Annotated in this window: 51 protein-coding genes and 1 pseudogene (2 of these 52 running past the window's edge); 26 read left to right on the top strand and 26 right to left on the bottom strand. The window is 43.3% G+C overall.

Features of this window, described 5'->3' with window-relative positions:
* Positions 1–226, top strand: partial view of a tetratricopeptide repeat protein gene (locus tag ACT8YW_RS01360; protein WP_444103732.1) — the 3' portion only. 1,982 nt of this gene lie to the left of the window's left edge; the window shows 226 of its 2,208 coding nt (coding positions 1,983–2,208); its start codon lies beyond the left edge, outside the window; its stop codon occupies positions 224–226.
* Between the two features lie 189 nt (positions 227–415).
* Here the strand turns inward: ACT8YW_RS01360 and ACT8YW_RS01355 are convergent, their stop codons facing one another.
* Genes ACT8YW_RS01355 through ACT8YW_RS01335 form a run of 5 tightly spaced genes read right to left on the bottom strand, consistent with a single transcriptional unit; the run spans position 416 to position 3,216 of the window.
* Positions 416–997 (bottom strand): Maf-like protein, encoded by a 582-nt coding sequence (locus ACT8YW_RS01355; protein WP_444103731.1) that lies wholly within the window; start codon positions 995–997, stop codon positions 416–418.
* A gap of 40 nt (positions 998–1,037) precedes the next feature.
* Positions 1,038–1,559: a KdsC family phosphatase gene (locus tag ACT8YW_RS01350; RefSeq protein WP_004304399.1), complete on the bottom strand. Its 522-nt coding sequence runs from the start codon at positions 1,557–1,559 to the stop codon at positions 1,038–1,040.
* The gene (locus ACT8YW_RS01345; RefSeq protein WP_008999814.1) at positions 1,540–2,334 is read right to left on the bottom strand and encodes a Rossmann-like and DUF2520 domain-containing protein; all 795 of its coding nucleotides are present in this window, start codon (positions 2,332–2,334) and stop codon (positions 1,540–1,542) included. Before ACT8YW_RS01345 ends, ACT8YW_RS01350 begins: the two co-directional genes overlap by 20 nt.
* A gap of 7 nt (positions 2,335–2,341) precedes the next feature.
* Complete coding sequence (locus tag ACT8YW_RS01340) at positions 2,342–2,677, bottom strand: hypothetical protein (RefSeq protein ID WP_004311402.1); 336 nt, start codon at positions 2,675–2,677, stop codon at positions 2,342–2,344.
* A gap of 2 nt (positions 2,678–2,679) precedes the next feature.
* On the bottom strand, positions 2,680–3,216 hold the full coding sequence (locus tag ACT8YW_RS01335; RefSeq protein ID WP_444103730.1) for a nitroreductase family protein: 537 nt from the start codon (positions 3,214–3,216) through the stop codon (positions 2,680–2,682).
* A gap of 122 nt (positions 3,217–3,338) precedes the next feature.
* On the opposite strand from ACT8YW_RS01335, the gene ACT8YW_RS01330 reads away from it, so the two are divergent.
* A complete protein-coding gene (locus tag ACT8YW_RS01330) occupies positions 3,339–3,563 on the top strand; it encodes a hypothetical protein (protein ID WP_004300876.1) in 225 nt (74 codons plus the stop codon).
* A gap of 88 nt (positions 3,564–3,651) precedes the next feature.
* On the opposite strand, the gene ACT8YW_RS01325 is transcribed toward ACT8YW_RS01330, so the two are convergent.
* From ACT8YW_RS01325 to ACT8YW_RS01315, 3 genes are all read right to left on the bottom strand, one after another.
* The gene (locus ACT8YW_RS01325) at positions 3,652–4,194 is read right to left on the bottom strand and encodes a beta-class carbonic anhydrase (protein ID WP_004321516.1); all 543 of its coding nucleotides are present in this window, start codon (positions 4,192–4,194) and stop codon (positions 3,652–3,654) included.
* A gap of 103 nt (positions 4,195–4,297) precedes the next feature.
* Entirely contained in the window at positions 4,298–6,328 is a 2,031-nt protein-coding gene (locus ACT8YW_RS01320) for a RagB/SusD family nutrient uptake outer membrane protein (RefSeq protein WP_444103729.1), read from the bottom strand.
* Between the two features lie 19 nt (positions 6,329–6,347).
* Complete coding sequence (locus ACT8YW_RS01315) at positions 6,348–9,527, bottom strand: SusC/RagA family TonB-linked outer membrane protein (RefSeq protein WP_444103728.1); 3,180 nt, start codon at positions 9,525–9,527, stop codon at positions 6,348–6,350.
* A 239-nt stretch (positions 9,528–9,766) separates the two neighbouring features.
* Between ACT8YW_RS01315 and ACT8YW_RS01310 the strand changes: the two genes are divergently transcribed.
* The 6 genes from ACT8YW_RS01310 to ACT8YW_RS01285 all read left to right on the top strand — a co-directional run bounded on the left by ACT8YW_RS01310 (position 9,767) and on the right by ACT8YW_RS01285 (position 15,497).
* Complete coding sequence (locus ACT8YW_RS01310; RefSeq protein WP_444103727.1) at positions 9,767–10,765, top strand: GNAT family N-acetyltransferase; 999 nt, start codon at positions 9,767–9,769, stop codon at positions 10,763–10,765.
* A gap of 175 nt (positions 10,766–10,940) precedes the next feature.
* The gene (gene mce / locus ACT8YW_RS01305; protein WP_004311398.1) at positions 10,941–11,345 is read left to right on the top strand and encodes a methylmalonyl-CoA epimerase; all 405 of its coding nucleotides are present in this window, start codon (positions 10,941–10,943) and stop codon (positions 11,343–11,345) included.
* 28 nt (positions 11,346–11,373) lie between these two features.
* Entirely contained in the window at positions 11,374–12,927 is a 1,554-nt protein-coding gene (locus ACT8YW_RS01300) for an acyl-CoA carboxylase subunit beta (protein ID WP_004327014.1), read from the top strand.
* A gap of 31 nt (positions 12,928–12,958) precedes the next feature.
* The gene (locus tag ACT8YW_RS01295; protein WP_444103726.1) at positions 12,959–13,879 is read left to right on the top strand and encodes an OadG family transporter subunit; all 921 of its coding nucleotides are present in this window, start codon (positions 12,959–12,961) and stop codon (positions 13,877–13,879) included.
* A 24-nt stretch (positions 13,880–13,903) separates the two neighbouring features.
* Complete coding sequence (locus tag ACT8YW_RS01290; RefSeq protein ID WP_004300895.1) at positions 13,904–14,335, top strand: acetyl-CoA carboxylase biotin carboxyl carrier protein; 432 nt, start codon at positions 13,904–13,906, stop codon at positions 14,333–14,335.
* A 1-nt stretch (position 14,336) separates the two neighbouring features.
* Positions 14,337–15,497 (top strand): sodium ion-translocating decarboxylase subunit beta, encoded by a 1,161-nt coding sequence (locus ACT8YW_RS01285; RefSeq protein ID WP_444103725.1) that lies wholly within the window; start codon positions 14,337–14,339, stop codon positions 15,495–15,497.
* Positions 15,498–15,681: 184 nt separating this feature from the next.
* Here ACT8YW_RS01285 and ACT8YW_RS01280 read toward each other — a convergent pair whose 3' ends face one another.
* Positions 15,682–16,686, bottom strand: a complete 1,005-nt coding sequence (locus tag ACT8YW_RS01280) for a class II fructose-bisphosphate aldolase (RefSeq protein WP_008648889.1) — start codon at positions 16,684–16,686, stop codon at positions 15,682–15,684.
* A gap of 433 nt (positions 16,687–17,119) precedes the next feature.
* Here ACT8YW_RS01280 and ACT8YW_RS01275 point away from each other — a divergent pair, with 433 nt between their 5' ends.
* A complete protein-coding gene (locus ACT8YW_RS01275; RefSeq protein WP_004300906.1) occupies positions 17,120–17,374 on the top strand; it encodes a type B 50S ribosomal protein L31 in 255 nt (84 codons plus the stop codon).
* 152 nt (positions 17,375–17,526) lie between these two features.
* Here the strand turns inward: ACT8YW_RS01275 and ACT8YW_RS01270 are convergent, their stop codons facing one another.
* On the bottom strand, positions 17,527–18,741 hold the full coding sequence (locus ACT8YW_RS01270; RefSeq protein WP_270766685.1) for an ATP-binding protein: 1,215 nt from the start codon (positions 18,739–18,741) through the stop codon (positions 17,527–17,529).
* Between the two features lie 193 nt (positions 18,742–18,934).
* Between ACT8YW_RS01270 and ACT8YW_RS01265 the strand changes: the two genes are divergently transcribed.
* From ACT8YW_RS01265 to ACT8YW_RS01240, 6 genes and pseudogenes are all read left to right on the top strand, one after another.
* Entirely contained in the window at positions 18,935–19,342 is a 408-nt protein-coding gene (locus tag ACT8YW_RS01265; RefSeq protein WP_004321524.1) for a hypothetical protein, read from the top strand.
* Positions 19,343–20,329: 987 nt separating this feature from the next.
* On the top strand, positions 20,330–20,761 hold the full coding sequence (locus ACT8YW_RS01260; protein ID WP_049703492.1) for a hypothetical protein: 432 nt from the start codon (positions 20,330–20,332) through the stop codon (positions 20,759–20,761).
* Between the two features lie 307 nt (positions 20,762–21,068).
* Complete coding sequence (locus ACT8YW_RS01255) at positions 21,069–21,434, top strand: SH3 beta-barrel fold-containing protein (protein WP_444103724.1); 366 nt, start codon at positions 21,069–21,071, stop codon at positions 21,432–21,434.
* 338 nt (positions 21,435–21,772) lie between these two features.
* The gene (locus tag ACT8YW_RS01250) at positions 21,773–23,077 is read left to right on the top strand and encodes a Lin1244/Lin1753 domain-containing protein (protein ID WP_120067331.1); all 1,305 of its coding nucleotides are present in this window, start codon (positions 21,773–21,775) and stop codon (positions 23,075–23,077) included.
* A 28-nt stretch (positions 23,078–23,105) separates the two neighbouring features.
* Positions 23,106–24,905 carry a toprim domain-containing protein gene (locus ACT8YW_RS01245; RefSeq protein WP_117683582.1) on the top strand — a complete coding sequence of 600 codons (1,800 nt, stop codon included), beginning with the start codon at positions 23,106–23,108 and terminating at the stop codon, positions 24,903–24,905.
* A gap of 30 nt (positions 24,906–24,935) precedes the next feature.
* Positions 24,936–25,199: pseudogene (locus tag ACT8YW_RS01240) on the top strand (winged helix-turn-helix transcriptional regulator); the annotation flags it as partial.
* Here ACT8YW_RS01240 and ACT8YW_RS01235 read toward each other — a convergent pair.
* On the bottom strand, positions 25,196–25,390 hold the full coding sequence (locus ACT8YW_RS01235; protein WP_004304415.1) for a DUF4248 domain-containing protein: 195 nt from the start codon (positions 25,388–25,390) through the stop codon (positions 25,196–25,198). The pseudogene ACT8YW_RS01240 and the gene ACT8YW_RS01235 overlap by 4 nt on opposite strands.
* Positions 25,391–25,440: 50 nt before the next feature.
* Between ACT8YW_RS01235 and ACT8YW_RS01230 the strand changes: the two genes are divergently transcribed.
* The 6 genes from ACT8YW_RS01230 to ACT8YW_RS01205 all read left to right on the top strand — a co-directional run bounded on the left by ACT8YW_RS01230 (position 25,441) and on the right by ACT8YW_RS01205 (position 31,934).
* Positions 25,441–25,587 (top strand): hypothetical protein, encoded by a 147-nt coding sequence (locus tag ACT8YW_RS01230; protein WP_008771318.1) that lies wholly within the window; start codon positions 25,441–25,443, stop codon positions 25,585–25,587.
* Between the two features lie 36 nt (positions 25,588–25,623).
* Positions 25,624–26,133 (top strand): HU family DNA-binding protein, encoded by a 510-nt coding sequence (locus tag ACT8YW_RS01225; protein ID WP_004327018.1) that lies wholly within the window; start codon positions 25,624–25,626, stop codon positions 26,131–26,133.
* Between the two features lie 42 nt (positions 26,134–26,175).
* Positions 26,176–26,271 (top strand): smalltalk protein, encoded by a 96-nt coding sequence (locus ACT8YW_RS01220; protein ID WP_444103723.1) that lies wholly within the window; start codon positions 26,176–26,178, stop codon positions 26,269–26,271.
* 189 nt (positions 26,272–26,460) lie between these two features.
* On the top strand, positions 26,461–27,516 hold the full coding sequence (locus tag ACT8YW_RS01215; RefSeq protein WP_004304417.1) for an efflux RND transporter periplasmic adaptor subunit: 1,056 nt from the start codon (positions 26,461–26,463) through the stop codon (positions 27,514–27,516).
* A gap of 65 nt (positions 27,517–27,581) precedes the next feature.
* A complete protein-coding gene (locus ACT8YW_RS01210) occupies positions 27,582–30,614 on the top strand; it encodes an efflux RND transporter permease subunit (protein WP_444103722.1) in 3,033 nt (1,010 codons plus the stop codon).
* A gap of 48 nt (positions 30,615–30,662) precedes the next feature.
* On the top strand, positions 30,663–31,934 hold the full coding sequence (locus ACT8YW_RS01205) for a TolC family protein (protein WP_444103721.1): 1,272 nt from the start codon (positions 30,663–30,665) through the stop codon (positions 31,932–31,934).
* 104 nt (positions 31,935–32,038) lie between these two features.
* On the opposite strand, the gene ACT8YW_RS01200 is transcribed toward ACT8YW_RS01205, so the two are convergent.
* The 11 genes from ACT8YW_RS01200 to ACT8YW_RS01150 form a co-directional block, all read right to left on the bottom strand.
* Positions 32,039–32,380: an addiction module toxin RelE gene (locus tag ACT8YW_RS01200; protein ID WP_444103720.1), complete on the bottom strand. Its 342-nt coding sequence runs from the start codon at positions 32,378–32,380 to the stop codon at positions 32,039–32,041.
* The gene (locus ACT8YW_RS01195) at positions 32,370–32,633 is read right to left on the bottom strand and encodes a hypothetical protein (RefSeq protein WP_008025993.1); all 264 of its coding nucleotides are present in this window, start codon (positions 32,631–32,633) and stop codon (positions 32,370–32,372) included. The genes ACT8YW_RS01200 and ACT8YW_RS01195 overlap by 11 nt, the downstream gene beginning before the upstream one ends.
* A gap of 131 nt (positions 32,634–32,764) precedes the next feature.
* A complete protein-coding gene (locus ACT8YW_RS01190; protein ID WP_444103719.1) occupies positions 32,765–34,000 on the bottom strand; it encodes a sodium ion-translocating decarboxylase subunit beta in 1,236 nt (411 codons plus the stop codon).
* Entirely contained in the window at positions 34,000–35,835 is a 1,836-nt protein-coding gene (locus ACT8YW_RS01185) for a biotin/lipoyl-containing protein (RefSeq protein WP_004314195.1), read from the bottom strand. Before ACT8YW_RS01185 ends, ACT8YW_RS01190 begins: the two co-directional genes overlap by 1 nt.
* 26 nt (positions 35,836–35,861) lie before the next feature.
* Positions 35,862–36,122 (bottom strand): OadG family protein, encoded by a 261-nt coding sequence (locus tag ACT8YW_RS01180; protein WP_004300941.1) that lies wholly within the window; start codon positions 36,120–36,122, stop codon positions 35,862–35,864.
* 971 nt (positions 36,123–37,093) lie between these two features.
* Positions 37,094–37,933: a FecR family protein gene (locus ACT8YW_RS01175; RefSeq protein ID WP_049703490.1), complete on the bottom strand. Its 840-nt coding sequence runs from the start codon at positions 37,931–37,933 to the stop codon at positions 37,094–37,096.
* 8 nt (positions 37,934–37,941) lie between these two features.
* Positions 37,942–38,532: an RNA polymerase sigma factor gene (locus ACT8YW_RS01170; protein ID WP_004300948.1), complete on the bottom strand. Its 591-nt coding sequence runs from the start codon at positions 38,530–38,532 to the stop codon at positions 37,942–37,944.
* Positions 38,533–38,609: 77 nt separating this feature from the next.
* Positions 38,610–40,184, bottom strand: coding sequence for a peptide chain release factor 3 (locus ACT8YW_RS01165; protein ID WP_444103718.1), 1,575 nt, complete (start codon positions 40,182–40,184; stop codon positions 38,610–38,612).
* 70 nt (positions 40,185–40,254) lie between these two features.
* Positions 40,255–41,115: a dTDP-4-dehydrorhamnose reductase gene (gene rfbD, locus ACT8YW_RS01160; protein ID WP_394902605.1), complete on the bottom strand. Its 861-nt coding sequence runs from the start codon at positions 41,113–41,115 to the stop codon at positions 40,255–40,257.
* Positions 41,116–41,661: a DUF4924 family protein gene (locus tag ACT8YW_RS01155; protein WP_004304427.1), complete on the bottom strand. Its 546-nt coding sequence runs from the start codon at positions 41,659–41,661 to the stop codon at positions 41,116–41,118.
* A gap of 11 nt (positions 41,662–41,672) precedes the next feature.
* Positions 41,673–42,326 (bottom strand): LysE family translocator, encoded by a 654-nt coding sequence (locus tag ACT8YW_RS01150; RefSeq protein WP_444103717.1) that lies wholly within the window; start codon positions 42,324–42,326, stop codon positions 41,673–41,675.
* A gap of 258 nt (positions 42,327–42,584) precedes the next feature.
* Here ACT8YW_RS01150 and purL point away from each other — a divergent pair, with 258 nt between their 5' ends.
* From purL to ACT8YW_RS01130, 4 genes are all read left to right on the top strand, one after another.
* On the top strand, positions 42,585–46,289 hold the full coding sequence (gene purL / locus ACT8YW_RS01145; RefSeq protein ID WP_444103716.1) for a phosphoribosylformylglycinamidine synthase: 3,705 nt from the start codon (positions 42,585–42,587) through the stop codon (positions 46,287–46,289).
* Between the two features lie 268 nt (positions 46,290–46,557).
* On the top strand, positions 46,558–50,571 hold the full coding sequence (locus tag ACT8YW_RS01140) for a hybrid sensor histidine kinase/response regulator transcription factor (protein ID WP_444103715.1): 4,014 nt from the start codon (positions 46,558–46,560) through the stop codon (positions 50,569–50,571).
* A complete protein-coding gene (locus ACT8YW_RS01135) occupies positions 50,568–51,110 on the top strand; it encodes a chromate transporter (RefSeq protein ID WP_444103714.1) in 543 nt (180 codons plus the stop codon). Before ACT8YW_RS01140 ends, ACT8YW_RS01135 begins: the two co-directional genes overlap by 4 nt.
* Positions 51,111–51,194: 84 nt before the next feature.
* A complete protein-coding gene (locus ACT8YW_RS01130; protein ID WP_074556857.1) occupies positions 51,195–51,743 on the top strand; it encodes a chromate transporter in 549 nt (182 codons plus the stop codon).
* Positions 51,744–51,850: 107 nt separating this feature from the next.
* Here ACT8YW_RS01130 and ACT8YW_RS01125 read toward each other — a convergent pair whose 3' ends face one another.
* Complete coding sequence (locus tag ACT8YW_RS01125) at positions 51,851–53,437, bottom strand: glycoside hydrolase family 10 protein (RefSeq protein WP_444103713.1); 1,587 nt, start codon at positions 53,435–53,437, stop codon at positions 51,851–51,853.
* Between the two features lie 16 nt (positions 53,438–53,453).
* Here ACT8YW_RS01125 and uvrA point away from each other — a divergent pair, with 16 nt between their 5' ends.
* On the top strand, positions 53,454–56,225 hold the full coding sequence (gene uvrA, locus ACT8YW_RS01120) for an excinuclease ABC subunit UvrA (protein WP_444103712.1): 2,772 nt from the start codon (positions 53,454–53,456) through the stop codon (positions 56,223–56,225).
* A 209-nt stretch (positions 56,226–56,434) separates the two neighbouring features.
* Here the strand turns inward: uvrA and ACT8YW_RS01115 are convergent, their stop codons facing one another.
* The 3 genes in view from ACT8YW_RS01115 to ACT8YW_RS01105 are tightly spaced (at most 4 nt apart) and all read right to left on the bottom strand, a layout consistent with a single transcriptional unit that may run on beyond the window.
* Positions 56,435–56,920: an outer membrane beta-barrel protein gene (locus tag ACT8YW_RS01115; RefSeq protein ID WP_004327036.1), complete on the bottom strand. Its 486-nt coding sequence runs from the start codon at positions 56,918–56,920 to the stop codon at positions 56,435–56,437.
* 4 nt (positions 56,921–56,924) lie between these two features.
* Positions 56,925–57,155, bottom strand: a complete 231-nt coding sequence (locus ACT8YW_RS01110) for a hypothetical protein (protein ID WP_004327038.1) — start codon at positions 57,153–57,155, stop codon at positions 56,925–56,927.
* On the bottom strand, positions 57,152–57,671 hold the final stretch of the coding sequence (locus ACT8YW_RS01105; protein WP_004327039.1) for a carbon starvation CstA family protein. 911 nt of this gene lie beyond the right edge of the window; the window shows 520 of its 1,431 coding nt (coding positions 912–1,431); its start codon lies off the right edge, out of view — the gene reads right to left on this strand; it ends in the stop codon at positions 57,152–57,154. Before ACT8YW_RS01105 ends, ACT8YW_RS01110 begins: the two co-directional genes overlap by 4 nt.

Genomic DNA, 57,671 nt, shown 5'->3' with positions numbered 1-57,671 from the left:
TGAAAAAATAATAGAACAGAAGCCTCTGGCTATTGACTATATGAATGCAGGACATGTCGCCTGGGTGATGGGAGATATTCAGAAAGCTTCCGTTTTCTATGGAAAAGCCATTACGGCTAGTGGAAACCGGGAACGATTCCTGGAAATGTTCCATAAAGATGAAGAAGCTCTTCTCACACAAGGAATTCGGGAAGAAGATATTCCTCTGATGTTGGATTTATTATAGTCTTCCACATCTTTCAGTTTGGGATATTCAATAAATGTTCCTGCTTAAAAATACAGAAAAAGGCTGCCTCAAAATCGAAAATGAGGCAGCCTTTTTGTATTATTGGACTAAGTATATCTTGTGTATTTCATATAATCAATAAGTTAATTACACTGATACTGATATATTCAGATATATTCAAGATACTTACTACAGCTTTTTCAACTCTCCGTACAGTTTCTGTATGGGAAGTCCTATAATATTATAAAAGCTACCGGAAATTGATTTAACCCCGATATACCCGATCCATTCCTGGACGCCATAAGCTCCTGCCTTATCCATTGGCTGATAACGATCTACGTAATACAGGATTTCATCTTCCGACAAGACATCAAACAGCACTTCGGAGGAAGCGGTAAAGCTTTTTTGCCACTCAGTAGTAGTCAGGCAAACCCCTGTGAAAACCTGATGAGATTTTCCCGAGAGAGCGCGAAGCATTTCAATGGCTCCTTCCCTACCCTCCGGTTTCCCAAGTACTTTCCCATCTAACCAGACTATGGTATCTGCCGTAATCAATAATTCTCCCGGCTTCATCATGGTACGGTAGGCATCCGCCTTTTCACGGGCAATATATTCAGGTATTTCAGCACCTACCAATGTATCCGGGTATGACTCGTCTACATCCGGCAATGTTCTGACTACATAGTCTACTCCTAGTCCCGACATCAGTTCTTTCCGACGGGGAGAATTGGAAGCTAATATAATCTGATATTTCTTTAAGTTATCAAGCATGGTTTTATTCGTTATTAAACAACGATTATTTATGATTAAGTTACCAACCGAAGGCATCTTCCGCCATCCATAGACCGTGAGCTTTCAGCACCTGCTCCACCACATCACGCCCGCATCCACGACCACCGTCTGCATAAGAAATATACTTTGCAACGGATTTCACTTCCGGCACGGCATCTTTCGGGCAGCATGGCAGTCCGCACTCACACATCACTTCAATATCCGGCACGTCATCACCCATATATAGAATTTCATCATCGGTCAATCCGTACTTATCACGAAAAGCACGATAATCGTGTATCTTCACAGCAGAACCCATGTATAAATCCTTCACTCCCAGTCCCTCAAAACGGATACGTACCGCTTCTGTCCGGCCACCGGTAATGATAGCTATGTGAAGTCCTTTTTTCACAGCCAGCTGGATGGCATATCCATCTTTGATATTCACGGTACGCATCGGCTCCCCGGAAGGATGCAAAGGTACAGTAGTCGAACTCAACACTCCGTCCACATCAAAAGCTAAAGCTTTGATACGGGATAAATCATAATTGATGGTGCTCATGGATACTTTTGCTCATTAGTTTATATATTTCCTGCAATGCTGGAGAATCTACCAACATGGCAAGATGATTACTCATCACATTCTCATCGTAACGAACAGCGGGTCCGGTCTGTGCGTCACGTGGCGCCAACTCGTGGACTTTACGTGCTGTTTCATCTATCAGCGGAAGCATGACATCGAAAGGCAAGTTGTATTTTTCAAGCAAATCAGCTGCTAATGCATACATGTGGTTTGTGAAGTTACAGATAAAAACAGCAGCCAAATGCAGGCTTTTACGTTGCTCGGAAGAAGCCTCGTAGACCTTTTCCGAAAGTGTGGCAGCAACAGCCTTCAACAATTCCACGTCTTCCGGCCTTTTCGCTTCAACAAAGAAAGGCACTTCCTGAAATTTAACTTCACGTTGTTTGCTGAATGTCTGCATCGGATAAAATACTCCGTAACGTTCTGCATGCCCTTCCCAAACGCTCATCGGAATGCTTCCTGCCGTATGCACCAACAAAGACGCTTGCTTTCCTTCTGTTATCTGCGGTAACAAATCTACTAAAGCATCATCTTTCACTGATACGATATACAATTTTGCATCTTTGGAGACTGCCTGTAAATCTGTTGTATATTCAGCTTCTACTTTCTCGGCTAAGGTACGGGCAGATTCCATAGTCCGGCTATATACCTGTACAATGCGGAAACCTTTACGATAAAGAGCTTTCGCCAGATTAGTAGCCAAGTTACCTGCACCGATAAACACGATCGGTGTATCTTCTATACTTCTTTTCATTATTCTCTTATCGTTTTGCAAACCAAAATAAAACGATTCCGATGATGAGCAGTGTCAATGGCAACAGATATCCGGATAACGAACCCAATAAGGACATGACCAAACCGATATTCATCACTAGCCAAAGCCCAAGCAACACAAAACCAATTGATTTATCGCGTTTGAAAATAAGGAAACAGATCGAGGCGTACAATAGCATATTGTCCTTATTCATCACCCAAGGCAGTCCAATGGAAGAGAAATGAATCAGTTTATCAATCAGATAAAGTGCTCCGATAACGATAAAGGTAACAGCAGTAGCCAGATAGGTATCTTTACTATTATTCGCTTTAGCAGCTCCCATACTTATTTTCCTCCGAACTTGTTAATATGAATTTTCTCCCATTGAAGATGTTCTTCATTGAAAGGTTTACGTTCCATCCCTTTATGTCCGATAGCAATGACAGAAAGAATCTGAAGTTGCAAGGGAATATCCAAAATTCCATGGACAAATTCATCGGAAGGCATTCCGGTGGCAGTAAAGCGTTCGCGAACCTGCACCCAGCAACTTCCCAAGCCAAGATCTTCAGCCTGCAACTGTATCATGATGGAAGCAATGGAAGCGTCTTCAATCCAAACATCGCTGGCCAACGGATCGGCCATTACAACAATCGCCAAAGCCGCGTCGGCAATGAACGCAGAAGCCTGTTCTTTGCAATGAGACAATTCTTTCAATACCTCTTTATCATCAACCACTACAAACTGCCAACTATTACTACGTTTGGAAGAGGGAGACATCAAGGCTGCTTTCATCAATGCAACTACCTGATCTTGTGTCAATTCTTCATCGGTGAACTTCCGCATACTACGACGGTTCTTTATCAATTCACTGAAATTTTCCATATTATTTCCGGTTTCATTTGATTAATGTATGCAAAGATAATGCAAACCGGGCGTAATAGGAAATAAAAGTTTATACTAAATGAAGAATATATTGTATCTTTGCACAGAGAAATAATTTCATTATGAAAAAGCGAATTACACAGGACGATTACGTTAAAGCGAATCGTAAAGCTAGCCGTGAGGCAGAAATTGAGATGTACGGACACCCTATTTGTCACAAACGAGTGCACCAGTCAAAGAAAGTATATAACCGCAGAAAGATAAAGGCAGCCGACAAAAAGCTGCCTTATTTTTTTGTCTTCAAAATAGCGTCACTATCCTCCAGACATAGCGACACTATACAATAAGAATGGCGTCACTATCATGATAGGATAGCGTCACTATATTTAGGGGATTAAAAAAGCAGTTTATCTATTTACCTATCTATCTAATTATCTATACAATCCGCGTTAATTCCCCGGTCGTAGAATCAATAATAAATCCGTAGACTGTCACATCTGAAGGGATCAAAGGATGGCGTACAATAAAATCGACTGTTCCTCTCACCGACTTTTCCGTATCTTCGAAACCATCCAGCCACGAATGAAAGTCAACTCCGCAGAAACGCATCATGTCAATATAATCCGGATTGATTCCGCGTGCTTTCATTTTTTCGAGCATTTCTTCACTATGCATATGGCAAGCTCCACAATCAGAATGAGCAATCACCATTATTTCCTCTACCCCCAACTCAAAAATAGCAACAAGCAAACTACGTATCACGCTACCGAAAGGATGGGAAATAACGCCACCTGCATTTTTTATCATTTTCACATCGCCATTCTTAATTCCTAATGCTGCTGGCAGCAAAGCAGTCAGTCGGGTATCCATACAGGAAAGAATAGCTATTTTCTTATCGGGATATTTATTGGTAATATACGATTCGTATCCCTTGTTCTCAACAAATTGCTTGTTGTAAGCTAAAATTTCTTCTAACATAGTTCCGCTTTTTAAAAGTTCTGTTCGATTACACAAAGATATAGAAAAAAGGGACATATCATCACGACATATCCCCTCTTAATTTAAAATTTAATCTATATTGTTATTGTAAAAATCCGTCCAGACCAGACTTAGCTGTTGTACCATATCCATTGTCTCCATATTCTTCAGCATTATCAATCTGTTGAAGGAATGTTTGTGATATAGGACGCCATATATTATAAGATTTAAAACTGGAAGCAGCACGTTTGTTATATTTCGCCAAACGAGTTGAGAATGCTTGATGACGCTGCAACAATGCCCAACGTGAATGTTCTCCACAAAGTTCACGTGCATATTCATCGTAGATATCTTCTTCGGTGACAGTAGTCAGCTTATAAGACGACTCCAAAACTCCGGAACGAGCCGCACGGGCACGAAGCGTGTTCAAATATCCTGCAGCTTTTGTTCCATTACCCAAATGTTGTTCAGCCTCGGCAGCAATCAAATAAACTTCTGCCATACGCATCACAAAAATATCACCATTACGGATTTGCAAGTTACTTCCATAATATACTCCTTCATAACTCCAGATAAACTTATTCAAACATGGGTATGTTGCATATACTTTTGAAGTACGATCATAACTGCCAGGCATATCATTCTGTGTTTTCACGTAATTGCCATTTGCATCAAACAAATCATCTATATTCACACATGCATAAACACGGTCTTTCTTGTCTTCCGCCGACAAAGGTTCTTTGGACAAATAAAGGAAGAAACGATTATCATCCGCAGGCAATGGATAATCTATTACATATACTTTTTTAGGAGTCGTCAATGTTGATATATCTCCAGTAGTTACCCCTTTGGGCCACACAGACGCTGTATACTGATTTCCTCCATGAGACATCGTTTTGCCATCACAATCAACATACGGATAAATTTTTTCACCTACATGAGAAGCATCAATACCATACTTCTGACATAAATCGCTAGTCAAAGTCACTATATTCTTAGTATACGGAATCCATGCCACTTTTTCCATAGAAAATGCCCCGAAAGCAGTCTGGAATGAATTCTCCCAACGTTTATCCCAAGTTGGTTCAAAGCAGTCCAGCAAATATTTAGATGGTGCGCAGTTGCCATTGTTGGTACGTCCATAAAAATAGTTCTGTTTGTCAGATGTAATCTTACTAATATCCGACAGGTTCGTCTGATTCCAGTAAGTATACGTAAACAATTTATTATATCCCGCATTCGAATAATCCCATACGTCATCATCACCGGCATCACAACCTGCTGCAACAAAAAGCGCTTCTTTATTAGTACGGTTATTGCCATCAGCCCACATATCCGATATATCTTTATAAAGATAACCTCCATAAGTACCTCCGCCAGCTTCTGTATCCGCAATAAAGCTTTCTGCAACATCTGCCGCTCTTTGCCAGTAAGAAACACCATTCTCACTCAACCCCTGGCCGGCTCCTTGTATGTAGGCACGAGCCAAAAGTCCCATAGCCGATTTTTTTGAAACACGGGCACGATTATTACCGTAAGGAGTTGTATTCAGATTATCCGCAGCATATTTCAAATCATCAATGATGTATGAATAAATTTCAGATAACGTATTACGTTTAGGTTCCAACACAATATTATTTCCCGCTTCATTCATACAAAGAGTGATCGGACCAAAATATGTAGTCAATATCAAATGATAAAAACCACGCAAACAACGTGCTTCGGCTGTTAACACACGAATATCATCCGCATTTCCTTCTACACTTTCCGCACGGTTTATAACGGTATTACATATCCCCAAAGCAGTATACGCCTGCATAAATAATTTATCCCATGCCTTATCTTTACTCGGCGTCAGAGATTCATAATAAAAGAGTTCTTTCGAGTTATCATTATTATTTGCCGTCAACCACGTATCCGTACCAACCTCTGCAACAGATAAAAAGTCTGTCACAGTATACAGTTGACTATAAATAGGGTTATAACACTGGGTTTGCATTCCGTACCACCCGTCAAACGTAGCCAACGTTTCTTCACCGGTAACTTCCATTGGATTATATTCATCCAATGAACATGAATTGATAGTAACCATCGCACACAATGCTAAGGCCACATTATATACTAATTTCTTCATTATTTATCAGTTTAGAGAATTAAAATGAAAGATTAAGACCAAAGACTAACTGTTTTGTCAATGGATAGTTCAAACCACCATTCATTTCCGGATCATAATCCTTCAACAAATGACTTTTTGCAATAACGAATGGATTAGTAATCGTTCCATACACACGGAGCTTGCCCAATCCCAATTTTTTAGCCAATTTATCAGGCATAGTATATCCCAACGTTATATTCTTTATTTTAAAGAATGATCCATCTACATACGACAACGCTGCAAAGCCCGGATAATAGCTCAACTTATCCTTGATAGAAGCATCCATGGCTGGAAAATCGTTCGAAGGATTTGTTTCAGACCATACATTGAAATAAGTAGGATAGTTGTTCAACCCTGTCGGGTCATAATCCGTCAATACAGAATATTTAATCATCTGTCCCCAACGCATATACATATAAATACTTAAATCAAAATCTTTATATGTCAAAGTATTCTGGAAACCCATTGTCCAATCCGGAGAGTTATGTCCCAATACTTGATAATCATCAGCAGACACAGAATATGTATTAGAAGCATCATAACGGATTTCCTGTCCGTCAGCATTCACCTTCGTATAGTAGACACTACCGTCCGTATCCGTATGCCGCACCATATCAGGCACATTAATCTTTATAGATCCCGGCTTCAATCCAAACACAGCAGCATCAGCTTCTTCACCTTTCTGCCAGATACCATCCAATTTGTAGTGATAAAAAGAGTTGATTGCACTACCTACCGCATACGTATAATCGCCATTGATTACTTTATCATTAGCAGTTCCGGTCAGTTTCGTAATCTCTTCCTTATTATATGCAAAAGTCAGAGCCGATGTCCATTGAAAATTTTTAGTTTCAATGTTGCGGGTATTCAAAGCAAGCTCAAGACCTTTATTTTTAGTTTCACACAAGTTTATATTGGTCAGATATTGCTCTTTAGAACTATAGGAACCGTTCACTACAGGTAATGATTTTTTCCATATCACTCCTTCCGTTTTAGTCTTATACATATCCAATGTCACATTGATACGATTATTCAGGAAAGAAGCATCAATACCGATATTGGTGTTCTTTGAACGTTCCCATGTCAGTTCCGGATTAGCTATTATTTTAGTGAGATTATAAATCTGCGTTTTTTCACCACCTAACGTCAACCATCCGGACTCCAGAGAAGAAGAGGAAGAATAAGGATCAATACTGGCCGTACCAGAAATACCGTAACCCACACGAATTTTTAAATTATCCAACCAGTTTCTTGTACTTTCCATAAACTTCTCGTCAGAAATACGCCATCCCAATGAAACAGCCGGGAAATTAGACCATTTATGATCTTTAGCCAAACGTGAAGAACCATCCCGACGAATAGAAGCAGAAAGCAAATACCTACCCAATAGAGAGTAGTTGATACGTCCTACTAATCCGACTCCTTTAGACATGGTATAACTGGATGAATTCTTCTGAACGGCAGCTTTTTCCAATCCTTCCCACAAATATTTATTGTTAGCAATACCTGTTCCTGTCATTTCCGTGTTATCCGTCTGGTTATGATTCCAGGTAGACACACCAGTAAGCGTAAATTCATGTATCTTAGCAATATTAAAGTTGTAAGTTACGATATTTTCCCACTTATAATTATATGATCTGTTTTGAGTAATCTTGGCATTCGTATCTGTCTCTACATTTCCTCCCGCTTTATAAAAGTTGTACGAGCCATCTCCCTGGAAACTATTCGAACGGGAATAAGTCAACGTTCCATTCACGCGTGACTCCCATGTCAATCCTTTAATCGGAGTTATTTTAATATAAGGATTTACATACAGTTTTGTATTCTGGGATTGATTTCTCCAATTACTTTTATTATTCATCAAAAGATTCAAATAGCCGGCATCCCCTTCAATCGGATAAGGATTAACATTGCCATTCTCGTCATAGATTTCACCGTAAGGAATAGCCGTCATACCATCTTGAATCTTTGCAAAAGGCTTATTCTGATGCACATAAGATGCCTGGATACTAATTCCTGTAGTAAACCATTTATTGATTGTGTGATCGATGCGAATATTTGTTGAATACAATTTATAATTATCATCGTTGTATTGTCCGTTTTCATCCGAAAAATTCATAGACATATAAGCCTTTGTATTTTTTGTACCTCCTGAAACCGACAAACTATAATTCTGAACAGTCCCCGTATGCAACAATTCATCTACCCAGTCAATGTATTTCCCGTTTTGATAAGCTTCATAATAAGCAGGGTTAGTAAACATATTGGCATCATCCACATTAGTACCCGCATTTTTATGGGCTGTACGCAAGCCCTCCATGTAGGTTTCTCCTTGGCGGACTTCCGGCATTGTAGACCAGCTGTTTATACCAAAAAAGGCATTAAAATTGGCAGTCAATTTTCCTTCTTTTCCACCTTTGGTAGTAATGATTACAACACCATTGGCACCGGAAGAACCATAGACAGCCGTAGAAGAAGCATCTTTCAACACTTCAATAGATTCAATATCATTCGGATTCAGTGTCGCATAGTCACCCGGCATCCCGTCAATAATAAACATAGGATTACCACTTGCCGTCAATGAACGGTTACCGCGCAATTGCATTTTCACTCCTGAACCCGCTTGGCCCGATTCTCTCGTAATATCCAATCCCGCTACTTTGCCCTGCAATGCTTCCATCGGGTTTGTGCCCGGATTCATCGTAATATCTTCCGATTTCACAGAAGCAACCGCTCCTGTTAAATCACGTTTCTTCACTGCACCGTAGCCAATAACAACCACTTCATCCAATGCCTGTGTGTCCGAAACCATTTTCACATTGACCGGTCCGTTGCCCGTCACAGTCACCGTTTGTTCTTTGTAACCGATATAAGAAATGACCAGTTCTTTTCTTCCCGCCGGAAGATCGATAGAGAAGTTACCGTTAAAATCGGTAATCGTACCTGTACTTGTTCCTTTCACAACGATAGAAACTCCAATCAGCGGCTCCCCGCTTTCATCAATGATAGTTCCTTTCACAGTTTTCGTTTGTGTGACAACTTGCACCATAGTATTAGAAACTCCATCTTCTGCATAAACAGCGTATGACAGAGGGGCAGCCAATAAAGACAACCCTAAAATCATGGAAGCGCGTCTATGATGATTCTTCCATGCTTCAACAAATGCATTACATCTCATTCGTTCTAATTTAAAGTTAATATTAATTCTCGTTGTTTTGCAAAAACTATTCGATTATAATCTTAATTTAAGACGAAACTAATTTTAATACGTACTCACTTTTCATACCATATTTCTCCTATAAAATACATTTTTTCCATTAAATATGCAAAGATATATTGTACTTTACTTCAGGCAGTTCCAACAAAATCTTTGTTTTGTTGTTGAATAAAGAATAAAAAGTGTAAATTTGTACCTAGATGCCACTTAAACTAACAACATATTATCATGGGAAGGACATTCCTGAATTGCCCGGAAAAAACGCCTTCCATTCCAAAGAGTTATTTCAGATTTATGAAGCGACTCCGGGGTATACTCCTTTATTAATAGTGGCAACAGAAGACGGCAGACCTGTGGCACGCCTGCTTGCCGCCATCCGCAAAGCGAAAAAGTGGCTTCCCTCCTTTTTAGTGAAACATTGCGTAGTATATAGCGAAGGTGAATTTCTGGATGAGTCGCTTTCGACCAACAAAGAAAAGGCAGAAGAAATCTTTGGCGATATGCTCGAACATCTCACACAAGAAGCATCGCGCAGCTGTGTCCTGATCGAATTCCGGAACCTCAATAATTCGATGTTCGGTTACCGGGTTTTCCGTGCCAATGATTATTTCCCTGTCAACTGGTTGCGGGTACGCAATTCGCTGCACAGTATGAAAAAGACGGAAGACCGGTTCAGCCCGTCACGCATCCGTCAGATAAAAAAAGGACTCAAGAATGGAGCCAAAGTAGAGGAAGCACATACCGTGGAAGAGATACACGATTTCTCACGGATGCTGCACAAGGTTTATTCCTCCCGCATACGCAGATATTTCCCAGCCAATGACTTTTTCCGTCACATGAACGATATGCTAATCAAAGGACAACAGGCAAAAATATTCGTAGTAAAATACAAAGAGAAAATCATTGGCGGTTCCGTCTGTATCTACTCGGGAGATGACGCCTACCTTTGGTTTTCCGGAGGAATGAGAAAGACATACGCACTTCAGTATCCGGGAGTACTGGCCGTTTGGAAGGCATTGGAAGACGCCCGCCAACGGGGATTCCGTCACATGGAATTTATGGATGTAGGACTTCCGTTCCGCAAACACGGTTATCGTGATTTCGTTCTCCGATTCGGAGGAAAGCAAAGCAGTACCCGCCGCTGGTTCCGTGTCAATTGGAATTGGCTGAACAAACTCCTAGTCAAATTTTATGTCTAAATGTAATCTCAAGATTGCAAAACGACTCTTCATGCTCCTTTCCTACCATTTTTTCTGTTTAATAATCCAATAATTAAATGCAGAAATATTTCTTTATTAGGTAAGAATTGTCTTTCTTTGTGCTGTTTTATGCCTTATAAGCACAGATTTAAAACCAAATAAAAAAAGTATAGTTATGAAGATTTCACACATTGAACATCTGGGCATTGCTGTAAAAAGCATCGAAGAAGCCCTTCCTTACTACGAAAATGTATTAGGTCTGAAGTGTTACAACATTGAAACAGTGGAAGATCAGAAAGTAAGAACTGCTTTTTTAAAAGTAGGCGAAACCAAAATTGAACTGTTGGAGCCGACTTGCCCGGAGAGTACTATTGCCAAATTCATTGAAAACAAAGGTGCAGGCGTTCACCATGTAGCCTTTGCTGTAGAAGATGGCGTAGCCAATGCTTTGGCAGAAGCAGAAGGCAAAGAAATCCGCCTTATCGACAAAGCTCCCCGCAAGGGTGCCGAAGGTTTGAATATCGCTTTCCTTCACCCGAAATCAACTTTGGGCGTGTTGACAGAACTCTGCGAACATTAATCATAAACTCTAAAACCAACAAGAACTCATGAGTAATCAACTTGAAAAAATTAAAGAGCTTATTGAACGCCGTGCCGTAGCACGTATCGGAGGCGGTGAAAAAGCAATTGCGAAGCAACATGAAAAAGGGAAATACACAGCACGCGAGCGTCTGGCTATGCTGCTTGACGAGGGTAGCTTCGAAGAAATGGACATGTTCGTTGAGCACAGATGCACGAACTTCGGTATGGAGAAAAAACATTATCCGGGAGACGGTGTAGTAACCGGCTGCGGTACAATCGAAGGACGTCTGGTATATGTGTTCGCACAGGACTTCACAGTTTCTGCTGGTTCACTGTCAGAAACAATGTCATTGAAAATTTGTAAAATTATGGATCAGGCCATGAAGATGGGTGCTCCTTGTATCGGTATCAACGACTCGGGTGGTGCACGTATCCAGGAAGGTATCAACGCTTTGGCAGGTTATGCAGAAATCTTCCAACGCAATATCCTTGCTTCGGGTGTTATTCCGCAGATTTCCGGTATCTTCGGTCCTTGTGCCGGTGGTGCTGTTTATTCTCCGGCTCTGACCGACTTCACGCTGATGATGGAAGGCACTTCTTATATGTTCCTCACCGGACCGAAAGTGGTGAAGACCGTTACAGGTGAAGACGTTAGCCAGGAAAACCTTGGTGGCGCAAGTGTTCACTCCACCAAATCGGGTGTAACTCATTTCACTGCCAAAACAGAAGAAGAAGGTTTCGAACTGATTCGCAAACTGTTGAGCTATATCCCTCAAAACAACCTTGAAGAAGCTCCTTATGTAGATTGCACAGACCCAATCGACCGTCTGGAAGACTCTTTGAACGATATTATCCCCGACAGCCCTACTAAACCGTATGATATGTACGAAGTCATCGGTGCTATTGTGGACAACGGTGAATTCCTTGAAATCCAGAAAGATTATGCAAAGAATATCATCATCGGTTTCGCCCGCTTCAACGGACAATCGGTAGGTATCGTTGCTAATCAGCCTAAGTATCTGGCAGGTGTGCTTGACAGCAACGCCTCTCGCAAGGGTGCACGTTTCGTTCGTTTCTGCGATGCTTTCAACATTCCTATCGTGTCGTTGGTAGACGTACCGGGATTCCTTCCGGGAACAGGTCAGGAATACAATGGCGTTATCCTTCATGGTGCTAAACTGTTGTATGCTTACGGTGAAGCTACTGTACCTAAGGTTACTATCACATTGCGTAAATCTTACGGTGGTTCTCACATCGTAATGAGCTGTAAGCAACTTCGCGGTGACATGAACTACGCATGGCCTACTGCCGAAATCGCAGTAATGGGTGGTGCAGGAGCAGTAGAAGTATTGTACGCACGCGAAGCCAAAGATCAGGAAAACCCTGCTCAATTCCTTGCAGAGAAAGAAGCAGAATACACGAAACTGTTCGCCAATCCTTACAATGCAGCTAAATATGGCTACATCGACGATGTGATTGAACCGCGCAACACACGTTTCCGTGTGATCCGTGCTTTGCAGCAGTTGCAGACTAAGAAATTGAGTAATCCGGCTAAGAAGCATGGTAATATTCCGTTGTAATCCTACTTTTCACATTAAAACAAGAACGATTATGAACAAAACCAAAATCGGAATATTCCTTTCTTTGCTGTTGCTGATTGGTCTGACTTCTTGTGGAGAGCAAAAGTCGAACAATAAGCTGGTGCTAAACGAAATCCTGATAGACAATCAGAGTAATTTTCAGGACGATTACGGATTGCACAGCGCATGGATTGAAATATTCAATAAATCATTCGGTAGCGCCGACCTGGCAGCTTGCTTGCTGAAAGTAAGCAGCCAACCGGGCGATACAGTTACTTATTTTATCCCGAAAGGTGATATACTTACCTTAGTGAAACCACGCCAACATGCACTATTCTGGGCAGATGGCGAACCTAACCGTGGTACTTTCCATACCAGCTTCAAGCTGAATCCGGAAACAGCTAATTGGGTTGGTCTGTTCGACTCCGGCAAGAAGTTGCTCGACCAGATTGTAGTGCCTGCAGGCGCTCTCGGTCCCAATCAATCATACGCTCGTGTAAGCGACGGGGCAGCTGAATGGGAAGTAAAAAGTGGAAGTGGTGACAAATACGTGACTCCGAGCACCAACAACAAGACTCTTGACAGCAATTCCAAGATGGAAAAGTTTGAAGAACACGATGCTAATGGCGTTGGAATGTCCATTTCTGCCATGAGCGTAGTATTCTGCGGATTGATTCTTCTCTTTATTGCTTTTAAGATTGTAGGAAAAGTAGCCGTTAATTTGAGCAAGCGCAACGCTATGAAATCTAAAGGCATTGACAAGCATGAAGCTAAGGAACTGTCACAGGCTCCGGGCGAAGTATACGCTGCTATTTCTATGGCATTACACGAAATGCAGGATGAGGTGCACGACGTAGAAGAAACGGTGCTGACCATCACCCGCGTAAAACGCAGCTACTCACCATGGAGTTCGAAGATTTACACTTTGCGTGAAACTCCTCCCAGAAAGTAAGTCACCTTTTAAAAAGTAAAAACGATGAAAGAATATAAATATAAAATCAACGGTAACTCATATAAAGTAACCATCGGAGATATTGAAGACAACATCGCTCATGTAGAAGTGAACGGTACACACTATAAAGTAGAAATGGAGAAACAGCCGAAGCCTGTTGCGAAACCCGTGACAGTACGTCCGATGCCTAATGCTCCTGCTGCTCCTACTCAAGTAGTGAAACCGACCGCCCCATCTACCGGAAAATCAGGAGTAAAATCTCCGCTGCCGGGTGTGATCCTCGACATCAAAGTGAATGTAGGCGATACTGTAAAGAAAGGACAGACCATTATCATATTGGAAGCCATGAAGATGGAAAACAATATCAATGCGGATAAGGACGGTAAGATTACTGCCATCAACGTCAACAAGGGAGACTCTGTTCTTGAAGGTAATGACCTCGTAATTATTGAATAATATGGGAGACTTTATAAACTTTTTAGGAAATAACCTAGCCGACTTCTGGACATACACAGGCTTTGCTAACGCAACTGTAGGGCACGTAGTAATGATTCTAGTGGGCTTGGGGTTCATCTATTTGGCGGTAGCCAAAGAGTTCGAACCGATGCTGCTGATTCCTATCGGTTTCGGTATATTGATCGGTAATATACCTTTTAATATGGACGCCGGATTGAAAGTCGGTATCTATGAAGAAGGTTCTGTATTGAATATATTGTATCAGGGAGTGACCTCCGGCTGGTATCCGCCGCTCATCTTTTTGGGCATCGGCGCCATGACGGACTTCTCGGCACTTATCTCTAATCCAAAATTGATGCTGATCGGTGCAGCTGCACAATTCGGTATCTTCGGTGCTTATATGATCGCGTTGGAAATGGGCTTCGACCCGATGCAAGCCGGTGCTATCGGTATCATTGGTGGAGCAGACGGCCCGACGGCCATCTTCCTTTCTTCCAAGCTAGCACCTAACCTGATGGGAGCCATTGCGGTGTCCGCCTACTCCTATATGGCGTTGGTTCCGGTGATACAGCCGCCTATCATGCGTCTGCTCACCACCAAGAACGAACGTGTCATCCGCATGAAACCGCCGCGTGCCGTTTCTCACACGGAGAAGGTGATTTTCCCGATCATCGGTTTGTTGCTGACTTGTTTCCTGGTTCCTTCCGGTCTGCCTTTGTTGGGTATGCTGTTCTTCGGTAACCTGTTGAAAGAAAGTGGTGTAACCCGCCGTTTGGCTAATACTGCCAGTGGTCCGTTGATTGATACAATCACTATCCTGTTGGGTCTGACAGTAGGTGCTTCTACGCAAGCATCCGAATTCCTGACGCTTGACTCTATCAAGATTTTTGCCCTCGGTGCATTGTCGTTCATCATTGCAACGGCATCCGGCGTCATCTTCGTTAAGATCTTCAATATCTTCCTGAAGAAGGGTAATAAGATCAATCCGTTGATCGGTAATGCAGGTGTTTCTGCTGTTCCCGACTCTGCACGTATCTCGCAAGTGATTGGTTTGGAATATGATTCGACCAACTATTTGCTGATGCACGCTATGGGTCCGAACGTTGCCGGAGTGATCGGTTCAGCTGTTGCTGCCGGTATCCTGCTTGGATTCTTGATGTAAGAAACATTATATAATAGATAAGAACACCCGTGTTACATTCAGTTGTGACACGGGTGTTCTTTATTACAGCCATAGTGTTATCTTCCCTCCGTTCTGAAACGATTAAACGTCATAAAAAAGGCTGCTACCGGTGTTCAAACCGGAGCAGCCTCTTTCTTTTATTTATGGAATAATCCGGAGATTATTACTGTGCCAACTTATTGTCAGAACCGAGCACGTTGATGATTTTGTGCTTGTACAGTTTTTCCATGTTGTCACGAGCCGGGCCAAGATACTTACGTGGGTCGAATTCAGCTGGTTTTTCAGCGAAAGTCTTACGGATAGCAGCAGTCATAGCCAGACGTGAGTCAGAGTCGATGTTGATTTTGCAAACAGCAGACTTAGCAGCCTTACGCAACCATTCTTCGGGAATACCGATAGCAGCTTTCAATGCACCACCGTATTGGTTGATAGTTGCCACTTCTTCCTGTGGAACTGAAGATGAACCGTGAAGAACGATAGGGAATCCCGGAAGTTTTTCCATTACAGCGTCCAATACTTCGAATGCCAATGGAGGAGGAACCATTACGCCTGTAACCGGGTCGATGTGGCATTGTTCCGGAGTAAACTTGTAAGCACCGTGAGAAGTACCGATTGAGATAGCCAAAGAGTCGCAACCAGTGCGAGTAGCGAAGTCGATTACTTCTTCAGGGTCAGTATATGTGTGGTGGTCAGCAGAAACTTCATCTTCTACACCAGCCAATACGCCAAGTTCACCTTCTACAGTTACGTCGAACTGGTGAGCGTATTCAACAACTTTCTTAGTCAATGCTACGTTTTCTTCGTAAGGAAGGTGAGAACCATCGATCATTACTGAAGAGAAACCTGAATCGATACAAGATTTGCAAGTTTCGAATGTATCTCCGTGGTCAAGGTGAAGAACGATTTCCGGATGTGCGCAGCCTAATTCTTTAGCATATTCTACAGCACCCTGTGCCATGTAACGCAACAAAGTAGCGTTAGCATACTGACGAGCACCTTTAGAAACCTGAAGAATCACAGGAGATTTAGTTTCAACAGCAGCCTTGATGATAGCCTGCATTTGTTCCATATTGTTGAAGTTGAATGCTGGGATAGCATATCCACCTTTGATAGCCTTAGCAAACATTTCTCTTGTGTTTACCAATCCTAAATCTTTGTAATTTACCATTTTGTTTAAAGTTTATTGTTAGTGAATAAAAATTCTACGCAAAAGTAAGCATTATCCATCGAATAACGAACATCGGAAAGAAAAATATAGTAGAAAAAGGTTTAAATCAGACTGCAAAATTTAGCAGGAATACGAGTGTGACATTAGATTGTAATGTCCACCTTGCAAACTTTGGGATTTATGATTTATGAATTCTGATTTATGCCTTCGGATTTATATCTCCTTATTTATACCTTATTTATACCTCATTTTTCATCCATTTAATCACCAAAATCTGCATAGCAAATCAGAAATCATAAATTAGAAATCAGAAATTTTAGAAAACCTTTTTCTATTTCACAGAAAAGCATTATCTTTGCGCTCTGAAAATGACCATTACACTATTTCTTACCAAAATAGTAACAGAATATAAATTAAAAAAACAGATACTGAAATGAAAAAAGGCCTTCATCCAGAATCATACCGTCCGGTAGTATTTAAAGATATGTCAAATGGTGACATGTTTTTGTCTAGATCAACTGTAGCAACTAAAGAAACCATCGAATTCGAAGGTGAAACTTATCCGTTGCTGAAGATTGAAATCTCAAACACTTCTCACCCGTTCTATACAGGTAAATCTACATTGGTAGATACTGCAGGTCGTGTTGATAAGTTCATGAGCCGTTACGGTGACCGTAAGAAGAAATAATTCGATCTTTCGTGAAAGATGAAAAAAGAGGAGATTCTCGCAGAGAATTTCCTCTTTTTCGTTTTCTATCCTGCCCCACATTCGTTTTTCATCCTCTTCTATCCTCCTCACAACAAACAGCAGGTCAGTCCGAAAGCCCCCGCCTGTCAGCGTTAAATATCATCCAACAAGAAATCGGCTATATGACGATGCCTGACACCCTCCACATTATCGTGCCACAGACTGTCCATGCTAACTACATATTTAGGATAATGGTCGTTAATGGCGAGCAAAGGAGCAAACTCCCTCTCAACAGTGGCCTGTGAAGCTAACTGATACGTTACTTGCACATAAATCTTTTCTTCCCGACGGATGGCTACAAAATCCACTTCTTTATCATCCTGTTTGCCTACATACACTTCATAACCCCTTCTTTTCAACTCCAGACAAACCAGATTCTCCAACATACCTGCAATCAACCGGTCACGATAGCCCATCACGGAATAAATCAAAGAAAGGTCACTTACAAAATACTTCTCATTCGTCTGCAGAATTTCCTTTCCTTTAATATCATACCGGGGAATACGTTGAATGATAAAAGCACTTTCCAATGCATTCAGATAATTATAGATGGTATTCATATCCACCTTCCGTTGCTGACTTTTGAAGTAATCAGCTATATTTTTAGCGTTCAGCTTATTGCCTATATTATCGAAAACAAACTTCACTACCCGTTCGAGCAATTCCACATTCCGGATATTGTGACGCTGCACCGTGTCACGAAGAATGACAGAAGAATAGATGTCGTAGACAATTTTATAGATAGCCTCATATCCATAATCGGCAGTATGTATGGCCGGGAATCCTCCCATACGGAGATATTTCTGAAATTCCTCCTTCCGGTTGAGTGTCGGATCATTGGCCTGCAAGTCATGGAAAGTCAGATATTCTCTAAAAGACAAGGTCATGACATGGAAAGCGACATACCGTCCCGTTAAATAAGTTGCCAGTTCGGACGATAACATACGTGAGTTGGAGCCGGTCACATAAATATCCGTATCCAAATCTACCAGAAGTGAGTTGACCACTTTTTCCCAACCGTCCACTTCCTGAATTTCATCCAAGAGAATATAATATTTACCCGCATCTCCTGCCTGCCCCCGAATATAAGCATACAAAGCCTTCGCCTCTTTCAGGTCTATCCACTGAAAACTTTCAAAATTCAGATAGATGATACGTTCTTCACGAACTCCTCTCCTCAACAGTTCGTCACGAATCAGACGCAGCACTACCGACTTTCCACTGCGACGAATACCCGTTATCACTTTTACAAACGGCTTATCTATAAAAGGAACGATTTGTTCCATATACTGTTCACGATTAATCATATTCAAAAGTTTTTAGGGTTATAAGCACAAAGATATACTATTTTCGGAAAGTTTTTAGGGTTATAACCCTAAATAAATCCATAAATTCAGATTCTTTTAGGGTTATAAGCCGAAAAATAAATAAAAGAAATATGACTGAATCCGATTTATTACCAAATAAAGAAAGTACCTTTACCCCAATAATTAATAAAAAATGGAAATAACCGATTTAAAACAAATGACAAAGGAAGAAGTTTTTAATTTCATCAGACAACGCCTTTCTTTCAGTAAAGAGCTACAAGAACAATTCAGACATGTGAATAAAGACGCTCTCGCAAAAGAACATCGCAGATTTGAAATGTCCGGAAATGAATCAAAGACAGGCCAATGTACGATTTTCAACACTGCGATTCTGAACGAGTTTGCCGATCTTGGCATCTATGATTATACTTCTTACCTTTTTCTCGACTTCCACAATGGCACTCCAACCGTTTATCTCAAATACTTCTCCGAAAATGAAAATTTGGAATATACATTTACCGGATATACCACAACGGAAATCATCTTTGCAATTCTTGAACTGACTATCTTCTCCGGAAAGCCCAAAAGAAATCGCAGCTAAAAAAAGAATTGCACGGAAAGACAATACGAGGTCAGAAGACTTTTATGGCTTTCATTTATTTCCTCTTTTCCATCCTATTCCGAAAAAACATATATCTTTGTCACACGCTTTCTGCCCATCAGCGTGATGAAACAGGCGAAGGCGGTTTTTATTCCTTCATGGAGTAAATAACGTATTGTTTCCCAAATCGAAACTTAGCAAATTTCATGCACCGGGAAATGATACAACAAATACTCCACGTAGATGATCGTATATCAACATATCGATTAGAGATTTGTTATATAAAACGTTTGGCGTGGGTGTCTGTTGTTTATCATTATCTGGTGCACGGTATGCTAAGACCTCGATTTAGATAATGGTACAACAGCACTCACGCTTTTATTGTATCCAGTCGGTTTCAACAATCCTTATACCCCAACCAATACCCCACCCGACCGAAATCATAAAAATCGCGGGTATTCGTTGCACCTCTCCGGACAATACTCTCTATTCTCATACCATATTTCCTGCATTTATTTCCTCTTTTCCATCCTATTCCGAAAAAAACATATATCTTTGTCACACGCTTTCTGCCCATCAGCGTGATGAAACAGGCAAAAGCGGTTTTTATTCCTTAATGGAGTAAATAACGTATTGTCTCTCAAACTTAAAAATTAGCAGTTTTTTCACACCGAGAGATGATACAACAGATACTCCACGTAGATAGTCGTATATCAACATATCGATTAGAGATTTGTTATATATAAACGTTTGGCGTGGGTGTCTGTTGTTTATCATTATCTGGTGAAGGGTATTGCTAAGCCTTAAGTTTAGATAATGGTACAACAGCACTCACGCTTTTATTGTATCCGGTCGGTTTCAACAATCCTTATACCCCAACCAATTCCCCAGCCGACCGAAATCATAAAAATCGTGGGTGTTCGTTGCACCTCTCCGGACAATACGTTATTTACTCCTTTTTTTATAACACATTAAAACAAAAGCGATATGCCAAAATGGATTAGTGTAGAAAAAGCAGTGATTAAGTATCACATCGAAAAAGAAGCGATCCTGCTTTGGGTGGAAATGGGACAATTCCCTATGTTATACATAGACAATGTTCCGAACGTTGACGAAGAATGTATTCTGGAACTCTTTCGCCGAAGTAAAGCCGGCATTACAGCAGAATATATTGATACGCTGGAACAACTGTGCATAGACAAAACAATGGTCTGCGAGAAATACGCCCACATTATTCAATTGAAAGAAGAGGAAATTCAGCTGCAGAAGGAAATAAATACGTTGATAAACGAAATACAGGCAGCAATGAAGAGACAAAACGAACGAATCCGGGATTTGAAAAAAGCGATTGGAGAGAATAACAACGTTATACGTAGTGACAGTTGGATAAAAAGACTACGCAAAAGGTTTCAATGGTGAATAATTATCAGTGTACCAATTACCATGTGGGACATTATTGCACGGTTTTCACCACAGAGGATAAAGAGGGCCGTCCTTTGCCCTTTGCAGCCTATTCCCATTCCCTCCACAGCTTTCTTTAAACTCCTCCATAAGCTCTTTAAAGCCTATATTCAGATAATGAAAAATGCAAAATATTTTATTCCATTTATTTAACTAATCATCCATTATATAAGTAATTTTATCCTTTGTAAAGTCAAGTAAATTCACTACATTTACACCACTAACAAGAACTGAAATGCTCACATTTCAGCACAAAGAAATCTGTATGAAAAAAACGATGAAGAATGACAGTTGCCTGACGGTTTCCCGTCGGGCAGCTATTATCCGCCAAGATGCGGAAGAGAATTACGGCACACAGTTGACACTGGGAGAATCTATGCGCCGTGCATACCAAGTAGAAGAACTGATAGACCGGATGAGATGGGACAACGCCGATTTCTGCCTGCAACGAACAGACGGAACCTGCCTTTCCATTACAGGGACACTGACAGAATATGAACACTATTTCGGCCGCCCCTACTACGAAAACCCCTCCAATAGGTTTCTCCCATACTATGACGTGCATTGTAGAAAATGGCTTACGTGTCGAGTGGCAGGGATTGTATTCGGCTCTTCTGTGAAAAAAAATTAATTTCATGGATTAAATAAGGAAAGTTGTAGGACATATACGAAATAAAGTAGTTACTTTGCAACCGCAAGTAAGAGAAAAAATCATGTCAATGCTGCTTCCTTGTTTTTTGACAGAAGCAGTTATCTGTTTTTCCTGCATTGCTTTTTCAGAACTTCGGAATTAAATCTCCCCTGCTCCGAAAATTCCCTATATTACAGATTACATACACGAAGAGAATACTCCGATTCCATCATGAAGAATGAGTACGATATTTGCTGCTTTCCAAAGAAGTGGCCGGATTCTTCGTATCTGTATTTTCAGAAAAATAGAATTTAAAACAGAAACTAATATATTTTATTATGACAACATCTAATTCAGCAAATACCAAACAATCGAACAACGCATCACAAAAGAGAAAACCGATTCATAACGGTTACTTCAATCACCCCACTTCTTCTTCCAGCAATATACCCATGAGTATTTTGATACGGGAACAAGGACTGGAAATATACGGACTATACTGGGTGATGCTCGAAGAAGCTCATGCACAGCTTAAATGCTGCGTCAATATCCAGACAATGGGAATCATCGCCAATATATTCCATGCCCAACCCGAACATCTTGAGCTCCTCTACCACCATTATTTCCGGCGTCCCGGCAAAGGATACAACTCGCATATACTCTATGCCGACTTTTGCGAAGAATCTGCCATCAGAAGTTATTTCCCGCACCCCCTACTGGCATACACCGACAACGAACTGCTGCGGATGATTATGCAAGACGGACTGAAAGCCTACGGACTATATTGGCTTGTGATGGAAAAGCTCTATCAACAGCCACAACATTTTCTGGCACCGCAAACTGCTTCCTTCATCCAGAACCTTTATGATGTGAGCGACGAACTGATGGAAAGCGTATTATACAATTACGGACTCTTTTATCTGGATGAGAAAATGAACCTCCATTCTAAAGCAATAGACGACTATAGGGAAGCACTTGACAACATGGAAGATGAAAAAAAGCGCAACACGAAACCGCACGTCAATAACTCTCTGAAAACCAACGGAAATGAAGAGAATTTTAACACTCGGGAAATGAAAAAAACGTCAAATATACAGAAAAATCCATCCCCCATTATAAATAAAGAAATAAACAAAAAAAATTCTTCTTCTGAAGAAAGCGGAAAAGAAAAAGAAGAAGAAAATGGTTTGAAGGTGACGGACTTGAACGCTGTGACCCCCGATATGCGCCCCAACGCATGGGAAGAAAATCTACAGGAGGCAATGAACGACACATCCTGGTATGAAGTCGTAGCCATTCAGTCGGGCATCCCCCGGCTGATGATGGAAGAAAAAGAATGGTTCTTCAACTATTTACGGGAGCAAATCATCTTACGGGGGAATGAAAGCTCGATGAACAGCCTGCACGAAATAAAAAACTATTTCGCCAATCTCACCCGGCAGGGAAGCCATGTGTCATCCACAACGCAGGTGGCACTGAAGAAGTTTCTCAAAAACCGGCAAGAGCAACAGCAATGTTCGCCCTACGAAACCATCACCAACGGAATACGTACCTACGACGGGCATCCCATCCCTGCTTATGCCAAGCCGCGACCTTCGGCGGCACATATCTGGAATCCGGTGACGAACGAATGGACACGATAGCATATTATCTCTCAATCATTTACTAAATATGGATAGATTCAAAGAACTGGGTATTGATACCCACGGTCGCACAAGCGGCAAAATGAAAACAAAATGTCCCTGGTGTCATGCCCAACGGACGGATAAGCGTGATAAATCACTAAGTGTCAACCTCGATACCAAACTGTATTTGTGCCACTACTGCGGCGCACACGGTTCGGCAGCCATATATGCCGGAAAAGGCAGAAAGTTGGGTGATCCGTTGGTCGAATTTCCAACGGCAACAGGTAGCAACTCCAGTTGTCCGCCCACTGAAAAGCCGCACGGCGACCCAGAGCAAGGGGCACTCACACAGAAGCAAATTGAATGGTGTCGTGACGTCCGCCACATTCCGCCGGAAGTATTGGTGGAAGCTGGCGTGGCTTTCGCCTCCATCTCGATGCCTATATCCGGAAAGGAAAAAGGCTGGGAAAAGAGGGACTGTCTCTGCTTCAACTTTTTTGAAAACGGGGAATTGGTGAACACGAAGTTCCGCGACTCACAAAAGCACTTCAAATTGCTGCAAGGAGCGCGCACCATCCCTTACAACATCGACGCCATCCGCGACACGCCGGAGTGCATCCTCGTGGAAGGAGAATTTGATGCTCTCTCCTACATGGCTGTCGGCCGGACGGATGTCATTTCCGTGCCGAACGGTGCCAACAGTCAACTGGACTGGCTGGACGAATTGTCGGAATCTCATTTCGAGCAGAAACAAGTGATTTATCTGTCGGTGGACACCGACCGCAAGGGACGGGAACTGTGCCGGGAACTCTCCCGACGGCTGGGGGTAGACCGCTGCCGTATCGTCACCTACGGCGAAGCATACAAGGACGCCAACGAACTGCTCGTGGCGGAAGGCCCGGACGCACTACTGAAGGCACTGGAGGACGCTCCCATCCCCCGCCTGGAAGGTACGTTTACAGCAGAAGACCTACGGGAGGGATTGCACCAACTGTTTGAAGAGGGGTATACCTCGGGCGTGGAATTGGGAATACCGAATCTGGACGAAATCATGAGGCTGGAAACGGGGCGGGTGCTCACCGTCACCGGTATTCCCGGACATGGCAAATCGGACTTTGTGGATGAGATAGTGCTCCGGCTCTGCACCCGCCAAGATTGGCGAGCGGGATATTTCAGTCCGGAGAACACGCCAATCGAGTATCATCATGCCAAACTGGCGGAGAAACTGCTGGGACACCGTTTCCGCAAAGATTTCTCTACGGAGGAGGAATTTGCCCGCGTAGTGGATTATCTTTCGCAACGCGTCTGGCACATTCTTCCGGACGGGGATTTCACACTGGGCAATGTCTTGTCGAAGGCACGCGAACTGGTACACCGTCACGGCATCCGTGTATTTGTCATCGACCCGTACAATTACATCAACCATCAGATCCCGGCAGGCATGACGGAGACGGGGTATATCGGTTCATTCATGAATAGTCTGGCACGTTTTGCCCGGCTCAACTCCTGCCTTGTCATTCTGGTGGCGCATCCGAGAAAGATGAACAAGCAATACGGCACGCAGAAAACGGAAGTTCCCACCATGTATGACATCAACGGCTCGGCCAACTTTTTCAACATGACGGACTACGGAATAGTGGTAGACCGTCAGGATGAAATGGGGATCGTGTATATACACGTCGAGAAAACCCGTTTCCGTAATTTCGGAACAAAGGGAAACGCTGCGTTCTGCTACGATGTGACCAACGGAAGATATTCCCCTTGTACGCCACCACCCGAACCGGGTATGCAGGTGCAACCGTGGAAGGGAGCCAAAGACTTATTCTCGTCAGAGGGATGGATTTAGGGATTAAGGCTGCTACAAGAATAACTTGAAAAGCAAGCTACTCAAAGTGCAAAACAAACAGAGACAGAAAATCCAAAGTGCAAAAATTGCACTTTGGATTGCACTTTGGAAGAAATGGCCGTACTGAAATACCTTCAAGAAAAACCTAATGCAACACAAAAAGAAATTGCCCAGCATATAGGAAAGTCTGAAAGAACCGTTAAAACCATGACTGTCAACTTGAGCGAAAGGGGCATCATAGAGCGTAAAAACGGTCGTCGTAATGGTTTTTGGGAGATCAAAAATAGGGATTAAGGCTCTCCCAAATACTTCTCAATCAGCTCCACCTGCAACGGTGTGAGCCAATGTATCCAAAACGCCCAGCCGGTAGCTTCGAGAGCCTCCAGCAACTCCCGGTTTCGGCGGATGCATTTATTTAAATGTCTTCTTGCCACATCGGCACTTGCATACGGCATATAGAGTAATGCCAATTCCGTTTTCTTCATAGATTTTCTTCTTTTAATTTATTATTTACGTCATGTAAAGATACTGTTTTTTGCGTAGAAATGCAAGCAAATACACAGATATTCAAGCGTTTGCCTTCACTTACCGGCAGATACCGTTTCATGTTTCCTCCCCTGCCGGTTGGGGTATCTTTGCTACTGTAAAAGAGACAGAAAACGTTCGTTTACTGACTCAATAAAATCTTATTTATTCACTTAAAAAGGAGGAAATCAGTATGTTGATTTACAAAGCGGTTCAGTCCAATATCGCATCGAAGGACAAAAAGAAGAAATGGCATCCCTGCCTGATTAAAATGGGAAACGTAGTGGATACGCAAATGATTGGCGAAACGATTGCCGAACGGTCATCACTGACGGCCGGTGACGTGCACAACGTGATCCGAAACCTGATGGCAGTGATGCGCGAGCAGTTGCTCAACAGCAGGACAGTGAAACTCGAAGGATTGGGCACATTTACCATGGTGTGCCAGTCACGCTGCAAGGGGGTGGATGCGGAAGCCGATGTTAGTCCGGCACAAATCACGGGATTGCGTTGCCAGTTTACCCCGGAATATACGCGGGATGCCGGTGGAAATATCACCCGTGCGCTGATTCAGGGAGCGTCATATATCCACGTCAACCAGTTGACGAAAGCACTGGGAGCGGGAGGCGGTGGCAACACCGGAGGTTCGGGTGATGACAAACCGGGCGGCGGTGGTCAGGAAGCGCCCGATCCGGCAGCGTAATATAGTAGGTGATAGTGTGGTATGGAAAGGAGGTGTTGAATAATGAAGAAATCCATTTGGAATACGATTTTAAAAGTCGTCATTGCGGTTGCTACTGCTATTGTAGGTGTCATTGGAGGTCAGAACCTGATGATGTAAAATGAAACAAAAGAGTTGGACGGGAATTTTACCTTAGAAACGGTAAAGTTCCCGTTTTTTTGTGTTCCATATAAAGGTTAAGAGGCAGGATATGAAAAGACAGGAATATTGAACATAAATAAACAGGAGTTGTTTTAGTATATTATTCGCTATTTATCAACGCAAAACCTCTAAACATCAACGTGGTATATGAAAAAGAAATTTGGATTCGTCCTGGCGGCTGCAATCTTGCTGGCTGGCTGCGGACAGAAAAAAGAAACGACAACGACAACTGCACGTCCCGTAAAGACTACGATTGTCGAGTCAAGATCGATTATCAGAAAAGATTTCTCGGGAATCGTGGAAGCGGTGGAATATGTGAAGCTGGCTTTCCGGGTCAACGGACAAATCATCCAGCTTCCTGTCATCGAAGGACAGAAAGTGAAAAAAGGACAGCTCATCGCAGCTATCGACCCCAGAGACATTGCGTTGCAATATGCCGCTACGAAATCGGCATACGAAACGGCTTCGGCACAAGTGGAACGTAACAAACGGCTCCTCTCCCGGCAAGCGATCTCCGTGCAGGAATATGAAATCAGCCTCGCCAACTTCCAGAAGGCGAAGTCTGAATACGAACTGTCTGCCAACAATATGCGCGACACCAAGTTGACAGCTCCTTTCGACGGTTCAATCGAAAAACGACTGGTGGAAAACTATCAGCGCGTCAACTCCGGTGAGGGGATCGTGCAGCTTGTCAATACACACAATCTGCGTATCAAATTCACCATTCCGGATGCGTATCTTTATTTGTTGCGCGCCAAAGACCCGCGTTTCCTTGTAGAGTTCGACACATTTAAAGGACACGTGTTTCAAGCGAAACTGGAAGAATATCTTGATATTTCTACGGATGGCACAGGAATTCCGGTCAGCATCACGATTGACGATCCGTCATTCGACCGCGATCTGTATGCTGTGAAACCCGGTTTCACGTGCAGCATCCGTTTCACGGCAGATGTAGGCCCGTTGGTGCAGGATAGCTGGACGATTGTACCGCTTAGTGCCGTATTCGGCGAAAGCGAAGGGAATAAAATGTATGTCTGGGTGGTAGAAGACAACAAAGTCCACAAACGGGAAGTGACCGTCAACGCCCCGACCGGAGAAGCACAAGCGCTCATCTCGGAAGGTTTGAAACCCGGTGAAAAAATCGTCATAGCAGGCGTATACCAACTAGTAGAAGGAGAATCTATCACAACTGTTGACAGGTGATAGTTGATAAATGATTAAGTATCATTTATCCGCTGTCATTCATCAATTATCAACGATCATTTATTATGAGTTTAGCCAAATATTCATTAGATAATACGAAAATCATCTATTTCTTTCTTGCTGTATTGCTGATTGGGGGAATCACTTCCTTCGGCAAGCTGGGTAAGAAAGAGGATGCTCCTTTCGTCATAAAGTCGGCGGTTATTATGACCCGCTATCCGGGTGCCGAACCGGCAGAAGTGGAGCGGTTGATTACCGAGCCTATCTCTCGTGAGATTCAAAGTATGAGCGGTGTGTACAAGATAAAATCGGAATCGATGTACGGGCTCTCAAAAATCACATTCGAGTTGCAACCTTCCTTGTCGGCAAGCTCCATTCCGCAGAAGTGGGATGAGTTGCGACGGAAGGTGCTAAATATACAGCCACAGTTGCCGAGCGGTGCTTCTGCACCGACGGTTTCCGATGATTTCGGCGACGTGTTCGGTATCTATTACGGTCTGACGGCGGACGACGGTTACACATACGAAGAGATGCGCAACTGGGCGGAACGGATCAAGACGCAGGTAGTGACGGCGGACGGGGTGATGAAAGTCGCCCTGTTCGGGACGCAGACGGAGGTGGTCAATATTTTTATTTCCACCAATAAGCTCGTAGGTATGGGCATCGACCCGAAACAGCTTGCCAGTCTGTTGCAATCGCAGAACCAGATTATCAATACCGGAGAAATCCGTGCCGGCGAGCAACAGCTCCGGGTGACCGCCAACGGTATGTATACCACCGTAGACGATATCCGTAACCAGGTGATTACCACCAAAGCCGGACAGGTGAAACTGGGCGATATCGCCGTCATCGAAAAAGGGTACATGGCCCCTCCATCCAATATCATGCACGTGAACGGCAAACGTGCCATCGGCATCGGCGTCTCCACCGACCCGCAACGGGACGTGGTGCAGACGGGCAAAAACGTGAAAGCCAAACTGGACGAATTGCTGCCACTGATGCCTGTGGGACTGGAACTGCAAAGCCTGTATCTGGAAAACGAAATTGCCAACGAAGCCAACAACGGATTTATCATCAATCTGATCGAATCGATTCTGATTGTAATTGTGATTATCATGTTGGTGATGGGTTTGCGCGCAGGTGTACTGATCGGCTCATCACTGATTTTCTCTATTGGCGGCACATTGCTTATCATGTCTTTCTTCGGTGTCGGGCTGAACCGTACATCATTGGCGGGATTTATCATCGCCATGGGGATGCTGGTGGATAACGCCATCGTGGTAACGGACAACGCACAGATTGCCATCGCCCGCGGAGTAGACCGGCGGAAAGCGCTGATAGACGGAGCAACCGGTCCGCAATGGGGATTGCTTGGGGCTACGTTCATCGCTATCTGTTCATTCCTCCCGCTCTACCTTGCTCCTTCTGCCGTGGCGGAAATCGTGAAACCGCTTTTTGTGGTGCTTGCCATCTCGCTGGGATTGAGCTGGGTGCTCGCGCTGACGCAGACTACTGTTTTCGGTAATTTCATCCTGAAAGCGAAAGCAAAGGACGGCGCGAAAGACCCGTATGACAAACCGTTCTATCACAAATTCGCCTCCATCCTCCGCACACTGATTCGCAAGAAAACATTGACACTGGGTTCGATGGTAGTGCTTTTCGCTGTTTCGCTGGTTATCATGGGAACGATGCCGCAAAACTTCTTCCCTTCTCTCGATAAGCCTTATTTCCGGGCAGACGTGTTCTACCCCGACGGGTATAGCATCAACGATGTAGTGAAAGAGATGAAATCCGTGGAAGAGCATCTGGCAAAGCAGCCGGAAGTGAAGAAAGTATCGATCACCTTCGGCAGCACGCCGTTAAGGTATTATCTGGCTTCTACTTCGGTGGGGCCGAAACCGAATTTTGCCAATGTATTGGTTGAATTGACGGACAGTAAATATACAAAAGAGTATGAAGAAGATTTCGACGCGTACATGAAGGCGAATTATCCGAATGCGATTACCCGCACCAGTCTGTTTAAACTGTCGCCTGCGGTGGATGCCGCTATCGAAATCGGGTTTATCGGTCCGAATGTAGACACGCTTGTGGCGCTCACCAACCAGGCTTTGGAGATTATGCACCGGAATCCGGATTTAATCAATGTACGCAATTCGTGGGGAAATAAAGTTCCTGTATGGAAGCCTGTATATAGTCCCGAACGGGCGCAACCGTTAGGGGTATCGCGTCAGGGAATGGCACAAAGTATCCAGATCGGAACCACAGGTATGACGCTTGGAGAGTACCGGCAGGGCGATCAGGTGCTTCCTATCTTATTGAAGGATAACACGGTGGATTCGTTCCGCATCAATGACCTGCGCACGTTGCCCGTATTCGGCACGGGGAATGAAACGACCAGTCTGGAACAGGTGGTATCGGAATTTGATTTCCAATATCGTTTCTCGAATGTGAAGGATTACAACCGGCAAATGGTGATGATGGCGCAATGCGATCCGCGTCGCGGAGTGAATGCGATTGCCGCTTTCAATGAGGTTTGGCCGCTGGTGCAGAAAGAGATTAAAGTGCCGGAGGGATATACGATGAAGTATTTCGGGGAACAGGAAAGTCAGGTGGAGTCTAACGAGGCGTTGGCCAAGAATTTACCGTTGACGTTCTTCCTGATGTTCGTCACGCTGTTGTTCTTGTTCAGGACGTATCGTAAGCCGACAGTGATCTTGTTGATGTTACCGCTTATTTTTATCGGTATCGTTTTGGGATTGGTGTTGCTAGGCAAGTCGTTCGATTTCTTCTCCATCCTCGGTTTGCTCGGACTGATTGGGATGAATATCAAAAATGCGATCGTACTGGTGGAACAGATTGATCTGGAGGCAAAGACGGGCAAAAAGCCGTTGGATGCTGTTGTCAGTGCTACAACGAGTCGTATTATTCCGGTAGCGATGGCGTCCGGCACTACCATTCTGGGTATGTTGCCATTGTTGTTCGACGCGATGTTCGGCGGTATGGCGGCTACGATTATGGGAGGTCTGTTGGTGGCTTCGGCACTGACATTGTTTGTTCTTCCGGTAGCCTATTGTGCCATTCAGAGAATCAAAGGCTAATTGCCTTCTCTTATATGAAACTTGAATTTATTGTTTAGATTGAATAAAATGAAAACTCAACTTATAACTCTGTCTCTGCTGCTCCTTGGCCTCACAGCCGGGGCACAGCAGCCCTATCTTAGCCGGGAAGCTTACCGGGATAAAGTGGAAGCTTACAGCCAAATTCTGAAGCAGCAGAAACTAAAGACGATGGCAAGTACGGAAGCACGGAAGATTGCTCACACGGGATTCTTGCCCAAAATTGATGTCAATGCGGACGGGACTCTCAACATGAGTGACCTTAGCGCATGGAACGAACCGGTAGGCGAATACCGCAACCACACCTATCAAGGTGTATTTATCGTCTCACAACCATTGTACACGGGCGGGGCACTCAACGCCCAGCACAAGATTGCCAAAGCGGACGAAAAGCTGAATCAACTGAACGAGGAACTGACCATCGACCAGATTCATTATCAGAGTGATGCGGTTTATTGGAATGCTTCCGCCTCACAGGCTATGTTGCAGGCGGCGGACAAGTATCAAAGTATCGTGAAGCAACAGTATGACATCATTCAGGATCGTTTCAACGACGGTATGATTGGCCGCACGGACTTATTAATGATTTCCACCCGGCTGAAAGAAGCGGAATTGCAATATATCAAGGCGCGTCAGAACTATACGCTGGCGCTGCAAAAGCTGAATATCCTGATGGGAGAAGAGCCGAACAATCCCACAGACAGTCTGTACACGATTGACACGGCTTCCGCTCCGGTGCAGATCCTTTCTCTGGAGAATGTACTGCAACGTCGGGCAGATTATGAAAGTACGGAGGTGAACATCATGAGGAGTCAGGCGCAACGCAAAGCGGCTCTAAGCCAGTTCAACCCGCAGCTGAATATGTATTTCAGCGGTGGATGGGCTACCGGAACGCCTAACCTCGGTTATGATATTTCTTTCAATCCCATCGTCGGCATTAACCTGAATATACCAATCTTCCGTTGGGGAGCCCGGTTCAAAACAAACCGTCAGCAGAAAGCGTATATCGGCATACAGAAACTGCAACAAAGCTATGTGACGGATAATATCAACGAGGAGCTTTCTGCCGCCCTGACCAAACTGACGGAAACGGAATATCAAGTGAAAACCGCTAAAGAGACCATGAGTCTGGCTAATGAAAATCTTGATTTGGTTTCTTTCTCGTATAATGAGGGAAAGGCAAATATGGTGGATGTGCTCTCCGCACAATTGTCATGGACGCAGGCGCACACCAATCTGATTAATGCGTATCTGTCGGAAAAGATGGCGGTAGCGGAATACAGAAAGGTAATCAGTGAATAAATAAGGAGCTGAATAACTGATTCGCAAAGTCTTAGTCTTATAAGAAAATCGTCCTGCCATCACGCAACCGTGAGACAGGACGATTTCTTTTTATATCATAAGGATTACAAAATACTGTTTTGCTTCAGGATATCTTCTATTTCCTTATCTGTCAAACTTTCACATTCGGACTTGTCATAGATAGTAAGCAACTTTATTTCCGAATCTATCTCTGTCAGAATCACCGTATAGGTTATCACTCGCGCACCTCCGCTCTTTCCTTTATTCTTCGAAGTAATGGCCATGCGAACCTTACGAAGATTATTCCCCAAACTGACTCCTTGTTCAGGATTCGCTTTCAGAGATTCCAATAAATTGGCATAATCCAACTTCAGAGATTTGTAATGTTTGCTCAATTTTTTCAATTCTCTCGCAAAACGAGGAGAATACGTTATATCACAACTCATCCAGCAAATCCTCCGCTGGCTTAAAATCCAGCTTACCTTCCAGATTCAACTTCAATTCCTTGCACGCCTCATCAAGGCTTTCCAGAATTTCGGTCTTTGTCCGATAAGGAGTTGCCTCTTCAGCAACCGCCCTCACCTGTTCTTCTTCATGATTCAACATTGATCTTATCTTTTTCAGGATAGCTATATCATCCACATCCAGAATCTGACGAATCAGTGCATTCTTTTCCGCCTCTAATGACATTGTGCTCATACGCTTTCCGTTTTTACTGTTATACATTACTCACAAAGGTAGCGTTATCAAATGAGTCTGCCAAACTTGAATGTATAAAAAGTATTTCTCCATGAAGAAATAAGATCTTCAATGATGAAGATTCTCCTCGCTTACGCAAGGAAGGAGATCAACACACCCGCAGCCACGGCAGAACCGATTACTCCGGAGATGTTGCTTGCCATGCAATACTGCAATACGTGATTCTTCGGATCGTATTTCAAAGCAATCTCATTGGCTACACGACTCGCCATCGGAACGGCACTCAAACCAGTGGCGCCGATAAGCGGATTGATTTTCTTCTTCGAGAAGAGATTTACCAGTTTCACGAACAGGATACCGCCTGTGATAGAAAGAGCAAATGCCAGGAAGCCACCTACTACAATACCGATAGTCGTCCAGTTCAAGAAAGCTTCCGTGGTCATCGTTGCTCCTACGGACAGTCCGAGGAAGATGGTGGCAGCATTCATGATGCTATTGGAAGCGGCATCGAACAAGCGGAATGTGTTGGTTCCGATTTCTTTCACCAGATTACCAAACATCAACATACCCACCAAAGGCACTGCACTCGGCACGAAAAGGGCAACAATAGTAGTTACCACGATCGGGAAGATAATCTTCAATACACGCAGGTTCTTGATTTCAGTCTTCGAAGGGTACTTCTTTTCCTGTTCTTTCATGTTGATGCTCAACTCTTTCTTCGTACAGAACAGCTTCACTACCAGCGGAATAATCACCGGAACGAGCGCCATGTACGAATAAGCGGCAATGGCAATCGGGCCCAGCAAATGCGGCGCCAGTTTGATGGTGGTAAAGATAGCTGTCGGACCATCCGCGCCACCGATAATGCCCAGAGAAGCGGCTTCCTGTGGGGTGAATCCCATCAGGATGGCTACCAGCAATACGGTAAAGATACCCAACTGTGCAGCTGCACCAAATATAGAAAGATGCAGGTTACGCAACATCGGCCCGAAGTCCGTCAGCGCACCGACACCCATAAAGATGATCGGAGGCAGGAAACCTGTTTTAATCAACATATAGTAGATGAAGTTCATGATTCCCAGTTCGTGGGCAATGTCATGCAAAGGCATTTCCCAGATGTTCTTCAACACTCCGTTTACCATCACCATACCATTTTCGTCGGCCTGAATCACGCCCATATCTCCTCCGGGGAAGTTGGCTAACAACACACCGAAAGCGATGGGGACAAGCAACAACGGCTCGTACTGTTTCTTAATACCCAAATAGAGCAGAACGAACGCGATGGCATACATTATCAGGAACTGCGGTTCGGCAATGATATTGCTGAACGCAGTCATGTCATATAAGTTCTCAAATATTTCGTTCATTATCCTATCTTCATTAATACGTCATCTTCTGAAACAGCATCTCCCGGGTTGACACAGATAGCAGTCACTGTACCGCCAAACTCTGCACGGATGGCATTGTAGGTCTTCATCGCTTCTACATAGCAGATTACATCACCTTCTTTCACAGTGTCACCTACTTGCAAAGGAGTTTCCTGCGCACCTTTCACTAAGAAGAACTTGCCTTCCAACGGAGAAAGTACTTCTTTACCCTCTCCTGCCGGAGCAGCGGCAGCACCCGCAGGAGCAGCAGGTAGTTCGGTATCACCGTATGCTACCGTCACACGATAGGCCTGTCCGTCCACTTGTACGGTCAGTGTCTTCGGTTTGGCATCTTCTTCCGGAGATTTATCTTTTTCGGCACGACGTTTGGCTACGTCTTCCAGGAAGTCTTCTTTTGCTTTGCCACTCTTGTAAGCCTCATATTGAGCCGGGTGCATAGCATATTCGAAGAGTTCTTCGTCGTCCTGTCCCACTTCCCATTTGTTCTCTTTCATCAGTTTGCGATATTTGTCGAGAGCATCAGGATAGTTATTCTGCGGATCACCTTCGAAGAACTTACGGCCTTCACGTTCTGCCTTTTCAATGATTTCGGGAGCAAGTTTGCCCGGCAGACGTCCGGCTTTACCCAGAATCATATCCCAGATATCATCGGCAATCATTCCCCAACGTTCTTTTCCTTTTTCCATGGCCATCACGTTCATCATGGCGAGGTTCTTCACGTATTGGCTGAACGGAGTCACCAATGGAGGATAACCGACACGAGGCCATACGTAAGCTACTTCATCAAACAGCTTGATGAGCAACTGGTCTTGCGTCATAAACGGCAGATTGTGTTTTGCCTTATATTTATTGATAGATTCCAGATTGGATTCGAGATCGGCCATCAAACTACCCATCATACCGCCGGGAAGTCCGGGAGCAATCAGCAAGGAGTTCATCAGACGATTTTTCGGGCTGATATACAAGCCGAGGAAGTCGTCCATAAATTCCTGAATCATGCCGCGTACTTTCATGTAGGCTTCCATATTGATTTCGGGCACTTGATATCCGGCGTCTTTCAGCATCGCCTGCACACTAAGCAAGTCAGCGTGACCTGTTCCCCAGGATAGCGGTTCCATGCCTACGTCGATGTAGTCACAACCGGCTTCACATACTTCGAGGATGCTTGCCATATTGAATCCGGGACCTGCATGACTGTGATACTGAACGGGGATTTCGGGATGTGCCGCCTTGATATTTGCTACGATCTTACCTAACGATACAGGGCGGCCGATTCCTGCCATGTCTTTGATACAGATTTCGTCTGCTCCCAGTTTGATGAGTTCCAGCGCCATATTGGTGTAGTACTCTACGGTATGGATAGGCGAATGAGTGATGCAAAGCGAACATTGCGAAATCATGCCTGCTTCCTTTGCGTATGTGATGGAAGGAGCAATGTTACGCACGTCGTTCAATCCGCAGAACGTACGGGTAATGTCTGTTCCTTGTGCTTTCTTTACTTTGTAGAATAATTTGCGGACGTCTGCCGGAACGGGGCTCATACGGAGTCCGTTCAGTGCGCGGTCGAGCATGTGGGTTTGAATACCGGCTTCGTGGAACGGTTTTGTCCATTCGCGCACCGCTTTATTCGGGTTTTCACCAAACAATAAATTTACCTGTTCAAAACCTCCGCCGTTTGTTTCTACGCGGGCAAAACAGCCCATTTCAATGATGGCAGGAGCTACCTTTACGAGTTGGTCTACACGAGGTACGTATTTTCCGGCAGATTGCCACATATCTCGGAAAACCAAACTAAACTTTACTTCTCTTTTCATGTCTTTCAGTGATATTCTTTATAGATTTATAATTTTTCTACTTTAGTGATTTTTCCTTTACCTTGTGTCACCACATTTACAGCAGCTGTAATGGCGGCTAAGATGTTTCCCGGAACAGGGGCAGGACCTTGCGATGCTTCCCGCTTCACAGGAACCACTTCTTCAGGGGCATACTTGTTGACTAATGTAATCAACAACTTACCTAAATAAATCACAATCAGCAGAATAACAAACACGGTAGCCATTCCGACCACCATCAGCAGGATCGCTGTTTCGATATTTTCCATATAATAAACTATTAGTATTTTAAGTTGTTCGTCTAAAAATCGTCCGAAAATACCAAATTTTTATTATAAAATAAATTAAGAAAGGAATATAATGTATAAAAACGTCATTTCTCTGATTGGAAAACTGGGGAAGTTTATGATTTATGATTTATGATTTAGCGTGCCATCCACATCTAAACTAAATTCCCATTTATCTCATTTACTATCTGCTTCTATTGCACAACCCAAATAGTAAATGGTAAATAGTCCAATAGTAAATCGTCCTATCTATCGTTCCTACAAAAAAATGTGAGAGAAAGCCCCTCAACTTTCTCTCACATTCTGATAAAACAATTATTAAATAAAAATACTCAATGATAGACCGGTTCAGCCCTTTTCTGGTTTCATACCCTCTTAACCTACTATTAAACTACCAGATAAAAAACCGGTCTTGTTAAACCTCTCATGGGCCATCACGGCTTTCATTCTTTTAATTAGCGTAGCAGTCTAGTTGAAAAACCCTTTTTTTTAAGCCAACTAAGTCTGTTTAATCGGAAAAAACAAGCCTCTAAAGCTCATATCACGTCCGATGAGGGAATCTTTCCGGCTTACGTTTGTGGCAGGAATAATTCATCTGCCGCTGTCTATTGTTTGCTTTGAGCCCTAGTTTGCATTTCTTTTAAAACATTGTTTGTTTTGGGTTAAATTTAAATTTTATAAAAAGCATCTATTGTTTGTTTTGAGTTTAGCTTGTAATTCTCTATAAAACATCTATTGTCTGTTCTGAATCCCGGCCTTATTTCTGCCGGATAATTTCTAATTTCTTCTACAACATTTAATCTTCTAATCAATTCTACCGTTTTCTTCAAATATCATTAAATAGCTCTTATATTAGAAAGAGAAGCATCCGTTGTTTTTTTACCAAGAAAAAATGAAGAAAATTTGAAGAAAAACAAAAAAGCCTCTTCTGGATAGTCAGAAGAGGCTTTTTTTTATTTTAAAATAATTTCTTTCCCTCGAATTTGATAACTGATTCCACACGACCCGAAGACTTTTTCCAGTGTGGCGTTCAGGTCTTTCGTTAAGACCGTCCCGTTATAGGTCAGCCCCTCGCATTTCTCATGCCCGACGACTGTCACCTCAAATATATGCTCAATATCTGCCACTACATTTATCAGCGGGTCATCTTCATATCCCAACACTTCGGGGAACTCTGATTCTTCCGCCTTTTTTTCTACTGGCACAATCTTGGTTTCATCGCAACGCACACTTTCACCGGCAAGCAATGTACGCTTACCTACGGCAGTCTCAACTTTCACGCTTCCTTCCTCACAGTTTACAAACATCTTCTTTCCCTGCTGATCAACCAGGAATTTAGTACCGAGTACCGTCACGTCGCCGGCTTCAGTGCTGACGGTGAATGTCTTGCCTTTGGTTACATTGAAAGAGGCTTTGCCCAACAATTGCAACTTACGCTCCCAAAGCCATGTGATATGATTGTAAGTCAGACGTGAGTTTTCCATCACCTGCACACTACTGCCATCGGGCAATTCATAATTCATTGCAGTGTTATCCGTCACCACCTTTTCCTCTGCCAGGAAGTAACTGCCTACTCCCAAAAGAAGAACGACCGCAGCTGCCACTCCCCAAGAGAAGGAGAAGCTTTTTCCGACACTTTGTTTTCTTTTCCGGCTTAAGGTAATCTTATGGCTTTCTTCGCGCTGCAACTTTAATTTATCGCCTATTTCTTTCTTACGGGAAAATATTTCGCCCACTAGAGGAAGCTTACCTTCCTCCAGGTATTGTTCTAAAGATTCTGTCCACTTTTCCATATCTCACCTCAATTAAAAATCCACAAATTAGCTGCCACCAGTAACAAGAAAGATTTGCTCATACGCTCCCGTAGACTGGATATAGCCATATGAGTCGTATTATAAACTGTACGCGAAGTGAGTCCCATCACCTGGGCTATTTCTTCCGGACTCATCTTCTTATAGTACTTCAGATACAATACCTCCCGCTGTTGCTTTGTCAAATTGTTCAGCTCTTTCTGCAAAACTTCCAGCTGTTCTTTTTCCAACTCTGAATGGATAATAGCAGTTTCAATATCGATCTCCAGATCAAACTGATATTCGTTTGTGCCTACTTCATCCAGTGATTTGAATGATCCACTATTCTCTTTTTTCAGTTCGTTCACTATCATGTGTCTCAACGAAACACACAAGTAAGCGGGTATGGATTGAGGCGCCGCGCAAGTTTCTCTTTTCTCAAAGATGTAAACAAACAACGACTGTATCGCCTCGGTCACCAGCGTATCATCACCGGCTATCTTCATGCCATATCCATACAGTAAATCTGCATATTGCTCATAAAGCTGCCGGAATGCCTCTTCATCCCCTTGCTGAATCTTATCCCAGGATAGTGTCTTCATTTCTCTTCACTCATTTATATGAGATATGTTTTTCCTTTTTTTACCTGATTTTTTAGTTTAAATCGTACGAATATGTTCTAAAACTCACTTGTAAAGTGGAATTTTATGTGTTTAAAGTCTATTTGAGCCATCTGAAGTACATAACTGGAGTCCGCCAAAAACACATCGCGTCCTTCTCTATCCTTTGCCATGTATTGGTATTTACGTTTCTTAAAGGCTTCCAGCTCCGCCGGATCATCGCTTTCTACCCAGCAGGCCTTATAAAGGCTTACCGGCTCCCAGCGACAGGATGCATTGTATTCATTCAACAAACGATACTGAATGACCTCAAACTGCAACTGTCCTACCGTACCAATAATCTTACGGCCATTGAATTGATTGACAAACAGCTGTGCCACACCTTCATCCATCAACTGGTCGATACCTTTTGCCAACTGTTTCTGTTTCATCGGATCGGCATTCTCGATATATTTGAACATTTCCGGCGAGAAGCTCGGTAAACCGCGGAAATGAAGCAGTTCACCCTCTGTCAATGTATCGCCAATCTTAAAGGTACCATTATCCGGCAGACCGATAATATCTCCTGCGTATGCTTCGTCAATCGTCGTTTTGCGCTGTGCCATAAACTGGGTAGGCGATGAAAAACGCACTATTTTTCCATGACGGACGTGTGTATATGGAGCGTTGCGGACAAACTTACCGGAGCAAATCTTACAGAATGCCACACAAGAACGATGGTTAGGATCAATGTTGGCGGTTATCTTAAAAATGAATCCGGTGAATTTCGGTTCGTCGGGTTTCACTTCACGCTCTTCTGCCTGTACAGGACGAGGGCTGGGAGCTATCTCAACGAAACAGTTCAGCAACTCTTGCACACCGAAGTTGTTTAATGCTGATCCGAAGAATACAGGCGCACAGTCTCCTGCGAGATAGGATTCTGAATCAAATTCCGGATAAACACCTTCGATCAGTTCCAAATCGCCACGCAGTTTGTCTGCCAACGACTTACCAATCTGCTGATCCAGTTCTTCCGTATGAATATCGACTGCCACTTTCTCTGTTACCATCTGTTTGGATGGCTGATACAAGTCCAGTTTCTGTTCGTAGATATTGTATACTCCTTTGAAACGTGCTCCCTGCTCAATCGGCCAGGACAAGGGACGAACCTGAATCATCAGTTCTTCTTCGAGTTCATCGAGCAAATCGAACGGGTCTTTTCCTTCACGGTCCATTTTGTTGACGAAGATAATTACCGGAGTCTTTCTCATACGACACACCTCCATCAGTTTACGCGTCTGTGTTTCCACACCCTTCGCACCGTCTACAACGATGATAACACTGTCTACAGCTGTCAGTGTGCGGTATGTATCTTCGGCAAAGTCCTGGTGACCGGGAGTATCGAGAATGTTAATCTTATAGTCCCGATAGTCGAATTCCATCACGGAAGTCGTTACCGAAATACCACGTTGTTTCTCGATTTCCATCCAGTCGGACGTAGCTGTCTTTTTAATCTTATTACTCTTTACCGCACCTGCCACCTGTATCTGACCTCCGAAAAGCAATAGCTTTTCCGTCAAAGATGTCTTACCTGCATCCGGATGCGCAATAATGGCGAACGTCCGCCGTCTCAAAATTTCTGTATTATCTGCCATAGTTTTTTAGTTAGAATTATGAATTATAAAATATGAATAAGCTATGCTGGAATAACATAGCCTAGATTCATTATTCATCTTTCATAATTTTATCAATGCATTGTTTGAGGCTCTCCTCCCAATGAGGAATCTCTATATCGAACGTTGTTTTTATTTTCGTTTTATCAAGCACGGAATATGCCGGGCGGTTTGCTTTCGCGGGATATTCGGCTGTATGCAAAGGTTTCACTTTGCAGGTAGTTATTCCTGCCAGACGATGAATAGCTACTGTGAAATCATACCAGGAACAAACTCCCTCATTGCTGAAATGGTAGATACCGCGAACAATACCTTTATTAATAATAGCATAGATGGCCCGTGCCAGGTCATTGGCATACGTCGGAGTTCCGATCTGGTCGAAAACAACTCCCAAGCTGTCACGCTCTTTTCCGAGACGAATCATCGTCTTTACGAAATTATTGCCAAAAGTAGAATAGAGCCATGCGGTACGGATAACGACTGCTTGCTCGCAGTGATTCATTACCTCCTTTTCTCCTTCCAGTTTAGTGGTGCCGTATACAGAATCCGGGCAAGGATCGCAGTCTTCCGTGTATGGAGTATGCGCAGTACCGTCAAATACATAATCAGTAGATACTTGTATCATGGCAGCACCATTGGCTTGGGCCGCACTTGCCAGTTGTTTCGGTGCTTCACAATTCAATTTGTATGCTAATTCTTGATTATCTTCTGCTTTATCTACAGCTGTATAAGCAGCACAATTAACAACAAGCTCAATCTGCTTCTCTGCCATATAAGTCCACACAGCTTGCTTGTCGCAGATGTCGAGTTCCTGCACATCTGTGAAATAATACGTATGTTGCGGGTTCTCTTTCGCAAGCACCTGCATCTCATTGCCAAGCTGACCGTTGGCACCCGTTACTAAAATTCTCATTTATTCATCCAGTTTTAATTCACCTTTACGGTCTTTATCATAATAATTTGCCAACATAGAAAGGAAACTAGTGATAGCTTCCACTGCCTTGGCAGTTCCTTCGCTGATAGGCTTCTTTTGAAGACGAAGCAGGAGTACTCCATACAACGCTTCAAAACAGGTTTCCAGTTCGGGTTCATCTTTCTTGCCGTTTTTATTCCGTAATTCTACGATAAACGGTAATGCCTTGAAATAAGCAGCACTGTAAAAAGGAAATTTAGGAGAAGAGGACAATGCGTTGTGCAACTCTGTCAGATTGATAATCACGTTCTTATTAATCTGCAGATGCCCCTTTTCCCGTACTCCTTCCTCGCCCATCATCGTAATCAGGTTGGTATACCATTCTCGCATGGCAGGCCGCTGTTCTTCCGGATAACGGGCAATTACATTTGCCTCCATCTCTTCCGGTTCACAATGATTGGCACGGATCAAGTCTTCCTCTTGCCACATATATATAAGGTATTCGGCAATATTCTTCTCTTTCAGTTGTTGTGCTATCTGATTCATTATGTTATCTCTTAATAAAGTGACTCTCCCAACAAAGTATAAATCAATCCGGCAACAGATACCAGCACTACGATACTTCCTACAACACGATTCAGTATCCAGATACCACGTAAATTGAATTTTGTGCGCACCTTATTCACAAAATAAGTGATACCCAACCACCAGGTCAATGCTCCTATAGCAATTGCAAGATATCCCGTGATCTCTTCAAATACCAGCACTCCCGGCTGCACAAAGGCAAAACGGGCAAAAAGTCCGATAAACAGGAAGATTATCAAAGGGTTGGATAGAGTGACGAAAAAGGCGGTAATAAAATTATGGAAATAAGAACCTTTGCTGGACGAAGCCGGACGAATAGATTGCACCGGATTGCTACGAAAGGTATATATACCAAAAAGGAGTAGCATGACACTCCCCAATAACTGCAGATAGAAAATATTCTTATTGATATAATCGAACACAAAACTCATCCCATAACCGGTGAGCAAAGCGTATGCTATATCGCTCAACGAGGCTCCCAGCCCTGTTACGAATCCGTACCAACGCCCTTTATTCAGAGTCCTCTGGATGCATAATACGCCCACCGGACCGAGGGGTGCGGACACAACAACGCCAATAATAAAGCCTTTCACTAATATATCGAATATTGTCTCTATCTGAATCATGTCGCAAATATCGCACTTTTTTGTGATATGGGGATAGTATATTAACGTTTTTTCCACACAAGAATCACTATATATAGCGATAATAAGTAAAACGTACATCAAAAATAAACATATTAAATAAGGTATAGGAATTTATTCTCTATTTTTTTCCTACCACCAACGAAATTGATTATCTTTGCGCCACAGAAAAAGAGAAGAGTTTCTCCTGCAGGAACTTCAATCGTAAAATCGTAAATCGTAAAATCGTAAATATACAACATGATTCTTTTTTTCAGAACCCCTTCCAAGAGCGTGATTGCCGTAGAGAGCAACCATCAGCTCACCCCTGACGAAAGTAATAAACTCTGCTGGCTTTTTGGCGAAGCCGTGATGGAAAGTGAAGAAAACCTGAAAGGCTGTTTCGTCGGCCCACGCCGCGAAATGATCACTCCCTGGAGTACAAACGCAGTAGAAATCACCCAAAACATGGGGCTCGAAGGCATCAGCCGCATCGAGGAGTACTTCCCTGTTAAGGACGAAAACGCAGACTACGACCCGATGCTCCAACGCATGTACAAAGGACTCGACCAAAACGTATTCACGACAAACCGTCAGCCGGAACCGATCATCTACATTGAAGATCTCGAGGTATACAACGAACAAGAAGGTCTGGCTCTTTCTAAAGAAGAAATGGACTATCTGAAGAAAGTAGAAAATGATCTCGGACGGAAACTGACCGACTCTGAAGTATTCGGTTTCGCACAAATCAACTCCGAACACTGCCGTCACAAAATCTTCGGCGGAACGTTCATCATCGACGGTGTAGAACAGGAATCTTCTCTGTTCCAGATGATTAAAAAGACGACACAGGAAAATCCAAATAAAATCATCTCTGCTTATAAAGATAATGTAGCCTTTGCCGAAGGTCCGGTTGTTGAACAGTTTGCTCCGGCAGATCATTCAAAACCTGATTTCTTCCAGATAAAGGACATCAAGAGCGTGATCTCACTGAAAGCGGAAACACATAATTTCCCTACTACTGTAGAACCGTTCAACGGTGCCTCTACCGGTACCGGTGGTGAAATCCGCGACCGTATGGGTGGTGGTAAAGGTTCATGGCCGATTGCAGGTACTGCTGTCTACATGACTTCTTATCCGCGCACCGATGAAGGACGTGAATGGGAAGAAATTCTTCCGGTACGCAAATGGTTGTACCAGACTCCGGAACAGATTCTTATCAAAGCATCCAACGGTGCTTCCGACTTCGGTAACAAGTTCGGCCAGCCGCTGATCTGCGGTTCAGTACTGACTTTCGAACATACAGAAAACAAAGAGGTTTATGGTTACGACAAAGTAATCATGCTTGCCGGCGGTGTTGGTTACGGTACACAACGTGACTGCCTCAAAGGTACACCGGAAGCAGGAAATAAAGTGGTAGTAATCGGTGGTGACAACTATCGTATCGGACTGGGTGGCGGTTCCGTATCTTCTGTTGACACCGGTCGTTACAGCAGCGGTATCGAGTTGAATGCTGTGCAACGTGCTAATGCTGAAATGCAGAAACGTGCCAACAACGTAGTACGTGCTCTTTGTGAAGAAGAGGTGAATCCGGTGGTTTCTATCCACGACCACGGCTCTGCCGGACACGTAAACTGTCTGTCCGAACTAGTGGAAGATTGTGGCGGTTTAATCGATATGAGCAAGTTGCCTATCGGTGACAAGACTTTATCGGCAAAAGAAATCATCGCCAACGAGAGCCAGGAACGTATGGGGCTATTGATTAAAGAAGAAGCCATCGAACATGTACGTAAGATTGCCGAACGCGAACGCGCTCCGATGTACGTAGTCGGTGAAACAACCGGCGATCATCGTTTCGCCTTCCAACAGGCTGACGGTGTACGTCCGTTTGATCTTGCTGTAGAGCAGATGTTCGGTTCTTCTCCCAAGACATATATGGTAGACAAAACCGTGGAACGTCATTACGAAATGCCGAAATACGAATTGTCTAAGTTACATGAATATCTGACGAATGTATTGCAGCTTGAAGCTGTTGCCTGCAAAGACTGGCTGACAAATAAGGTAGACCGCTCGGTAACAGGTAAAGTGGCACGCCAGCAATGTCAGGGCGAACTTCAGTTGCCGTTGAGTGACTGCGGTGTCGTTGCACTTGACTACCGTGGCGAAAAAGGAATCGCTACTTCTATCGGACATGCTCCGCAAGCAGCATTGGCTGATCCGGCTGCCGGTTCTATCCTTTCCGTATCTGAAGCACTAACCAATCTTGTTTGGGCTCCGATGGCGGAAGGTATGGACAGTATTTCTCTGTCTGCCAACTGGATGTGGCCTTGCCGTTCTCAAGAAGGTGAAGATGCCCGTCTGTACACCGCTGTAAAAGCATTGAGCGACTTCTGCTGCGCACTGCAAATCAATGTGCCTACCGGAAAAGACTCTCTGTCTATGACACAGAAGTATCCGAACGGTGAGAAAGTGATTTCTCCGGGAACTGTGATTGTTTCTGCCGGCGGTGAAGTTTCCGACGTGAAGAAAGTGGTATCTCCGGTATTGGTCAACAATGAAAAGACTACACTTTATCATATTGACTTCAGCTTCGACGAACTGAAATTAGGTGGTTCGGCTTTCGCACAATCTTTGGGTAAAGTGGGTGACGAAGTACCTTGCGTACAGGATGCCGAATATTTCCGTGACGCTTTCCTTGCCGTACAGGAACTTGTAAACAAAGGATTGATCCTTGCAGGACACGATATATCTGCCGGTGGTTTAATCACTACATTACTCGAAATGTGCTTCTCTAATGTAGAAGGCGGTTTGGAAATCAGCCTCGACAAGATGAAGGAAGAGGATATCGTCAAGATTCTGTTCGCGGAAAACCCGGGTATCGTTATCCAGATCAGCGACAAGCATAAGGATGAAGTGAAGAAGATTCTGGAAGACGCCGGCGTAGGCTATATAAAACTGGGTAAACCGACTGACGAACGCCACATTTTGGTATCTAAAGATGGTGCTACTTACCAATTCGGTATCGATTATATGCGTGATGTCTGGTATTCTTCTTCTTACCTGCTCGACCGCAAACAATCTATGAACGGTTGCGCAAAAGCACGTTTCGAGAATTATAAGATGCAACCTGTTGAATTCGCTTTCATGCCGGAATTCAAAGGTAAACTTTCTCAATACGGTATCACTCCGGATCGTCGTACCCCAAGCGGTATCCGTGCGGCTATCATCCGCGAGAAGGGTACAAACGGTGAGCGCGAAATGGCTTACTCACTCTATCTGGCAGGTTTCGACGTAAAAGACGTTACGATGACCGACCTCATCAGCGGACGCGAAACACTGGAAGACGTAAACATGATCGTTTACTGCGGTGGTTTCTCTAATTCCGATGTTTTGGGTTCTGCCAAAGGATGGGCAGGCGGCTTCCTGTTCAACCCGAAAGCGAAAGAAGCGCTCGACAAGTTCTATGCTCGTGAAGACACACTTTCACTAGGTATCTGTAACGGTTGCCAGTTGATGATGGAACTCGGTCTAATCAACCCTGAACATAAGGAAAAAGGCAAGATGCTACACAATGACTCCCATAAATTCGAATCTACTTTCGTCGGCCTGACCATCCCGACAAACCGCAGTGTGATGTTCGGTTCACTAAGCGGAAGTAAACTGGGTATCTGGGTAGCACACGGAGAAGGTAAGTTCTCACTGCCATACGATGAAGACAAATACAATGTAGTAGCGAAATACAGCTACGATGAGTACCCGGGCAACCCGAACGGTTCAGACTACTCCATCGCAGGACTTGCCAGTGCAGACGGACGTCATTTGGCGATGATGCCCCACTTGGAACGTGCCATCTTCCCATGGCAAAACGGTTGTTATCCGGCAGACCGCAAGAACAGCGATCAGGTTACTCCATGGATAGAAGCGTTTGTCAACGCTCGCAAATGGGTGGAAGCTAAAATGAAATAAATCATTTCTATATTTACAGAGGCTGGTACTTTTTAAAGTGCCAGCCTCTTGTTTTAAGAAAGGTTTCGCTCTACCAAAACACTCTTTGTAGATACCAAAATTCCGAAAACAAACAATATGTATAAATACCTATAAAATAGTCTGTTTTCTTTCATTTTAAGAACGCTGTTATCTTTCTTCAAAATTTTGTAATATCGGAAAATCTTCTTAATTTTGTCAAACTTTCCCCCTCATTAAAGATTCAATAACCCTTAAAAGTCCTATTTGTATGAAAAAATGGCTTTTTCTAATCTTATTGTTTCCTCTAACTTGTGTCGCACAGACGTATCGATATCTTGGAGTGGAGGATGGGTTAAGCAACCGACGGGTTTACTGCATTCAAAAAGATAAAACCGGCTACATGTGGTTCCTCACACACGAAGGTATTGATCGATACAACGGAAAAGACTTTAAACGATATAAATTAATGGATGGTGACACAGAAGTAAATTCTCTGTTAAACCTGAATTGGCTTTATATCGATCAGGAAGGAGTTTTATGGGAAATCGGAAAGAAAGGTAAAGTATTCCGGTATAACCAGATTCACGACTGTTTCAATCTTGTATATAAGCTACCGATGGAAAGCTTCAGTGAACAACCGGACCCGATCACCTATGCCTGGCTTGATGAGAGTAAACACATTTGGCTGTGCAATAAAGATACAATCTTTCTCTATAACACGGTAACCCAACAGGTCACCCATATAAAGAACGATATCAGTGAAGAAATCACTGACATCGAACAGATAGACGAGTCGCATTTCTTCATCGGCACAGAAATGGGGATTCATTATGCTAAGCTAGAAAATAACGCATTAGAACTTATCAATTGCGATAAGCTAGAAAGCCTGAAAGCCCAGGTGATCGATTTATATTTCGACAAGAAGATTCGCAAACTATTCATCGGCACTTTTCTACGGGGAATCATGATTTACGATATGAATACCAAATCCGTAATACGTCCGGAACAAAACTTGAAAGATATCAGTATCACACGATTCAGACCATTAAATGACAAGGAATTATTGATAGCAACCGACGGTGGAGGAGTACACAAAATAAATGTGGACACTTATCAGATAACACCTGAAATTGTGGCTGATTACAACAGTAACAATGGCATGAACGGCAACAGTATCAATGACATCTTTGTAGATGATGAAGAACGGGTATGGCTGGCTAATTATCCCATCGGAATCACCATACAAAACAACCGTTATACCGGCTACAAATGGATCAAACACTCCATCGGCAACAAACAGTCTTTAATCAACGATCAGGTGAACGCCATTATTGAAGACAGAGACGGAGATTTATGGTTCGCAACGAACAATGGTATCAGTTTCCTCAATTCAAAAACCGGACAATGGCATTCGGTACTTAGCTCTTTTGAAGAATCGCAAGGTAATAAAAGCCATATCTTTCTTACCGTATGCGAAGTAGCTCCCGGAATTATCTGGGCAGGCGGGTACTCTTCCGGTGCTTATCAGATAGATAAAAAAACATTTAACGTCAGCTATTTCATGCCGCCTTTGTACACTCATACAAACAAGCGGCCGGACAAATATATACGTGATATCCGTACAGATATGCAGGGATATATATGGTCGGGAGGATTCTACAACCTCAAGCGTATTAATCTGAAGACGCAGGAAGTACGGTTTTATGATGGATTAAATTCCATTACCGCCATCGTTGAGAAGGATGAAAAAAGTATGTGGATCGGTAGTGCCACCGGCCTATGTCTTTTAGATAAAGAATCCGGTAAATTCGAGCGTATAAAACTTCCGGTAGAATCGAGTTATATCTATTCCCTGCACCAGGCAAAAAATGGATCATTATATATAGGTACCAGCGGATCGGGACTCTTGATTTACGATATTAACAAAAAACTGTTCACTCATTACCACACAGAAAACTGTGCTTTAATATCTAATAATATCTATACTATATTATCGGATGCCGATAGAGACATACTGATGAGTACAGAAAGCGGACTGACAAGCTTTTACCCCAATGAGAAGAAATTCTATAACTGGACCAAAGATATGGGATTGATGACTACACATTTCAATGCACTGTCGGGTGTGTTACGAAAAAACAGAAAATTCATTCTTGGCAGTTCGGACGGAGCAGTAGAGTTTGACAAGGACATGAAATTGCCGAGAGGTTATTCCACTAAAATGATTTTCAGTGATTTCAAGCTTTTCTATCAGACAATCTACCCGGGTGATGAAAATTCTCCGTTAAAAGCAAGCATCAATGAAACAAAGGAGCTGAAGTTAAAATTCAATCAGAATATTTTCTCTTTGCAAGTTTCTTCCATCAACTATGATTATCCTTCCAACATCATTTATTCTTGGAGGCTAGAAGGTTTTTATGATGAATGGAGTAAACCCGGAACCGAGAATACGATTCGTTACACCAATCTTGCACCGGGAAAATATACACTAAGAGTACGTGCTATCTCCAATGAAGACAGACGTGTCATACTTGAAGAAAGAAGCATGGATATTGTTATCGCCCAACCTTTCTGGCTGACAATTTGGGCTGTGTTGCTTTATGCAGCTTTCCTCTGTCTCATTGCCATCATTCTATTACGTATCCTGATTTTAAGAAAGCAGCGTAAAGTCTCCGATGAGAAAATACACTTCTTTATTAATACGGCACATGATATCCGTACCCCATTGACGCTTATCAAAGCACCTTTGGAAGAACTACGCGAGAAAGAGGAGTTGAGTAAAGAAGGTATTTCGAACATGAATACGGCATTACGAAACGTAAATGCCCTATTACGTCTTACCACCAATCTTATCAACTTTGAAAGAGCGGACGTATACTCTTCCGAATTATATATTTCAGAGCATGAGCTAAACACGTTTATGAATGAAATATTCAATGCGTTCCAGCAGTACGCCAACATCAAACATATCAACTTCACTTATGAAAGTAATTTCAGATATATGAACGTATGGTTTGATAAAGAAAAGATGGAATCTATCTTTAAGAACATCATTTCGAACGCACTGAAATATACTCCGGAAAATGGGAATGTACAGGTTTTCGTTTCAGAAACATCTGACTCATGGAGCGTGGAAGTCAGAGACACAGGAATCGGCATCCCGGCCAACGAACAAAAGAAATTGTTCAAACTTCATTTCCGTGGCAGCAACGCTATTAATTCCAAAGTAACAGGAAGTGGTATCGGACTGATGCTTGTATGGAAGCTAGTCCGCCTGCATAAAGGAAAGATTAATCTGTCAAGCATCGAAAACCAGGGATCGGTTATCAAAATAACATTCCCTAAAGACAGCAAGCGCTTCCGGAAAGCGCATTTGGCAACTCCCAGCAAGCAGCGTCAGGAAATAAAGGTTGTTGACAACGTTCCACCCCCATCACCTGAAATTTACGAGAACGCACAGAAGAAAGAGAATATAAACCATCGTCGAATCTTGATTGTAGAGGATAACGATGAGTTGCGCAACTATCTGTCGCAGACGTTATCTGAAGAATATGTCGTACAGGTCTGCTCCAATGGAAAAGAAGCACTGACGATTATTCCCGAATACAAACCGGAACTGGTCATTTCAGACATTATGATGCCGGAAATGCGAGGGGATGAATTATGTCAGGCTATCAAGAATAATATCGAGACTTCTCACATTCCTGTCATCCTGCTGACAGCTTTGAATAATGAAAAGGATATCCTTTCAGGACTTCAGATTGGTGCAGATGAATACGTTGTGAAACCATTCAACATTGGTATATTGAAAGCAAACGTTGCCAATCTGTTGGCCAATCGTGCACTCCTGCGCAGTAAATACGCCAATCTGGATCTGAATGATGAAGAGCATGATGAAGACTGCATCAACTGTTCACAGGATATTGACTGGAAATTCATTGCAGACGTCAAAAAGAACGTGGAAGATAACATTGACAATCCGGCTCTCACGGTAGATGTATTATGCAGCCTGATGGGAATGAGCCGCACGAGTTTCTATAATAAATTAAGAGCATTGACCGATCAGGCACCGGGAGATTATATCCGGTTGATTCGTCTGAAACGTGCCGTACAATTACTAAAAGAAAACACACATACCATAACAGAAATTGCAGAAATGACAGGATTCAGTGATGCCAAGTACTTCCGCGAAGTATTTAAGAAGCATTATAATGTAAGTCCCAGTCAATATGGCAAAGAGAAAAAAGCAGTTAGTAAGGAAGGAGGAGAAAAGAAAGAATGAACATTTATCTCGAAGCATTTGGAATCTTTTTTAAAATAGGCGCCTTTACCATTGGAGGAGGGTATGCAATGGTGCCACTGATTGAAAATGAAATTGTCACCAAACGGAAATGGATTGCGCAGGAAGATTTTATCGACCTGTTGGCTATCTCCCAATCCGCTCCGGGAATTCTGGCTGTCAATATTTCTATCTTCATAGGATATAAACTGCGTGGAATCCGGGGAAGTATTATCACGGCATTGGGTACTGTTTTGCCGTCTTTCATTATTATATTAGCTATCGCCCTGTTCTTTCATAGCTTCCAAGACAATCCGATAGTGGAACGTATTTTTAAAGGAATTCGCCCGGCAGTGGTGGCACTCATCGCGGCGCCGACCTTTACCATGGGACGATCCGCAAAAATCAACCGCTACAATCTGTGGATTCCTGTTGTCTCGGCATTATTAATCTGGCTGTTGGGCTTCTCCCCTATCTGGATTATCATTGCTGCTGGTGTAGGAGGTTTCCTGTGGGGGAAACTTAGAAAAGTCAGGAGTTAAGAAAGGAGAGTTATCATAAAAACAGTGTAATCCATACCTACTTTTATTATATAAATAAATTATAGTGATATCATCATTAATTATATGATCTACTTACAGTTATTCTATACGTTTTTCAAAATCGGCCTCTTTGGTTTCGGAGGCGGATACGCCATGCTTTCCATGATTCAAGGTGAAGTGGTTACTCGTTACGGATGGGTGAGTTCACAGGAGTTTACTGATATTGTAGCAATCAGTCAGATGACTCCGGGACCTATCGGCATTAATGCAGCGACCTATGTAGGGTTTACTTCTACCGGAAGTGTTTGGGGTTCCATCATCGCAACTTTTGCAGTGGTCCTCCCCTCTTTTATCTTGATGCTGACCATTAGCAAGTTCTTTTTAAGGTATCAGAAACATCCTGTAGTAGAATCTATCTTCGACGGGCTACGCCCGGCAGTAGTAGGATTACTCGCTTCCGCTGCGCTGGTATTAATGAATGTAGAAAATTTCGGTTCACCTACGGAAGATACTTATTCATTCGTCATCAGTATCATTATATTCCTGATCGCTTTCATCGGAACAAGAAAATACAAAGCCAATCCGATATTAATGATTATCGGCTGCGGCATTGCAGGGCTACTACTTTATTAACAGTAAGCGATTGAACGATATACCATAAACAGTAAACAAAAAAAACGGTGAATAAACTGCACTATCATTTTGCAGAGTGTTCACCGTTTATCGTTTATGCTATGTCTTTATAGTTTCAACTTCTTACTTACAGACTTGGATTCATTATGCAAGCGGTCTAAAGCTGTCACTACATAACGGCATTTTGTTTTTCCTGTTTCATAAGGAAGTTTATAGAATGAATTGCGCGTGATAGCTACAATATGTGAAGGATCGTCCAAATTCACCTTTTCTTTGCTGCCAAAACGATAGACCACATATCGAACAGCCTTATCCATCTCCGTATCGGCTTTCGGAGCAGTCCAGAAAAGGATATAACCATCTTCTGTCCATACCTTTTTCATTTTACGCACCTTGTCCGGAGCTTTATCATCCATAAAATCAAAGACTGGAACCAAAGCCGGATACTTATGATATTCACTGATTAAAGCATCACGATATCTACCCTGATTCTCAACAACGGCTGCTGCATACCATTGGCAACTGCCTCCAATTGTCTGGTAAGCACGTTGCAAAGCCATCTTACGGGGAAGCTGATTGATAGAAGGATTCTGCGGATCGGCAAACTGAACTGTCTTTGGCACCGACTGACCAATGAACAACGGCCGGTTTTCCGAATGAGTAGCCCACCATTTCACCAGTGTCTCATAGTCGGCAGCTTTGTGGCCAATCTCCCAGTAAATTTGCGGAATATTATAATCAATCCATCCTTCACGTGCCCAAAGGAGTACATCAGCATAAAGATCATCATAGTTCTGCAAACCATTGGTGTTACTTCCCAACGGATCGCTCTTCTGATTACGATAAATACCAAACGGACTGATACCGAACTTCACCCATGGCTTGATGCCACGAATCGTCTCGTGAAGCTTCTTTATCAACACATTCACATTACTACGACGCCAATCTGCCTTGTTTGTGAAACCTCCACCATAACGGGCAAAGCTCGCATTATCCGGGAAATCTAATCCATTAACCGGATAAGGATAGAAATAATCATCCATGTGGATAGCGTCCACGTTATAACGGGACACAATATCGGTCACAATTTTACAGATATACTCCCGACTTTCAGGAAGTGCCGGGTCGAAGTATAGCTGATCGCCATAAGTAACAAACCATTCCGGATGCTGGTGATAAATATGTTCCGGCGCCAACTTGTTCTTTAACGAAGTCTTCACACGGTAAGGGTTGATCCAGGCATGAAACTCCATATTCCGTTTCTGGCATTCTTCAATCATAAACTGCATCGGGTCCCACATAGGAGAAGGCGTCTGCCCTTGCGTTCCTGTCAGGAAACGGCTCCACGGTTCATATTGGGAAGCGTATAATGCATCCGCTTCAGGGCGCACCTGAAAGATGATCGCATTAATACCGGCTTCCTGAAGAGAATTCAACTGGCTAATCAATATTTGCTTCAGTCGCTCTGTAGGAATGCCGCGAAACTGGCCGTTGACAGCCTGTATCCATGCTCCACGGAATTCACGTTTAGGATATTTATTGCCTAATGGCACCTGCGCCCTTACTCCTACCACCAGAAGAAGAGCTAAAAGTAAAAGATAGTTTTTCAGCTTCATAATATTCTTAAATCGTAATAATGTGACGCAAAGATAATACAAACTCCCGATAAATTCGCTAACTTTGCCGACTACCATAAAAAAGGAGTATTTTATGTCAGAAAACAACTATATTTCGATCAAAGGCGCACGAGTCAACAACCTCAAAAACATCGATGTAGATATTCCCCGCAACAAACTTGTTGTTATCACCGGATTGTCGGGTTCGGGAAAATCATCACTTGCTTTTGATACCCTTTATGCAGAGGGACAACGCCGCTACGTAGAAAGCTTAAGCAGCTACGCGCGTCAGTTCCTGGGGAGAATGAGCAAACCGGAGTGTGACTTTATCAAAGGAATTCCTCCCGCCATTGCCATCGAACAAAAAGTAAACAGCCGTAATCCCCGTTCCACCGTGGGCACCTCGACTGAAATTTACGAATATCTACGCCTGTTATATTCACGGGTAGGGAAAACGTATAGCCCCATCAGCGGACAAGAAGTGAAGAAGCACTCTACAGAAGACATTGTCAACTGCATGCATTCATACCCGGAAGGTACAAGATACACGGTATTGACACCTATCCGCCTGCGTGAAAACCGCACCTTGCAACAACAACTGGAAATAGACCTGAAACAAGGATTCAACCGTATCGAAGTGAACGGTGAAATGAAGCGTATTGATGAATATACGCCTATGGCAGGTGACGAAGTATATCTACTGGTAGACCGTATGGCTGTTGCCAACAGCAAGGACGCTGTCAGCCGACTGACCGATTCTGCCGAAACAGCCATGTATGAAGGTGACGGAACCTGTATGTTGCGTTTTTTTCTATCGGACGGAACCACAAAGTTACATACTTTCAGCACTAAATTCGAAGCAGACGGTATCAACTTTGAAGAGCCGAATGATCAGATGTTTTCATTCAACTCTCCTATCGGTGCTTGTCCCGTATGTGAAGGATTCGGTAAAGTGATCGGTATTGATGAGCATTTAGTTGTTCCGGATCGTTCTTTATCCGTATATGAAGGTGCTATCGTATGCTGGCGAGGTGAAAAGATGGGTGAATGGAAAGAAGAACTGATTCATAATGCGGATAAATTCGACTTCCCGATTTTCACTCCTTATTATGAGTTGACAGATGCACAACGCCGTTTGCTTTGGGAAGGCAATCAATATTTCCATGGTATCAATGATTTCTTCAAGATGCTGGAAGAGAATCAATATAAGATACAGTACCGGGTAATGCTGGCACGTTACCGCGGAAAGACACTTTGCCCGAAATGCCACGGCACTCGCCTGAAACCGGAAGCCGGATATGTCCGGGTGGGTGGAAAAAACATTTCCGAACTGGTAGATTTGCCTATCACAGAGCTGAAGGAATTCTTCGATCATTTGGAACTGGACGAGCACGACAGCAACGTATCCCGACGTATCCTGGTTGAAATAAATAGCCGGATTCGTTTTCTAATTGATGTAGGTTTGGGCTATCTGACTTTGAACCGGCTTAGTAATTCTTTATCGGGTGGAGAAAGTCAGCGTATCAATCTGGCAACTTCACTGGGAAGTAGCCTTGTTGGTAGCCTTTATATTCTCGACGAGCCAAGTATCGGACTACATAGTCGTGATACGGACCGTCTGCTCCATGTGTTGCGTCAACTGCAACAATTAGGCAATACGGTAGTAGTGGTAGAGCACGACGAAGAGATCATCCGTGCTGCAGATTACATTATTGATATAGGTCCTAATGCAGGACGTCTGGGTGGAGAGGTTGTTTACCAAGGCGATATGAAGGATTTGAAGAAAGGAAGCAACAGCTACACGGTACGTTATCTTTTGGGAGAAGATGAAATTCCCGTTCCGGAGCATCGTCGGCCGTGGAATAATTATATAGAATTGAAAGGCGCACGTGAGAATAACCTGAAAGGAGTAAACGTACGCATCCCACTTAATGTGATGACAGTCGTTACCGGTGTTTCCGGTTCCGGAAAGAGTACATTGGTGAGAGACATTTTCTTCCGGGCATTGAAACGTGAATTGGATGAATGCAGTGACCGTCCGGGAGAGTTCTCCTCAATCGGAGGAAGTTTGCGAGACTTGCGAAATGTGGAATTTGTAGACCAGAACCCTATTGGTAAATCATCACGTTCTAATCCGGTGACTTACATCAAAGCCTACGACGAAATTCGTAAACTGTGGTCTGAACAACCGCTAGCTAAACAAATGGGGTATACTCCCGGATTCTTCAGTTTCAACAGTGAAGGCGGACGTTGCGAAGAATGTAAGGGGGAAGGAACCATCACCGTAGAAATGCAATTTATGGCAGATTTAGTGTTGGAGTGTGAATCTTGTCACGGAAAACGGTTCAAATCTGATACGCTGGAAGTGAAATTCAACGATAAAAGTATCTACGATGTGTTAGAGATGACCGTCAATCAGGCGGTTGAGTTCTTTAACGAACATGGACAAAAGAAAATTGTGAAGAAGTTACTTCCTTTGCAGGACGTAGGACTGGGATATATTAAATTAGGACAGTCGTCTTCCACTCTTTCCGGTGGTGAAAACCAACGTGTTAAACTAGCATTCTATTTGAGCCAGGAGAAAGCCGACCCAACGATGTTTATCTTTGACGAGCCGACTACCGGACTTCATTTCCATGATATTCGCAAACTTCTGGATGCTTTCGACGCACTGATTCGCCGGGGACACAGTATCGTTATCATTGAACATAATATGGATGTCATCAAATGTGCCGATTATGTAATCGATCTCGGACCGGAAGGTGGAGATAAGGGTGGAAACATTGTAGCAGTGGGCACTCCGGAAGAAGTTGCCGCCTGCGGAGCAAGTTATACAGGACAATTCTTAAAAGAAAAACTCCGCTAATAAATGATAATTTTAGGGTTCACCACAGAGGCCACGGAGGACACAGAGTTCTTCTCTCTTTTTTCCGTAAGTAAAACAGAGCGATAAATACGATGATAAATACGTGAGACTCTGTGTTATTCTATAGTGAATAAAAAATAGTAAACCTCTGTGTCCTCTGTGTCCTCCGTGTCCTCTGTGGTGAAATATAAATTCCTATTTACAGCTAATTAAAAGTAGAATCCGAATCCTATCTTCACACCGAAACGTGAATTATCAGAATCATCAAAACGCCATTTATAATAAACTGCCGGTTCGATCGTTACAGTTTTGGAGAGAAAGTACGCATATCCGGCTTCAATGCCCAATCCCCAATCGTTGTTATGGCTACCACCCTTGTAACGGACCCGTTCCCAGTCAAAACCACCCCCAAGATAAATCCCCGTTGTATTGAAATAGCAACGCATTCCTGTACCTAGTGTATATGTATCCTTCGGTTGCGACCAGTCTGCTCCAATATTTACCATCAATGCAAAACCATCTGCCAAAAATGTACCGGCTTGCGCACCAATACCAAACTTGGCATCATCATTTTTACTGTAAGAAAAATCCAGTCCTGTCACAGAAGGGTTGAGAATCATCGTTCCTTTCTCAAATTGTGCCTGCGCAGTAAAAGAGACTGCTAATAAGCAAAGAACCAAAGCTAATTTCTTCATAAACTTATTTTTTTAAGTGAATAGATTGTTCGTCTTTTTTGCGGCGTTCACGCATTTGTTCCTTTTTTCGAAGCACCAGCCAAAGAAGGAGGACGATGACATAAGAAACCACCACCGTAATTATTTTTTCTGTCAGGCTGACTTCCGTATTACGAGGCAACAAATAAGCCGCTGTTACGGATACATAAATAAGGAATGCAAGCGCAACTCCTGTCGATTTTCTTATTTTCTTCATTCTGATAATTTTCTTGTTTTTTGCTTGCTTATCCAGATATAGAACCAAACTGCCGCAACTACTACACACGCTATACCAACGCCATAGGAAACTGCATGCGAAAGCCCCAATCCTTCAGGAGCAATACATATATAAGTAGAACATACACATGTCATAAACAGTGCCGGTATCAAAGTGATGATATAAGTTTTCTTAGATACCGCCAGAAAAACCGTTATAGCCCACAAGGTAAACACAGCCAGCGTCTGATTCGCCCAGGCAAAATAACGCCATATCATATTAAATCCGTTTGCGTCACGCAAGCTATACAAAAGCAGACCGATAGCAAGGACAAACATCGGAATGCAAATATATAAACGACGGCGCATACTTTTTTGTTCCATACCTAGGAAGTCTGCCACAATCAGACGTGCCGAACGAAAAGCCGTATCACCCGAAGTAATCGGAGCGGCAATCACTCCCAAAATGGCAAGTACGCCTCCGACAGCTCCCAGCCACTCCTTCGTTATAGAATCT

Source organism: Bacteroides sp. (genome assembly GCF_052357945.1).
Taxonomy (GTDB): Bacteria; Bacteroidota; Bacteroidia; order Bacteroidales; family Bacteroidaceae; genus Bacteroides.
The sequence above is the reverse complement of the archived record's forward strand: the minus strand, read 5'-3'. Positions and strand labels throughout refer to the sequence as shown.

What these genes read in the sequence shown, in the direction of transcription:
- ACT8YW_RS01350 (WP_004304399.1), bottom strand. Translation starts at nt 1,559, where the DNA reads ATGAGCACCATCAATTATGATTTATCCCGTATCAAAGCTTTAGCTTTT.
- ACT8YW_RS01325 (WP_004321516.1), bottom strand. Translation starts at nt 4,194, where the DNA reads ATGTTAGAAGAAATTTTAGCTTACAACAAGCAATTTGTTGAGAACAAG.
- ACT8YW_RS01235 (WP_004304415.1), bottom strand. Translation starts at nt 25,390, where the DNA reads ATGAAGAAAACGGAATTGGCATTACTCTATATGCCGTATGCAAGTGCC.
- ACT8YW_RS01205 (WP_444103721.1), top strand. Translation starts at nt 30,663, where the DNA reads ATGAAAACTCAACTTATAACTCTGTCTCTGCTGCTCCTTGGCCTCACA.
- ACT8YW_RS01220 (WP_444103723.1), top strand. Translation starts at nt 26,176, where the DNA reads ATGAAGAAATCCATTTGGAATACGATTTTAAAAGTCGTCATTGCGGTT.
- ACT8YW_RS01150 (WP_444103717.1), bottom strand. Translation starts at nt 42,326, where the DNA reads ATGATTCAGATAGAGACAATATTCGATATATTAGTGAAAGGCTTTATT.
- ACT8YW_RS01155 (WP_004304427.1), bottom strand. Translation starts at nt 41,661, where the DNA reads ATGAATCAGATAGCACAACAACTGAAAGAGAAGAATATTGCCGAATAC.
- ACT8YW_RS01185 (WP_004314195.1), bottom strand. Translation starts at nt 35,835, where the DNA reads ATGAAAAGAGAAGTAAAGTTTAGTTTGGTTTTCCGAGATATGTGGCAA.
- ACT8YW_RS01335 (WP_444103730.1), bottom strand. Translation starts at nt 3,216, where the DNA reads ATGGAAAATTTCAGTGAATTGATAAAGAACCGTCGTAGTATGCGGAAG.
- ACT8YW_RS01310 (WP_444103727.1), top strand. Translation starts at nt 9,767, where the DNA reads ATGCCACTTAAACTAACAACATATTATCATGGGAAGGACATTCCTGAA.
- ACT8YW_RS01295 (WP_444103726.1), top strand. Translation starts at nt 12,959, where the DNA reads ATGAACAAAACCAAAATCGGAATATTCCTTTCTTTGCTGTTGCTGATT.
- ACT8YW_RS01290 (WP_004300895.1), top strand. Translation starts at nt 13,904, where the DNA reads ATGAAAGAATATAAATATAAAATCAACGGTAACTCATATAAAGTAACC.
- ACT8YW_RS01225 (WP_004327018.1), top strand. Translation starts at nt 25,624, where the DNA reads ATGTTGATTTACAAAGCGGTTCAGTCCAATATCGCATCGAAGGACAAA.
- ACT8YW_RS01345 (WP_008999814.1), bottom strand. Translation starts at nt 2,334, where the DNA reads ATGAAAAGAAGTATAGAAGATACACCGATCGTGTTTATCGGTGCAGGT.
- ACT8YW_RS01270 (WP_270766685.1), bottom strand. Translation starts at nt 18,741, where the DNA reads ATGATTAATCGTGAACAGTATATGGAACAAATCGTTCCTTTTATAGAT.
- ACT8YW_RS01200 (WP_444103720.1), bottom strand. Translation starts at nt 32,380, where the DNA reads ATGAGTTGTGATATAACGTATTCTCCTCGTTTTGCGAGAGAATTGAAA.
- ACT8YW_RS01130 (WP_074556857.1), top strand. Translation starts at nt 51,195, where the DNA reads ATGATCTACTTACAGTTATTCTATACGTTTTTCAAAATCGGCCTCTTT.
- ACT8YW_RS01250 (WP_120067331.1), top strand. Translation starts at nt 21,773, where the DNA reads ATGACAACATCTAATTCAGCAAATACCAAACAATCGAACAACGCATCA.
- ACT8YW_RS01170 (WP_004300948.1), bottom strand. Translation starts at nt 38,532, where the DNA reads ATGAAGACACTATCCTGGGATAAGATTCAGCAAGGGGATGAAGAGGCA.
- mce (WP_004311398.1), top strand. Translation starts at nt 10,941, where the DNA reads ATGAAGATTTCACACATTGAACATCTGGGCATTGCTGTAAAAAGCATC.
- rfbD (WP_394902605.1), bottom strand. Translation starts at nt 41,115, where the DNA reads ATGAGAATTTTAGTAACGGGTGCCAACGGTCAGCTTGGCAATGAGATG.
- ACT8YW_RS01165 (WP_444103718.1), bottom strand. Translation starts at nt 40,184, where the DNA reads ATGGCAGATAATACAGAAATTTTGAGACGGCGGACGTTCGCCATTATT.
- ACT8YW_RS01320 (WP_444103729.1), bottom strand. Translation starts at nt 6,328, where the DNA reads ATGAAGAAATTAGTATATAATGTGGCCTTAGCATTGTGTGCGATGGTT.
- ACT8YW_RS01355 (WP_444103731.1), bottom strand. Translation starts at nt 997, where the DNA reads ATGCTTGATAACTTAAAGAAATATCAGATTATATTAGCTTCCAATTCT.
- ACT8YW_RS01260 (WP_049703492.1), top strand. Translation starts at nt 20,330, where the DNA reads ATGCCAAAATGGATTAGTGTAGAAAAAGCAGTGATTAAGTATCACATC.
- ACT8YW_RS01135 (WP_444103714.1), top strand. Translation starts at nt 50,568, where the DNA reads ATGAACATTTATCTCGAAGCATTTGGAATCTTTTTTAAAATAGGCGCC.
- ACT8YW_RS01140 (WP_444103715.1), top strand. Translation starts at nt 46,558, where the DNA reads ATGAAAAAATGGCTTTTTCTAATCTTATTGTTTCCTCTAACTTGTGTC.
- ACT8YW_RS01195 (WP_008025993.1), bottom strand. Translation starts at nt 32,633, where the DNA reads ATGAGCACAATGTCATTAGAGGCGGAAAAGAATGCACTGATTCGTCAG.
- ACT8YW_RS01285 (WP_444103725.1), top strand. Translation starts at nt 14,337, where the DNA reads ATGGGAGACTTTATAAACTTTTTAGGAAATAACCTAGCCGACTTCTGG.
- ACT8YW_RS01175 (WP_049703490.1), bottom strand. Translation starts at nt 37,933, where the DNA reads ATGGAAAAGTGGACAGAATCTTTAGAACAATACCTGGAGGAAGGTAAG.
- ACT8YW_RS01340 (WP_004311402.1), bottom strand. Translation starts at nt 2,677, where the DNA reads ATGGGAGCTGCTAAAGCGAATAATAGTAAAGATACCTATCTGGCTACT.
- ACT8YW_RS01255 (WP_444103724.1), top strand. Translation starts at nt 21,069, where the DNA reads ATGAAAAAAACGATGAAGAATGACAGTTGCCTGACGGTTTCCCGTCGG.
- ACT8YW_RS01300 (WP_004327014.1), top strand. Translation starts at nt 11,374, where the DNA reads ATGAGTAATCAACTTGAAAAAATTAAAGAGCTTATTGAACGCCGTGCC.
- ACT8YW_RS01190 (WP_444103719.1), bottom strand. Translation starts at nt 34,000, where the DNA reads ATGAACGAAATATTTGAGAACTTATATGACATGACTGCGTTCAGCAAT.
- ACT8YW_RS01210 (WP_444103722.1), top strand. Translation starts at nt 27,582, where the DNA reads ATGAGTTTAGCCAAATATTCATTAGATAATACGAAAATCATCTATTTC.
- ACT8YW_RS01215 (WP_004304417.1), top strand. Translation starts at nt 26,461, where the DNA reads ATGAAAAAGAAATTTGGATTCGTCCTGGCGGCTGCAATCTTGCTGGCT.
- ACT8YW_RS01315 (WP_444103728.1), bottom strand. Translation starts at nt 9,527, where the DNA reads ATGAGATGTAATGCATTTGTTGAAGCATGGAAGAATCATCATAGACGC.
- ACT8YW_RS01110 (WP_004327038.1), bottom strand. Translation starts at nt 57,155, where the DNA reads ATGAAGAAAATAAGAAAATCGACAGGAGTTGCGCTTGCATTCCTTATT.
- ACT8YW_RS01245 (WP_117683582.1), top strand. Translation starts at nt 23,106, where the DNA reads ATGGATAGATTCAAAGAACTGGGTATTGATACCCACGGTCGCACAAGC.
- uvrA (WP_444103712.1), top strand. Translation starts at nt 53,454, where the DNA reads ATGTCAGAAAACAACTATATTTCGATCAAAGGCGCACGAGTCAACAAC.
- ACT8YW_RS01180 (WP_004300941.1), bottom strand. Translation starts at nt 36,122, where the DNA reads ATGGAAAATATCGAAACAGCGATCCTGCTGATGGTGGTCGGAATGGCT.
- ACT8YW_RS01275 (WP_004300906.1), top strand. Translation starts at nt 17,120, where the DNA reads ATGAAAAAAGGCCTTCATCCAGAATCATACCGTCCGGTAGTATTTAAA.
- ACT8YW_RS01280 (WP_008648889.1), bottom strand. Translation starts at nt 16,686, where the DNA reads ATGGTAAATTACAAAGATTTAGGATTGGTAAACACAAGAGAAATGTTT.
- purL (WP_444103716.1), top strand. Translation starts at nt 42,585, where the DNA reads ATGATTCTTTTTTTCAGAACCCCTTCCAAGAGCGTGATTGCCGTAGAG.
- ACT8YW_RS01115 (WP_004327036.1), bottom strand. Translation starts at nt 56,920, where the DNA reads ATGAAGAAATTAGCTTTGGTTCTTTGCTTATTAGCAGTCTCTTTTACT.
- ACT8YW_RS01330 (WP_004300876.1), top strand. Translation starts at nt 3,339, where the DNA reads ATGAAAAAGCGAATTACACAGGACGATTACGTTAAAGCGAATCGTAAA.
- ACT8YW_RS01125 (WP_444103713.1), bottom strand. Translation starts at nt 53,437, where the DNA reads ATGGTAGTCGGCAAAGTTAGCGAATTTATCGGGAGTTTGTATTATCTT.
- ACT8YW_RS01265 (WP_004321524.1), top strand. Translation starts at nt 18,935, where the DNA reads ATGGAAATAACCGATTTAAAACAAATGACAAAGGAAGAAGTTTTTAAT.